This window comes from Plantactinospora sp. GCM10030261 (genome assembly GCF_042666615.1).
In the GTDB taxonomy this organism is placed as follows: Bacteria; Actinomycetota; Actinomycetes; order Mycobacteriales; family Micromonosporaceae; genus KBS50.
Window position 1 is genome coordinate 222487 of the sequence record NZ_JBHTDD010000003.1, and the last position, 57196, is coordinate 279682.

Here is a 57196-nt window from a genome sequence, read left to right on the forward strand (position 1 = left end):
TCGAACGGCTCGGCGGTGCTCGGGCGGTCGGCTTCATCGCCGCCGCCGAAGGGTTCGGGGGAGTGCTGGGAGCCCTGGCCGCGATGCGCTGGCGACCGGTCCGGCTGCTGCGCGCGGGATGGTGGGCGCTGCTGCTGATGCCGGTGTGGGTGATCGCGTACGTGTGGCCCGGCGTGCTCACGGCGGTGCTGTTCGGCGCCGTGGTCGCGTACGCTGGGCTGTCGTTCTTCTCGGTCGCCTGGGACACCGCGCTGCAGGACCACATCCCGCACCGGGTGTTGGCCCGCGTTTCCTCGTGGGACCAACTCACGTCGTTCGCCGCGATGCCGGTCGGCAACGCGCTCGCCGGTCCGCTCGCCGCCGCCTTCGGCATCGACCCGGTGCTTGTCGCCTGCGCCGCGGTGTTCCTGGTGGCCGTCACCGTGCCACTGTTCGTGCCCGGCTCCCGCCGGCTCACCCGGGCCAGCGACGACGGGCTGCACGCGGGCCGAACAGAACCGGTGGCGGCATAGCGGCGCTGTCTACGGCGGCGTGGTGTACGGCGGCGTGGTGTGTAAGGCCGTTGGATGGCCTTGTGGCATGGCGCCGCGGCCGATTCAGCATCGTCGGTGGTAGGTGTTGTGTCGGGGTTGTTGTTGGGGGTCGATCCAGGGTGGTGGGATGAAGGTTGGTCGTCCGGCTGGGGTGGCCCGGACCTGCCAGCCGTCGTGGTGAATCATCCGGTGGTGGTGTCCGCAGAGCAGGACTCCGTTGGCCACGGAGGTGTCGCCGCCGTCGGCCCAGTGGGTGATGTGGTGGGCGGTGCACCAGCGGGGTCGTCGGTCGCAGCCAGGGAAGGCGCAGCCGCCGTCGCGCAGCATCAGGGCGCGGCGGACGGGGCCGGTGAACAGGCGGCGTTGTCGGCCGAGGTCGAGGACCTGACCGTCGCCGTCGAGCACTGCCGGGAGGATGGTGGCGTCGCAGGCGAGTCGGCGTACCGCTTCGGCGGTCAGGGTGTCGCCGGTGTCGAGCAGGCCGGGACTGAGTTGCCGGGTGAGGGTGTCGTAGTCGGTGGTGACCACCACCTGGGCGGGTACGCCACCCGAGTCGGGCAGACCACCGGCGCGCAGGGCGAGGCGACACACCTCGGCGAGGGCGTCGTGGCGGCGTTGTCCGGGGTTGCGGGTGTCGTCGCGGCCGTGTGGCTTGGTCAGCGGCTCCAGTGTCGTGCGTAGCATCGCCGACGTTTCGACGTCGAGGAGTCCGGTCAGTCGGATGCGGCCGTCACCGACCGGGGACAGGTTGAGGTAGCGGTCGCGGTGGTGCCGTTTCGCCTCCGCTTCCAGGGCGCGTCGCTGGGCGTCCTCGGCGATGTGCGGGGCGACGTGCTCCAGGATGCGGTGGGCGAGCTTGCGGATCTGGTCGGGGTCGAACTGGTCGGCCCAGTCCAGCAGGATCCCGACGGCCTTGTCGGCGGCCACCGCTCCGGCCTGCTTGTGCACGGTGGCGACGGTGTCGACGATGACCCGGGCCTGCTCGCCGCTGATCGTCCCGGCGGCCGTCGCGTCGCGGACCGCATCGGGTGTGGTGGCCAGTCGGTCGGCGTCGGCGACCGCGAGTCGGGCCGCCCGGCCGGTGAGCCGGTGCCGATGCCGCAACCACGCCGTCGTCGACGTCGCACCCTCACGACGCGGCAGATCCCGGCCGTGCACCTCGTGCAGCAGGCCCGACACGACCCCCGCGATGCGGCGTTGGGCCACCACCGCGGCGTCCAACACGGCCAGCAGTTCAGCGTCGGACAACGCCCACACAGCCGCGTCGAGGCAGTCTCCGACCGCCTCGTCCAACCGCGCCAACGCCTCCCGCACGACCGCAGATTCGCACACAGGTACGACATGATCACGAGTAGTAAGGATCCGGCTAACGGCATTCGTCACTTGCCGCAAAACGCCTCAACCGGCCCGGCCGTGACATTCGCCCACGGGCCTGATGCCGAGCACCTCAGGAGTCATCAGGGCTGGACCAGGTGCGGCGGCGGCTGGCCGGCACCGACGGGCTGCCCGGCCGCGGCTTCACCACCGGCAACCTGTGGCGGGTCATGTTCGGCAACCGGGTGTACGGCGGTGAGCTGGTCCGCGACGACCTGGTCGAGCTGTGTACGGCCCGACCGGCCGGCGTCGCCTCGGACGGCACCCCGGTCGACCTGACGCCCGCCTGCCACGCCCTGCGCGGTTGGGACCTGCGGGTAGACCTGGACAGCCGGGGCGCCCACGTGTTCCGCGAGTTCGCGCTGGCCGGGGGCTGCGGTTCGCCGACGGCTTCGATCCGGCCGACCCGGTGAGCACGCCGCGCCGGCTCGCGGTCGCCGATCCCCAGGTGCACACCGCGCTGGCCGACGCCGTACGCAAGCTGGCCGGTGTCCCGCTCGACGCGCGGCTCGGCGACATCCAGACCGAATCACGCGGGGCGGCGCGCATTCCGATACATGGTGGACGCGGCGAGACCGGCACCTTCAACGTGATCACCGCCCCGCTGGTGCCCGGCGTCGGCTACCCGAAGATCGTGCACGGCGCGTCGTACGTGCTCGCCGTCGAGCTGGGCCGCAACGGTCCGTCCGGTCGGCAGATCCTCACCTACGCGCAGTCGAGCAACCCGAACTCGCCCTGGTACGCCGACCAGACCCGGCTGTATTCGGGCAAGGGCTGGGATTCGGTGAAGTTCACCGAGCGGCAGATCAGGTCCGACCCGAACCTGCGCACCTACTGGGTGGGTGCGCGGCGCTGAGTCGGCCGGGCCCGGGTGCGGCACGACCCGCACCCGGGCCCGGCGCAGAGCTGTCCCCGGCGGCGGACAATCTCAGATCTGCTCGGTGCGCTCGCGTAGCGAGTTGAAGACCTTCTGCGGAACGCGTAACCGTTCGTCGGCAAACAGCCCGCGCAGTTCCTCGAAGGAACCATCCGGGTCGCGGGTCACCGCGGCGATCCGGTCGAAGAACGCGAGCTGCTCGTCGTCGAGCTTCTCGTCCGGGCGCGGCTGGGCGCCCCAAACGTCCCACGGCAGCATCTCCACCTTGTTCAAGGCGGCCAGGTCGCGCATCAGGTCACCCGCGACGAACCACAGCCCGCGCATGCCACCGAAGTCGATGCCGAAGAGTTCCGGATCGGCGGCACCGCGCCGGCAACGGTCCCAGGCGTCCGCGGCGACCAGGAACGCGTCGCGCGGGACGTCCAGGTTGTCGTGCGGGAAGGAAAGCTTCTCCCGCCACACCTCGTCGAGTTGGGCGTCGACGAGCACCCACCGTTCCTGGTCGGCGTTCCAGTATTCACAGACCCAGTGGTCCTCGTACTTGCCCGGAATGAAGTAGGTGCCGAACCCGCAGCGGGCCCGGGCCGGCACGCCGTTGGCCCGCAACAGCGACACGAGCAGCACCGTGTAGTGGTGACACCGGCCGGCCAACCGCCGCTGCGGCGGACGCTCGGCGGTCAGTGGCCGGCTGTCCAGGGCCAGGATCTGGTCCAGCTTGCGCTGCACCGGGCGGATGTGGATCTCCTCGCCCCGATCCTTCGGGAGTTTCACCCCGTAGAAGTCCTCCGCCACCATGTCGTACACCACGAGGTGCTGGATGGTGCGAACGAGCGCCTCGATGTCCGTGGGCAGCCCGTCGAACGTCGCCAGGTGGCGCCCGACCGAACTCATCTCCGTTGGTCGCGAGTAGAACTCGAGAATGTGCCGTTCCATGAACCCGACTCCTTGCCTTCTCGAGGGCGCGCCGCGGGTCCCCGGGCCGGATGCGCTGAGCCGGATCGAACCAGAACCGAACCGGACTGGACCGGAGCGCGGGCACGAGCTGAATCGTACCAAAATCTGATTTTACGCCCGGTCGGCGCGTCCCGCGCGGATTCGGTGCCGCACCGCGCGTCCGCCGCGCCCGCGCGACAGCATCACGGTCCCCAGCACGGCGATCAGGGTCAGGTCCACCGCGAGGATCACCAGCGTCAGCGGGTCCTTGCCATGGTGTTGATGCCCGGACGCGCCGCCCCCCGCCGACGGAGGTTGGGCCGGTGGGCCGCCCGCGGCGACGGAGAAGCGACTGGTCCCGGAGAGTTGCCGACCGTCGTCCAGCACCACATGGTAGGCGGCGACGTAGCTACCGACGGTGCTTATCGACACCGGCACGGTGAGGGACGACCCCGTCCGGCGAACCGGTCCACTGGGGACGGAACCGCCGTCGGTGCGGGCCACCGTCAGGTGCGCCACGGCCGGCCGCAGGCTCCCGCTGAACGACACCGACACCTCCGCCGGTGGCGCCGGCAGCACGGCGCCGTCAGCCGGCGAGGTGGACTGGAAGCGGGCCGGCCGGGCGGCGGTGCTGAGAGCCAGCCCGAGGACGCCGACGATCACCGCCGCGACCAGCCACCCGGCGCGCCGCCGCCACGGCGGCCCGCTCCGGTTCAGGGACCCGCTCCGGTCCGGCGACCCGCTCCGGTCCGGGGACCCGCTCCGGTCCGGCGACCCGCTCCGGTCCGGTAGTCCAGCGTGGTCCGGTAGGCCGGGGCGGTCCGGCATCGTCGGCGCGGTCACGTGCCGACCTCGGCCGGCCGGCCGGCGCAGGCGCACCGCATGGCCCGGGCCTCCGCCGGGTTGGGCCGCACATGGTGGAGCACCGCGACCACCATCGGGACGAACACCACCGTGTTGTAGAACAGATGCAGCTCGACCCGCGGCACGACCAGTTGCAGCAGGCTGGTCGGCGCGGAGCGACCGAAGAAGGCCGTGCCGGCCTGGGCCTGGACGAGTAGCAACAGGTGCTCGATGTGGTGCCAGAACTGGATGCCGAAGGCGATCAGCCACCAGGTGCGGGCCCGCCCCACGAAGCCGCCGCGGAGGAACCACAACCCGATCAGCATGACCACCGCGTAGCCGTAGTGCAGCCACTCGGAACTGACCAGCCAGGGGAACGGCATGCCGAGCACGCCGCGAGCCTGCGGGACCGGCCAGCCCAGGGCCCAGATCTGGTACGCCTGGGCGATGTGCTCCGCCCAGTGAGCGATCACCACAAGCATGAACGCGTTGAGCGCCATGCGGTGATGCTCCCCGTTGAGTCTCGCCTGCCACCCGGTCCGGCGCGTCGAAACCGTCTGAGTCACCTCGTCCACCTCCCTGGTTCCCGCCAGTATTCGCCGACGTACCGGCGGGTCGGCAAGGCCGGGACGGCAGCACCGCACGTTGCGAGACGTCGCCTGCCGAGGCGCGCAGCGACGATGGGCGCAGAAGATCCGATCCGGGAGGTGGCGATGGGTACCACGGTCAACCGGGCGACCCGGACGCACTACCGGCACGTCCGGCCGGCGTCAGCGGACGCCGCGACCGGCCTGGTGGCGCGGGTGTACGAGCAACTGGACCGGGACTTCGGCATGCTCGCGCCGCCGGTCGCGTTGCACGCGGCAGCGCCGCCGACACTCGCCTCGGCCTGGCTGATGCTGCGGGAGACGCTGCTCGTCAACGGCCGGGTCGACCGCGCGGCCAAGGAGGCGGTAGCGGTGGCCGTGTCGCTGGCCAACGCCTGCCCGTACTGCGTCGACGTGCACGGGACCACGCTGCACGGTCTGATCCGGGGCCGGGACGCGGCGGCCGTGGCGGACGACCGGTTCGACGCGGTCGGCGATCCCCGGTTGCGCGCACTCGCCCGGTGGGCGCGTGACGGCGGCGTCCGCCCCCGCGCAACGGGCGGGCCATCACCAACGGACGGACCTCCAGCAACGGGCGGGCCATCACCAACGGACGGACATCCGTTGGCAGGCGGGCCGCCGCCGACCGCGCCGTTCCCGGCGGCACAGGCGCCGGAACTGATCGGGGTGGCCGTCACGTTCCACTACCTGAACCGGATGGTGCACGTGTTCCTGCGGGAATCACCACTGCCAGCGGGACTGCCGGCGGTGGTTCGCCGTGGACTCGGGCGGCTCGTCGGGCGGCTCGTCCGGCCGGCCGTCCAACGCGGCCGGGAACCCGGGACGGCGCACGCCCTGCTGCCCGCCGCGGCACCGCCGGTCGACATCACCTGGGGGACCGGATACCGGCGGATCGAGGACGCGTTCGGCAGGGCGATCGGAGCGGTAGCCGCGGCCGGTGAACGTTCCGTGCCGGAACCGGTCCGCGATCTCGTCACGGCGGAGCTGGCTGACTGGGACGGCCGATCGATGCCGCCCAGCCGGGCCTGGGTGACCGACGCGGTGGCGACGCTGCCCACCCGGCTGCGCCCGTCCGGCCGGCTGGCGCTGCTCACGGCGCTCGCGCCGTACCAGGTAGGGGACGCCGTCGTGGCGGACTTCCGGCACGCCGGTGCCGCCCGACCGGCGGGCACCGAACCGTCGGCGGGCACCGAACCGTCGGCGGGCACCGAGGAGTTGGTGGGCGGCGAGCAGTTGGTGGGTGGCGATCGGGACGCCCGGGCCCTGGTGGAGACCACGGCGTGGGCCAGCCTCGCCGCCGCCCGCCGGATCGGCGGCTGGCTCGCCGACACCGTGCCGGCGCAACGGCGCAATTCGCAAGATGCCTCGCCCGCTGTCCCAATGGGACGGTGAGCACAGCTCCACCACGACGGGAGGCCACCGGCAATGCACGCGATCGTCCTGGTTGGCGGGAAGGCAACCCGCCTCTGGCCACGTACCCGGTGGCAGCCGAAGGCACTGGTCAAGATCGGTCACTACTCGATCCTGGAAATCATCATCCGGCGGCTGCGGGACTGCGGGTTCGACCGGATCACCCTGTGCATCGCCCATCTCGGCGACATGATCAAGGATGAGTTCGGCGACGGGCGGCACCTCGGTGTCGCCGTGGACTACTGCGCCGAGGAGCGCCCGCTGGGCACCGCCGCGCCGCTGCACCTCGTACCGGACTGGACGTCACCCGCGGTGGTGATGAACGGCGACATCCTCACCACCATCGACTTCGCCGACCTGCACCGGCAGCACACGACGAGCGGGAACCTGCTCACCGTCGCGTTCCACAAGAGCCTGCTGCACGCCGGCGTCGGCGTGCTGCGCGTGCGCGACGGGCGGGTCCAGCAGATCTGGGAGAAACCGAACGTCGAATGGAACATCAACGCCGGGATCTACGTGGCCGACCCCCGGGTCCGCGACCACATCCCGCGCAGCGACGCCGCCGACATGCCGGGCCTCATCAACGCGCTGCTCGCCGACGGCCAGCAGGTCACCGGGTACGGATTCAGCGGCCAGTGGTACGACATCGGCACCCCGTTCCGCTACCAGAAGGCGATGAAGGAGTTCCTCACCCATCCGGACCGGTACCTGCGGCCGGACGCGCCGTCGAATGGCAACGGCCGCCGCAACGAGGTAGCCCTGGAACCCGACGGGGACCGGCTCTCCGTCGCCGACCTGTCGCCCTGGAGCTGACCGGCGATGGCACTGGACCCGTACACCGAGGGCGTCCGGCGGTTGATGTCGGCCGCGTACCCGGACGTGGGAGGGGCCGTGACGGACGCGGCCGAGGCCCGCCGCCGGCACCGCCGCGCCCGGTTTCCCAGCGGCCCGGATCTCGGTGACGTCCGGGACATCGTCATCCCCGGTGCGCCCGACATCCCGGCCCGCGTCTACCGGCCCCGGACGGCCGGCCCCAACCTGCCGGTCGTGGTCTACCTGCACGGTGGCGGCTTCGTGCTCTGCGACCTCGACTCGCACGACGGCATCTGCCGCATCCTGTCCGACGGGACACCGGCGATCGTCGTCTCGGTTGACTACCGGCGGGCCCCCGAACACCCGTACCCGGCGGCCGTCGACGACGCCTACGCCGCGCTCCGCTGGGTGTACGCGGACGGCGCGGCGGCCCTCGGCGGTGACCCGGACCGGATCGCCGTCGCCGGGGACAGCGCGGGCGGGAACCTCGCCACGGTCTGCTGCCTGCGCTCGCGCGACGAGGACGGCCCACCGGTCCGGTTCCAACTCCTCGTCTACCCGGTGACCGACTGCCTCGCGGACTGGCCCGACGACCCGCGGGGGCAGTTGATGACCAGCCGGCACATGCGCTGGTACGTCGACCAGTACCTGACCGACCGGACGCACGGCGAGCAGGCGTACGCGTCGCCGCTGCGCGCCGAGAGCCTGGCCGGTCTGCCGCCGGCGTTCGTGCTGACCGTCGAGCACGACCCGCTCCGGCCCGAGGGCGAGGCGTACGCCGCCCGGCTCGCCGCCGCCGGTGTCGCGGTGCGGACGCACCGGGTGGCCGGGCTGTTCCACGGCGCGTTCGGCCTTGGCGCGGTGCTGCCGGCGGCGCGGCGGAGCGAGGAACTCGCGTGCGAGGCCCTGCGGACGGCGCTGACCGGTCCGGGGTCGGCGGGACCGGGGTCGGCGGGACCGGCACCGGCGTCGACCAGGTCCGCCGCGGTAACCACGTCGGACATGTCGATCGACCCCCGGGTGGGGCGAAGGAGCGAGGTGGCGAGATGAACACGCACAACGATCCGGGACCCGTCGCCGTCGTCGGGCTCGGCTATGTCGGGCTGACGCTGGCGGTGTCGCTCGCCCGGGAGGGCACCTCGGTCATCGGCGTCGAGGCGGATCCGGCGGTCCGCGCCGCCCTCGCTGACCGTCGCCCCACCCTGTTCGAGCCCGGCGTCGGGGCGCTGCTCGCCGCGCTGCCGGCGGACCGGTTCACGGTCACCGACCGGCTGCCGGACACACCCGTCCGGGCGATCGTCATCTGTGTCGGCACGGCCGTCGACCCGCGGACCCACCTGCCCGACCTGGGACACCTGACGGCCGCCGTCGACCACGTGGCCACGCACCTGACGGAGGACACGCTTGTGGTGCTGCGCAGCACCGTGCCGGTCGGCACCACCCGCGGTTTCATCCTCGCCCGGCTACGCGAACGGGGCGTCGCCCGGCCGCTGCTCGCCGTCTGCCCCGAGCGCACCATCCAGGGTCGCGCCCTCGCCGAGCTGGCCGCGCTGCCCCAGGTGATCGGGGGAGTCGACGAGCGCTCCGCGCGGCGGGCCGCCGACCTGCTCGCGCCGGTCGCTCCCGACCAGGTCCTGGTGTCCAGTGTGGAGGCGGCCGAGATGGTGAAGCTGGTGTGCAACGCGCACACCGACCTGATCTACGGCTTCGGCAACGAGGTGGCCCTGATGGCCCGCTCGTTGGGGGTCGACGCGAGCGAGGTCATCGACGCGGCGAACCTGCGTTATCCCCGGCCCGACCTGTCCCGCCCCGGCTTCGTCGGCGGCAGCTGCCTCACCAAGGACCCGTACCTGCTGATGCACGCGGCCCGCCAGGCCGGCTACCACCCGCCGATGGTGGCGGCGGCGCGGACGGTCAACGAGCGGGTGCCCCGGCTCGCCGTGGAACAGGTCCTCGACGGGCTGGCCGCGGCCGGCCGTCCCGTCGCCGAGGCCCGGGTCCTGGTCTGCGGCATCGCGTACAAGGGCCGCCCGGCCACCGACGACATCCGCGGCTCGGCGTCCGTCGAGGTGGCCCGGGCGCTGCGCGGCCGGGTGGCGGAGTTGCGCGGGCACGACTTCGTGGTGGCCCCCGAGCGGATCTGCCGGGCCGGCTTCAGCCCGGTCGGTGTCGAGGAGGGACTCGACGGCGCGGACGCCGTGGTGCTGCTCGTTGACCACCCCGGCTACCGCACGGTGCTGGGCCACCCGGTGCTGCGGGAGCGGATGCGCCTGCCTTCGGTCGTCTTCGACATGTGGGGCGTGCTCGCCGAGGACCTGGCCGGCGCCGACGACATCGACTACCGGCGCCTGGGCGTAGCGGAACGGCCGGCCGGCGTGCCGGTCCCGGCCTGAGGCGACGAGCACGGCCCGGGGCCGCCGAGAACGGCCCCAGGCACGCCGAGCACGGCCCGACGGAGGAGGAGGGCGGAACATGACGGCACTGGAAGCGGTCTCCAGCTACCTGCCGCCGGAGGCGACGCCGGTCGCGCGGATCCTGGCCGACCTCGACTTCAGCGCCGCGCAGATCGGCCTCTACCAGCGCTACTACGGATTCGCCGAGGTCCGGCGGGAGCCCGGTGCCGGCGTGGCCGAGTTGTTGCTGGCCGCCGCGAGCAAGCTCGACCAGTTGCGGGGCCGGGAGGACCAGGTGCGCTACCTGGTGTACGCCCCGACGATCCAACTCGCCACGCCGTACCCGGCCGACGTCCTGGACCGGGTGCGGGACGCGCTGGGGCTGACCCGGGCCGCCGCGTTCTCGCTCACCCAGCACGCCTGTGCGTCGGCCCTGCTGGCCGTCGACGTCTGCGGGAAGCTGCTGGCGGCCGACGACGATCCGGACGGGCTGGCCCTGGTGCTGGCCGGGGAGAAGACGTTCACCCGGGTCACCAAGGTGATGCCCAACTCGGCGGTGATGGGCGAGGCGACCGCGGCGGTCCTGGTCCGCCCCGGCGGGGGGCGCGACCGCGTGGTGGGGTACGCGACCCGCACCCACAGTGACTTCCACGTCGCACCGTTCGAGCCGCCCGAGTTGGCGGCCCGGTTCGACGAGCTCTACCCGGCCGCGCTCGCCGAGGTGATCGAGGCGGCGCTGGCGGCGTCCGGGCTGACCGCCCCGGATCTCGCGCTCGTGCTGCCGCACAACGTGAACAAGATGTCCTGGTACCGGGTGGCCCGGAGCATCGGGCTGCCGGTGGGCCGGATCCTGCTCGACAACGTGCCGGTGCTGGGGCACTGCTTCGGCGCCGACCCGTTCATCAACTACCAGACCGCCCAGCACCTGGGCCGGTTGCGACCCGGAGACCACTACCTGATGACGTCGGTCGGCCTCGGCGCGACCTTCTCGGCGATGGTGTTCCGGCGATGACGATGGCCGGGGACTTCCGCGCGAAGCTGCGTACCGCGTTGACCGGCGCGGCCGACACTCCGTTGGTGCTGCTCGGCAACTTCGAGGTCGAGGACGAGTGGGCGGGTGCCGAGCGCGGCCTGCCCCGGCTCACCGTCGGCGGCTCGGGCCGGGCTCTGGTGAACCGGATGGACGAGTTCGCCCTGCTGCTCGCGGCGGAGGGCGACCGGGTGGTGCTCAAGGCTTCTCCCGACCCGGACCACCTGACCCACCTCGCGGAGCTGGGACTGACCGTGCCTCGGCTGCTGCTGCCGCGCGAGCAGCAGCCAGACCGGACGGTAAGCGCCGACGCGCTCGCCGACGACACGTTGACGGCGGAGCTGGCCGCGCTCGGCGGCGCCGGGTTCCGGCTGGCGCCGCACGGCGTGTCCACCGTCGAGGAGGAGCTGGCCGCCCGCTCGGGACTGCCGCTGGCGGCACCGTCCGCGGCGGTCTGCAAGGCGGTGAACAGCAAGATCTACAGCCGCCTGCTGGCCACCGACCTCGGGCTGCGGCAACCGCCGGGTCGCACCTGCGCCACCCTCGACGAGTTGGCGGACGCGGTCGCCTGGGCCGGCCGGGTGGTCGACGGCGGCGGCCGGGTGGTGGTCAAGGACGCGTTCGGGGTCTCCGGCAAGGGCATCACGGTCGTCGAGAGCCGGCACCGGCTGGACCGACTGCACCGCATGATCGAGTCCCGCGCCGCCCGGGCGGGGCGATCCGACGTGGCCCTCGTCGTCGAGGAATGGGTGGCCAAGCGCACCGACCTGAACTACCACTTCGTCGTGGGCCGGGACGGTTCGATGAGCTTCGACTTCGTCAAGGAGGCGCTCACCGAAGACGGCGTCCACAAGGGACACCGGTTCCCGCCGCGCCTCACCGGTGCGCAGCTCGACGAGCTTGTCACCGTCGCCGAGGCCCTCGCCGCACCGCTGGCGCGGGACGGGTACGCCGGAGTCGTCGGCGTGGACGCCATGGTCGACCCGGACGGCGGCATCTACCCGATCGTCGAGATCAACGCCAGGAACAACATGTCGACGTACCAGACGGTGGTGCAGGAACGGCTCGTCCCGCCGGGCGCCGAGGTGCTGGCCCGGCACTACCCGGTACGGCTGCCCGAGCCGCTGCCGTTCGCGACGCTGCGGCGGTTGCTGGACGACGCGCTGCTCCGCCCCGGCGGCCGGACCGGCCTGGTGGTGACCGCGTTCGCCACGGTAAACGCGGCTCCGCCGGACGGCCGGCTGTACACCCTGCTAATGGCCGAGACGGCGGCCCGCCTGGCGGCGTTGGACGACGAGGTCACCCGCCGCCTGAGCACCCTCACCGAGGAGGCGAGATGATCGACTACGCCGCGCTGGCCGACGAGTTCGGCACCCCGCTGTTCGTCTACGAGGCCGACACGCTCGCCGCCCAGTACGCGGGCCTGCGGGACCGGCTGCACCCGGCGGTGGACATCTTCTATTCGCTGAAGGCCAACCCGAACGTCGCGATCTGTGGCTTGCTGCACTCGCTCGGCGCCGGAGCCGAGGTCTCCTCGCTGCTGGAGCTGCGCACCGCCCGACAGGCCGGGGTGCCGGCCCGGGACATCGTCTTTCCCGGCCCGGGCAAGAGCCGGGAGGAACTCGCCGCCTGCCTGGACGAGGAGATCTACGCGATCATCTGCGAGTCGTTCGAGGAGCTGGAGATCGTCGACGAGCTGGCGCGGGAACGGGGCGTCCGGGCTCGGGTGGCGGTGCGGGTCAACCCGGCATTCGCCGTCAAGGGATCCGGCCTCACCATGGGCGGCAAGCCCCGGCAGTTCGGCATCGACGAGGAACAGCTGTTCGGCCTGCCCGGGCTGCGCTTCGAGCACCTGCGAGTGGTCGGCACGCACGTCTATCTCGGCACCCGGATCCTCGACGAGACCGTGATCGCCGAGAACACCCGCCGCATCCTGGACCTGGCCGAGCGACTCGCCGCCCGGCTGGACTTCCCCCTGGAGTTCGTGGACGTCGGCGGCGGGCTCGGGGTGTCCTACTTCGACGGCGAGCGGGACCTGTCGGTGGACCGCCTCACCGACCTGGTCAACCCGGTGTTCGCGGCGTTCCACGACCGGCACCCCGGCACCCGCCTGGTCACCGAACTCGGCAGGTATCTCGTCGCCCCGGCCGGCACCTACCTGGTCCGGGTGCGGTACGTGAAGACCTCGGTGGGGGAGCGCTTCGCCATCACCGACGGCGGCACCCACCACCACATGGCGGCGGTGGGCATCGGGTCATTCGTCAAACGCGACTTCCCGCTGCGGGTGTTCGGCCGGCCCACCAGCGGTCCCACGACCCGGTGGACGGTCACCGGACCGCTGTGCACGCCCAACGACACCCTGGCCCGGGGGGTGGAACTGCCCGTCCTGCGCCGGGGCGACCTGCTCGGCGTGCTCCGCTCCGGCGCATACGGGCCGACGGCCTCACCGACGCTGTTCCTCGGCCACGGCTATCCCGCCGAGGTGCTGGTGTCGGGAGGGGTCGGGCACCTCGTCCGGCGCCGGGACCGGGTGGCGGACCTGCTCCGCCAACAGACAAACGCCATGACGACGGGAGGAGACCAACGATGACCACCACCGATCTGGACCGGAAGCAGTTGACCGAGCGGACCATCGGGGTGCTGGCCGACGTGGTGCGGCGCGAACCGGAGTCGCTGCGCCAGGACACCCGGCTCTTCGCCGACCTCGGAATGGACTCGACGAACGCGCTCGAACTGCTGATGACGCTGGAGGACGAGTTCGGTTTCGAGTTCGACGCCGAGACCCTCGAAGCTCGGCATCTGGAGACGGTCGGTTCGCTCACCGACTACATCGCCGAGCAGGCGGGCGGTTGAGCGGATGTTCGTCACCGGAGTCCACGCCGGCCCGACGGCACCGATCCAACACACCGACCGCCCGACCGCGCCGACCGGGCAAACCGGCGGTGCGACCGCGTCCGGCCGGGTGGACGGGCCGGCGCGGGCCGGGCCGCTACGGTTGGCGCGCGTCGTCGTCGACCCGGGCGTACCCCCGACCTCCGGCCACGGGTACGCGCCGGCCGTCGCCGGCTACCTCGCCGATCTGGCCGGGCTGCACGGCCTGCCGGACCGGCCGGCCGATTTCGCGGGTGCCGCGCGGACCACCTTCACTGACCTGGTCCGCCCCCTGGTGGCAGAGGTGGCCGGGAAACCCACCGAGCTGGTGGTGCTCGCGCACGTCACCCCCGACGCCGAACCCGGCTGGCCGGCGAGCTTCCTGACCGGCGCGTTGCCGGGCGCCCCGCTGGCGTTCGCCGTCGCCGACCAGGGCGTGGCCGCGCCGTTCACGGCACTGCGGATCGCCCAGGCGTACGCCGGCGCCGAGGACTTCGACCGGGCCCTGGTGGTGCTGCTGGACCAGGGCACCTTCCTCACCGCGGGCGCCCCGCCGCCGGTCCGGACCGGGCTGGTCGCGGTGTTGCTGGAGCGCGCCGGCGAACTCGGCGCGGTGTCCACCCGGGTGCTGTCCGGGGTGGCACCGCACGAGGTGCGACCGGCCCTCGCGACCGCGCTGGCGGAGTTCCCCGGCGCCGTCGTGACCGGCCCCGCCGCCGCGCCGCCGGCCGGCCGGCCGGCGACCGGTGGCTGGCGGCGACTCGCGCGACGGCTGCCGACCGGACCATCGAGCGGGGCGGCCGGCGCGAAGCACCCGGTGGCGCTCGCCGAATACGACGTGACCGCCCGGTGCCTCGGCGTCTGCGTGGTGACGCCGGCCGCCGCCGGCGGAACGGCTGGACACGAGGCAGCCGAACGTCCGGAGGCACCGTCGTGACCGCCCGCTGGGCCCGGTGCCGGCGGGTGGCGCGCACCGAGGGCGCCGGCGCGGCCCTGCGCGAGCTGGGCATCACCGGACCCGGCCGGTACGCGATCGTCCCGGCCGGTCCGGACGCGCCGGCCGCCGCGACCGACCCGCTGCTCACCGCCGAGGGACTAGCCCTGGTACGCCGACCGGACGGCACCCCGGAGCCGGACCGGGCCAGCGATCCGGAGGCCGGCGATCCAGAAGCCGGCGATCCGGAAACTGGCGCGCGGGCCACCGCGCTCGCGCTGGCCTGGCTGCGGTTGGGGCTGTCCGAGCGGCTGCTCGACGACTGTCTCGGCTACCTCGACGGGCGGACCACCGGCGGCGAACCGCTGCTGGGGCAGCAACTGGTAAAGGGTGAACTCGCCGAGATCCGGATGGACCACCTGGAAGTGGCCGCCGTGCTCGACGGCGCGGCACCGGGCGACGCCCACGTCCAGGACGCGCACCGCCGGATCACCACCACCGACCGGACGCTGTTGCGGCTGCTCGGCGCCAGCGGCTTCGTCCACGATGGACCCGGCCGCACCGCGTACGCCTCGGAACTGCTGGCCGACACGTTGGCCGCCGCATCCGGACCGGCGGGGGGCGGTGGTCGCGATGTTTGAGCTGGACGGACGGCTGACCGCGCTGCGCGCCCGCGCCGCGGAGTGGGGCGGCGACCTCGCCGCCCTCGCGATGGACCTCGACCGCGACCCGGACGCCGTGCACGGCGCGCTGGACACCCCCGTCATGCGCCATCTCGCCACCGCGCGGTACGCGCCGAACGGCGAGCCGCTGACCGCCGGCGGCCACACGTTCCATCTCGACACCGCGCTGGAGCAGGTGGTGTTCTTCGAGGAACTGGCCGCGGCCGATGTCGGCGCCATCCTGGCCGCGCCGGGGGCGCCGATGGCCGGCCCGCTGGTGGACCTGCTCGGCGACGACGCGCAGCGGGAGTGGTTCTTCGGCGCGCTGGCCGAGCGACCCACCTGGGTCTTCTTCGCGCTCACCGAGCCGGGACACGGTTCCGACGCCGGCGGCCTGGAGACGAGACTGGACCCGGACGGCGACGACTTCCGGCTGACCGGCGCCAAGCGCTACGTCGGCAACGCGCCGCGGGCCCGGCTCGGTGTGGTCTTCGCGCGGGTCCGCTCCGGGCCGCTGGGTGTGCGGGCGGTGCTCGTGGAGGCCCCGACGCCCGGGTTGACGGTCGAGCCCCTGACCACCATCGGCCTGCGCGGCGCGGCACTCGGCTCGATCTCCATGTCGGCGGTCGCCGTGGGCGCGGACCGGATGCTCGGCCGGCACCTGCCGGCCACCCGGCGCGGCGTGCTGAGCTGGGTCCGCGTATTCAACCGGATCCGGCCCCGGGTGGCCGCCATGGGGATCGGGATGGCCCGCGCCGCCTGCGACTACGTGCGCGCTCACCGGCGTGACCTGCGGCCGGCCGAACGTGACCGGCTGGACGCGCTGGACCGGCGCGTCGAGGGAGTCCGGCAACTCAACCTGGCCGCCGCCCGGGCCGTGGACGCCGACCCGGCGGACGGCGCGCTGGCGTCGGCGGCGAAGGCGCGGGCGGCCCGGCTCGCGGAGGAGGCCACGCTGGCCGCCCCGGAGTTCTTCGGTCCCGGCGCCCGGCTCGACCATCCGTACCTCGGCAAGCTGGCCCGCGACGCCAGGGGCGTGGAGTTCATGGAGGGGGCATCCAACGTGCAGAAGCTGATCGTCTCCCAACACCTGACCCGAGGGGGTAACCGACATGACAACTGAGACATGGGACGTACCCGGTCCGGGCGGCGGTCCGGTCCGGCGGGCGATCGTCCGGCTCGCCGTTCCGATGGCGTTCGCCGAGGTGGTCGGCCTGCTGGTGCTGGTCGGCGTGGTGGCGCTGATGGGCCGGATGGGCGACGAGGCGCTCTACGTGCGGGCGCTCTACCTGCCCATCGGCCATCTGTTCATCGCGGTCTACGTCGCGTTCGGATTCAGCAACCAGGTCGCCGCGGCGATCAGCCGCGGCCGGGGGCGACCCGAGGACGTCGCGCCGATCGCGATGAGCTTCGTCCGCATGTGGGGGGTGGCGGCGGTGGTGCTCGTGGTCGCCACCCTGCTTGCCGCCCCGCTGCTGGCGGACGCGTTCAGCGTGCCCGACGCCTCCCGCGCCGACTTCATGACGTTCCTCCGCTGGATGGCGGTCGCCGAACTGCTCCAGGTCGCGTCGATCCTCTGCTCGTCCAGCCTGCGTGGCTTCGGCCACGCCGGCGCCGGAGCGGCCGTGGTGCTGGCGGGCGCCGCCGTGCAGTTCGGCGGGGTGGCCCTGCTCGGCCTGGCCGGCGGCATGGGGGCGCTGAGCGTACCGCTGTCCATCGCGGTCGGCGCGGCCGTCGGGGCGCTGCTCGGGGTGTGGCTGATGCGCCGGCACGGACTGATCCGGCCGGGTACCGACCTCACCCGGTGGCGCCCGGAGTCGCTGGGGCACATCCGCGCCGTCGGCCTCCCGGTGGCGACCACCCAGCTCATCCTGTTCGGAGCCAACTTCGGGCTGTTGTGGGTGCTCGGCGACTTCGGCCCGCGGGTGATCGCCGGCTTCTCCAGCGCGGTGACCCTGCAGTTCCTGGTCCTGATGCCGGCCATCGTGCTGGGATCGGCGACGGCGATCGTGCTCAACCAGCAACGCGGCGCCGGGCACCTCGACTGGATGCCGGCCACCATGCGCAACGGGCTCGCCATCACGGTCGGCGTCTACCTGCTCGTCTCGGTCGTCATGTGGGCCGGCAGCGACCTGTTCGGCCGGATGATGACCCCGTCGCCAAGCATCGCCGACCAGACGGCGCTGTACCTGAGCACGGTCGGCCTCACCTATGTCCTGATGGGACCGGTGCTCACCTCGCTGACCGTGATGGAGCAGATCGGCTCTGGCCTGCTCGCCGTGGTGCTGAACCTGGTGTACTTCGCCGCCATCGTGCTGATCGGCGCGATCGTGGTGGCGGCCGTGGCGGAACCGGTGGCGCTGTACCGCACGATCGCCTGGTGCAACCTGGCCGGGGTGGTCGTGGTGCTCGCCGGCCTGCACGCGGTGCGCCGGGCCAGCCGGCAACCGGCGCCGGCACCGGCGCCCGCACCGGCAGCCTCGGGCGGGTAGTCCGGCGTGCTAACCGGGACCGGGATGTCCGACGGGCCGCCGCCGTGGCTTGCCGGGCATCCCGGGCTGTCCGTGCCGCCCGACGGCGTGGTCCACCTCTGGCCGATCGGGCTCGACCAACCGGGGCCGGTGGTGGCGGCGCTGTACCCGGTCCTGGACCGGGCCGAGCGGCACCGGGCCGCTGACCACGGCCCCGTGCCGGCCCGGCGGTTCGTCGTCGCACGCGGCGCGGTGCGGGTCCTGCTGGGCCGCTACCTCGGCCGACCGCCGGCGGCGTTGCGCTGGCGGACCGGCCGCTGGGGAAAGCCGGCGCTTGTCGATCCGGAGGCGCCGCGCTTCAACCTCACGCACACCGCGGGCGTCGCGCTGCTCGCCGTGAGCCGGACCCGGGCGGTGGGCGTGGACCTCGACCGCCGGCGGGCCGGTCTGCCCGCCGCGGCCCTCGCCGGCCGGTACTTCCCGGCCGGCGAGCGGGGCCTCGTGCGCTCCGGCGGGCCAGACGCCTTCCTGCGCCTGTGGGTACGCAAGGAGGCCTGGGTCAAGGCGGCCGGCGACCGGATGACGCGCGGGCTCGTACTGCCCGTCGCCGGGCCCGGACCGGTGCTGGCGGTCCGTGACCCGGCCGGCCGGATTCCCGGGGACTGGACGCTGCGCGACCTGCCCGCCCCGCCGGGTTACGCGGCCTGCGTGGCACTCGCCGGATCCCGGCCATTCGATCCACTGTGGCCGGCCGGCGAGGAGTTGTCCGCATCCGCACGACAATTCTGTGGATCAGCGTTTCTTCGACGTTGCTGAACCCCTCCGCCGGGCGTGACGACGCCTTGCCGGCCCGGCAGAATCGGCCTCATGGCGCTTCGTTATCTCGGCAACGGCCCCTATTGCACGGCGAACTCGCTGTCCATCATCTTCGGCGATGACGGACCCGGGCCCGCGACAATTGAGGTCCTCACCGGATCGCCGTACGGCATCTCCATTCACGGCGACGACGAGTACACGTACTTCACGCCGGACCGATGGAACCCGGAATTCGGCATCACGTCGGCCCTCGATCTGCTCGGGTGGGAGTGCGACCGGACCGCCGGCTCGGCCGACGCCGCGGTCGCCGTGCTCCGCGGGGCCAGCCGGGAGGCGCCGGTGCTGGTGGGACCGGTCGAGATGGGCCTGCTGCCGTACATTCCCGGGCTCGGCCGGGCCATCGGCGCGGACCACAACGTGGTGGTCGTCGGCATGGAGGGCGACCTGGTCCGGGCGCACGACGTGCAGGGCTGGCCGTTCGTCACGATGCCCCTGGAGAGCCTGCTGAAGGCGTGGCAGGCGGACACCTTCGCATACCGGGTGGACGCCTACGCGGTGCGCTCGAACTTCCGGCGGACCCGGATGGTCGACCCGCACACCGCCGTACGCCGGTCGCTGCCGACCGCGATCGAACTGCTGGACGGGCCGGAATCGGCCGCCGCCGCGGAACGGTCGGCGCGGATCGTCGAGGCCGGCCTGACCAACATGCAGTACAAGTACCTGGTCGAATACCAGGTGCAGGCCGGCGCCCGCCGGTTCGCCGACGCCACCGCGCAACTCGACGCGATCGGGTGCCGGCGGGCCGCCGCCGTCGCCGACCGGCAGGCCCTGCTGATCGGCTCGCTGCAACTGCTCCTGGTGACGCACGAGGCAGCCCGTGCCGCGGCCACCTTCCGCGAACTGGCGCCGACCTACGGGCAGCTCCGGCAGGCGCTTGTCGACGACCTCGGCCAGCGGATCCCGGACTCCGGTGTCGCTGCCGCACGAATTCGGTGAGAAACACTCCACGGTGAAGGGTTGGTCTCATGTCCACGTCCACGGCGCAACAGTCCGCCGATCTGTCAGCGTCCATCGGAAAGGTGATGGGTGACGTTCTCCAGCGCGCCGCGCTCACCGCCGACGAAGACTTCTTCGACAGCGGTGGCGACTCCCTGCGCGCCATTGAGGTACTGCAACAACTGCCCACCGCGGAAGGCGTTTCGTCGGCCGTCGGTTCGACCGACATGCAGGCGATCCTGCTGGAGGAAATATTCGAGAAGCCGACGCCTTCCGCATTGGCCACGGTGATTTCCGAACACCTGCGCTGAACAACTTCACCGGGAAACGCACCGCCGGCCGGGCCGCTCCGGCCGGCCCGGACCGAGGGAGGCTGGATGCTCACCGTACTGCGCCACGCGCGGCCCGCCGGCACGCCGGCCATCCGGGCGTACGCGGCCGGCGGCTGGGTCGACACGAGCTGGGCCGCCCTCACCGACGCCGCCGCGTCGGTGGCGGACCGGGCCCGGACCCTGCGCCGGGACGTTCCGGTCATCGTGGTGCTCGACGGCACGGCGGCGAGCGTCGCCACCGTGCTCGGGCTGGTCGACGCCGGCGTGGATGTCCTCCTGCTGGAGGAGCGGACGTCGCAACTGGCCGACCCGCGATCTCCGGTGTACGCGCTCGGGGCCCCCGTTATCGTCGGACCGGCCAGGACCCTGGACGAGTCAGTCCCGGACGGCGCGGTGCACGGCGGTCCGGCGCGGCTGACGTACGAGGCATTCCGGGACTCGCCGTCCGCCGCGGCCATCGGCGCGGCGGCGGGTGTCCCGGTTCCGGCCCGGCCCGGCGAGATCCTGCAACTGACCTCGGGTTCCACCGGCCGGCCCCGGATCGCCCGCCAGACGCTCGACAACGTGCTGGCCGGCGCCCGCGCGTACCGCGACCTCTTCGAGATCACCGCGGCGGACGTCGTGCTGGTCGCAGTGCCGGTGGCGCACTCGTACGGGCTCGCCGGGACGTTCGCCGCGCTCATCTCGGGAGCCACCCTGGTGACGCTGCCGAGGTTCGGCATCCGCGCCCTGGTGGCTGGGCTGGAGCAGGGCGCCACCGTGCTACTCGGCACCCCGCTGCTCTACCGGCTGCTGGCACCGGTGCTGGCCGCCCGACTGCGACCGACCCGGGTGCGGACGGCGCTGTCCGCCGGCGGACCACTCGGCGCCGAAGCCGGCGCCCGGATCGGCGCCGCGCTCGGCGCCCCGGTCCGGCAGATCTACGGCATCACCGAGGCGGGGCTGGTCGCCTGCGTGCCGCAGGCGCTCACCGACTGGCCGGCCGGCTCGGTCGGGTTCGCCGCACCGGGCGTCACCCTGCGGATCGACGGCCCGGACGCGTCCGGGGCGGCCGACGCGGACCGGACCGGCCGGCTGCTCGTGCGGACGCCGGCCCTGTTCCTCGGCTACCGGGGCGAGGAGCGCCGGGGACTGACGGCCGATGGCTACTACGACACCGGGGACCTGGTCCGGCTCGACCGCACCGGGCACCTGTTCGTGCTCGGCCGTAACGACAGCTTCGTCAACGTCGGCGGGCGGAAGGTGAACCCGCGCCGGACCGAGCAGGTGCTCGCCGACCATCCGGGCGTCCGCGAGGTCGTCGTCTACGGAGCCGAACGATCCGACGGCGAGCAGGAGATCCACGCCGCGGTGGTGCTCGACCCGGCCACCACGCCCGGGGAGGTGCTGGCGCACTGCCGCGCCGCCGCCCTGCTGCCGTACGAGACACCGCACCACCTGCATGTACTCAACCGGCTGCCGCGCAGCGGGCTGGGAAAGGTCGACCGCCAGCGGCTGCTCGCCCTGGTGGGGCAGCCCGCACCCGGGCGGCCCGACACGTCCACAACCGACACACACACACCTACCTGGGGGTGACCCGATGACCACCACCGTTTCCCGCGAGCCGCGCGGCATCGACGGAGTCGGCGAGACCGCGCTCTGGATGGCCGCGGCACGGGCCCGCGAGAGCCGCCGCCCGGACCGGCTCTTCGAGGATCCGTACGCCGAACGGCTCGCCGGCCCACGCGGCCCCGATCTGTTGACCTACTACCACACCTCGCGCGGCGCCGACGACGGCAACCCGTACCTGGCCATCCGGCACCGGTGGTTCGACCAGTTCCTGATGGAGTCGGCGACGCCCGGCTGTCAGGTGGTCGGCCTCGGCGCCGGACTGGACACCCGGGCGTACCGCCTGGACTGGCCCGCCGACACCGTGGTGTACGAGGTGGACCAGGCCGCCGTGCTGGCGTACAAGGCGGACAACCTCGCGGCGAGCGAGGAGTCGGCGAAGTGTGAACGCCGGGTGGTCCCGGCCAACCTGGGCGACGACTGGCCGGCCGCGCTGCTGGCGGCCGGCTTCGACCCGGAGCGTCCGTCGGTGTGGTTCGCCGAAGGGGTGTTCTTCTACCTGCCCGAGGAACTGGCCGGCCAGGTCCTGGCCGACGTGGCGCGGCTGTCGGCGCCGGGCAGCCGGATCGCCATCGACGTGATCGGGACCGGGATCTTCCGGTTCCCGTACATGCGGGACTTCCTCCAGAAGCTCGCCGATGCCGACGCTCCGTGGCGGTGGGGGACCGACGACCCCGCCTCCTGGATGCGGGAGCGCGGCTGGACCGCGGACTCCGTCCTCGAACCGGGCAACCGGGGAGCCAGCTACGGCCGGTGGAGCGAGGACGCCTCGCCGCCCGACGTGCCGAACCTGCCGCGGATCTACCTGATCAGCGCCCGGCCGGGCACCGACTGACCGGGACCGTGGTGGCCAACCAGGGCCGGTCGACGCTCCCCGCCCTCGCCTGCGTGGACGACCTCGGCCGGCTCGCCCGCCCGAACCTTCCCGGTCCCGTCTGGGACTACGTGACCGGCGGCGCCGGGGAGGAACGGACGGTACGGGCCAACCGGGCGGCGTTCCGGCGGCTGTCGCTGACCCCCCGGGTGCTCGTCGACGTGGCCACCCGGGATCCGCGTACCACGGTGCTCGGCACCGAGGTCGCCGCCCCGCTGGGCATCGCACCCACGTCGTACCAGACGCTGGCGCATCCGGACGGGGAACTGGCGACCGCCCGGGCCGCCGGCTCGCGTGGCCTGCTCGACGTGGTAAGCGTCTTCTCCAGCGTGTCGCTGGAGGACGTGGCGAAGGCCGCCACCGGTCCACTGTGGTTCCAGCTCTACTGCCTGCGGGACCGGGCGGTGACCCGGGACCTGATCGACCGGGCCGCCGCGGCCGGCTACCGGGCCCTGGTGCTCGGCGTCGACCTGCCGGTGATCGGATACCGCGATCGGGACATCCGCAACCGGTTCCGGCTGCCGCCGTCGACGGCCCCGGTCAACCTGCCACGCAGCGTCGCACCGGGCGGCAGCGTCCTCGTGGAGCTGAACCGGGCGCTCGTCGACCCGGCGCTGACCTGGCGGGACGTCGAGTGGATCCGGGAGGTCAGCCCACTGCCGGTGGTGGTGAAGGGCGTCGTGGCGGCGGGCGACGCCGACCGGGCCGCCCGGATCGGCGCCGACGCGGTGCTGGTCTCCAACCACGGCGGGCGCCAACTCGACGGCGCCCCGCCGACCATCTCGGCACTGCCCGCCGTCGTCGACGCGGTGGCCGACCGGTGCGAGGTGTATCTGGACAGCGGCGTTCGACGGGGCACCGACGTGCTCGCCGCGCTGGCCCGCGGTGCCCGGATGGCGTTCGTCGGCCGCCCGGTGATGTGGGGACTGGCCGTCGCTGGCGAGGACGGGGTACGCGCCGCACTCGACCTGTATCTGACCGAACTCGACCTGGCCATGGCGGTGTGCGGATGTCCCGACGTACCGAGCGTCGGACCGCACCTGCTCGGCACCGATTGCGAGGGGTGACCGGTGGACCCGTTCGTCCGTACGGCGGCCAAGGTGCCGTACCACCATCTGTGGACCGAGCAGAACCAGGACCAGCCGCCGGAGACGGCCATCGACAGTCCGCTGCTCACCCTGGAACACACCTCCGATGTCAACCCGCTGGAGCCCGAGCAGGTCGTCGACGCCCGGCGGGTGCTGCGGCAGCGCCGCGCGCTCGTCGACGAGTGCCGCACCGAGCTGCGCGACCCGGTGATCCAGGGCCAACGGCGGATCGTCGAACGGTTCCTCGCCGGCCGGCGGGCCCGCTTCGGCACCGAGCAGAGCCGCCCGCTGGACGACATCCCGGCGCTGGTACGGGAGGGCCGGGACACGTTCATCGTCGTCAAGTTCATGGACGAACGGCCCCACCTGGCGGCCACCCTGGCGTCGCTGGCGCGTCAGCGGGACATCGACCTCGGCCGGGTGGTGATCCTGGCGGTCGACGGCAACTCGACCGACGGGTCCGACGCCGTCGTCGCCGACGCCATCGCGAACAATCCCAGCGCCGCGCGCATCGAGTACCGCAACCAGAGCATGCCGGGCGCCGGGAACGCCGCCCGGCTCGGCGTCGACACCTGCGTCGCCACCGCGTACGAGATGTGCCGGGCCGACGGCCGGTGGGAGCGGCTGCAGACCGCGACGATCGCCGTGTCGGACGGCGACACCGTCTACCACCCGACGACGGTGGGCACCATCCGGCGGCTCCTCGACGAGGATCCGACGGTCGACGGGGTGATGCCCTTCCTGACGTACAAGTTCACGGCCGCCCTCCGGCTGTTCCAGGACTACCGGCCGGCGTACCCGGAGGAACTGCGTCGGTTGGCCGGCACCGTCGAGCCGACGCCGGTGACGGTGGACCTGTCCGGGATGGACGCGCACCGGTCGCTGCCGCGCGGCGGGCGGCGCCGCGGCCCGGACGGGATGCGGCTCACCCACGCCGACGGCACCACGGTCACCGTCCCGTTGTCCGCGGTGGACGCGCACGGTCGGGCGTACGGCGTGCTGACCGACCCCGCCGGCCGGCCCGGGTACGTCTTCGAGGACCGCACCCTGGTGCTCGCCGAGGCTCCGGTGTCCGGCTTCGACGCGGCCCTGGTGTTCCTGGAGAACGGTGGGGTGCGGCCCGACGAGAAGTGGCGCTGGCACGCCGTGATCGGCCACGACCTGTTCCTGTACTGGTCGTTCGCCGGCATGGGGCTGCCCGAAACGATGATCTTCCCGGACACCAGCGACGCGCTCAAGACCGCCCGGGTGTGGAGCCTGGCGATCGGCGGGCAGCATCAGCTCCGCCGGCCCGGACTGCGGATCGCCACCGGCAGCGACTACCAGTCGGGGCGGGTGCTCCAGGCGATCGGCTGCACCGTGCGGCTCGGACCGGCCGAGGTGTTCACCGAGACGGAGACCGACCGGCTGATCAAGATGATCCGCAACTTCGTCCGCCGCCAGTCGGTGTTCTACGGCGAGACGCGCAGCGCCGCCCTGGAGCGCGCCACCGGGCTGTACGTGCACATGACCCGCATCCAGAACGAGATCGAGCGGGAGTTGCGGGACGACTACGACGACGAGGTCTTCGCTCAGACGGCGTTCCCGGAACGGGTGATCTTCCCGCTGCGGTGGATGTTGCAGAACGCGATCCGGTACGCCGCGCACGGGGAGGCGGAACACGAGTTCGTCCGGGCCCGGGCGCTGCGGGTGATGTTCTCCGCCGAGACGGCCGCCCGGATCGACCGCGAGCTGCTCACCCCGGACGCCCTGGCGACGATCGTCGACGCGCCGTTCCACCGGAAGCAGGAACTGGCCGAACGGGTCGCCGAGACCGTCATCGCCGACCACTACGGCGAGATCATGGGTTTCTACGCGGCCACCCTGCGCGGCTTCTTCGCCGCCCACGAGGTGCCGGCTGACCGCTGGTCGTGGCTGCTCGACGGGATCACCGAATCCCGCAACGCGCTGCGCGAACAACCGCCCACGGTGGATCCGGCGGCGGTCTGGGACGGTGCCGAGTTCGACATCGACATCGAGCGCGGCCAGGTCGTCGGGCTGCGCGGATCGCGCTGACGTGACGACACGACAGGAGGAGCCATGAAGGCGGTAGTCATCACCGGTCTCGACGGCACCTGGGAGGTCCGCGACGTGCCGACCCCCAGCCCGGCGCCGGGTCAAGTGCTGGTCAGGGTACGGGCCTGCGGAATATGTCACAACGACGTGCTCGCCACCCGCGGAGTCATCCCGTTCCCCTCGGTCGATCCGCCCGTACCGGGGCACGAGGCGGTCGGCGAGATCGTCGAGGTCGGCGCGGGCGTACGGACCCGGGCGGTCGGCGACCGGGTGGGCGTTCCCTGGATCCAGGGCGGCTGCGGGTCGTGCGACCACTGCCGGCGCGGCCTGCCGCTCACCGGGCAGACGGCGTTCCTCTGTGCCGCGCCGGCGACCACCGGCTTTACCGTCCCTGGTGGACAGTCCGAGTACCTGGTCGCCGACGCGGCCGGAACCGTGCCGCTGCCGGCCGGCGTGCCGGACGAACTCGCCGCGCCGGTGCTCTGCGCCGGCTACACGGCGTGGAGCGCGTTGCGGACCGCCGAACCCCGACCGCACGACCGGATCGCCGTGGTCGGGATCGGTGGGGTCGGCCACCTGGCCGTACAGTTCGCCCACGCCACCGGGGCGGAAACCGTCGCCGTCACCCACTCACCGGACAAACACGCGGCGGCCCGGGAGCTGGGTGCGGACCTCGTCGTGGGTACGGGCGCCGAACTGGCCGCCGCCGGCGGCGCCGACGTCATCCTGATGACCGGCAACTCGCACCGGGCCGCGGCCGACACCCTGCCGGCGCTGCGGCCGGGTGGCCGGCTGGTGCTGGCCGGGATCGACCTCGCCGAGCCGTTCGCCATCCCGCCTGGTCCGCTCCCGTTCTTCGCGCTCGGGCAGCGGGTGCTGGGCGCCACCCACGCCGGGCCGTCCTACCTGGCCGAGGCACTCGACCTCGTCGCCCGCGGGCTGGTCACCCCCCGGGTCGAGGTGTTCGACGCCGACCGGGTCGCCGACGCGGTGCGGCGGGTGGCGAAGGGTGAGGTCCGGTTCCGGGCGGTCGTCAGCTACCCCGGACGGGGGTGATCGGCATGTCCGTCCGCTACGTCGGCGACGGCCCGTACTGCTACGCCGACGCGCTCACCATGGCCCTCGGGCCGACAAGTCCCGGCCCGGCCGCCATCGAGGTGCTCACCGGATCCCCGTACGGGTTGGCGCTGCACGGCCCGGACCTGCCGTTCTTCTCACCCGCGGGATGGAACCCGGAACTCGGCATCCCAGCCGCCCTGGACCTGCTCGGCTGGACGTGCGAGCGGACCAGCGGATCGGCCGACGAGGCGGTGACCCGCATCGCGCGGGCCACGCCGGCCGATCCGGTGGTCACCGGCCCGATCGAGATGGGCCTGCTGCCGCATCACCCCGGGCTCGGGCAGGCCATCGGCGCCGAGCATTACATCCTGGTCATCGGGCTGGAGGGGGAGACGGTCCGGATGCACGACCCGCGCGGCTTCCCGTACGCGACGCTGCCGCTGGACTCGTTCCTGGCCGCCTGGCAGACCGACGCGTTCGTCTATCCGGTGGAACCGTTCATCACGCGCAGCGCGTTCCGCCGGGTTCACGAGGTCGAGCTGGCGACCGCGGTACGCGCCTCGCTGCCGGCCGCCGTACGCTGGCTCGACGGCGCGGACGCGGCGGCCGCCGCCGAACGGATCGCCCGGATCGTCGAGGATGGGCTCACCAACTCGCAGTACAAGTACCTCGTGGAGTACACGGTCAGCGGTGGCGCCCGCCGGCTGAGTGACGCGGCCCTGCTGCTCGGCGGGATCGGCTGCGCCGGCCCGGCGCAGATCCTGGAGCACCAGGCCCGGCTGGTCGGGGCCTTGCAGCATCCGCTGGTCGCCGGGGACCGGGCCGCCGCGGCGACGCTGTGCCGCACGCTGGCGCCCACGTACGCGTGCCTGCGTGACGAACTGCGGCGGGTGCTGGCGGACGACGCGCCGACGATCGCGCCGGACGACGCGCCGACGATCGCGCCGGACGACGCGCCGACGACCGCGCCGACGACCGCGCCGACGACCGCGCCGACGACCGCGCCGACGACCGCGACGTCGCCGGCGATGTCGGCCTGAGAACCGTCGGCCTGGGGCCGGTTCGGGTGAACCCGCTCGCCGCCCGTTGATCGACTCGATGTCGGCGTACTAGGGGTGTCTTCGGGCTCCGGACACCCCTACTACGCCTACATCGAGTCGATCATGCCCATCGTGCCCTTTGTCCGATGTGGTCGGCGTTGTCGTCGACCCGCACCCCTTGATCGACTCGATGTGCGGCATGTCGCGGGGTTGGCTGCCGTCCAACCCCCGACATACCGCACATCGAGTTGATCGTGGCCAGATCTCGCCGCGCCCGTCCGGCCGGACTGAGTTCGGGGGTCGGCGGTGCCGGGTGCGCCGATGGCGGAACCGGACCACATGCGGCGGTGTCGGGTGCGCCGATGGCGGAACCGGACCACATGCGGCGGTGCCGGGTGCGCCGATGGAGGGCCGCGACCCGGGTAGGGGCCGCGATCCGGGTAGGGGCCGCGACCCGGGTAGAGGGCCGCGACCCCTGGTGCGGTTAGCGACTCAGGTCGAGACGCTCGCGGGCCGGGCCACGGCGCTCCTCCCGGTCCGCCGCGACAGCCGCAGCACGCGCCAGACGAACCCCGGTCGCAGGATCGACTGCGGTGGCGAGACCAGGCCGGCCGTGCTGAGGAAGGCGGCGGTTATCCGGGAGTCGCGGGTGGCGGCGGCCTGGATCCGGGCCAGGTACGCATGATTGATCTTGGTTTTCAGGGAACGCCGTCCAGGCACGTCCGGGAAGGTCAGGCTCATGCTTGTGGTCATCTCCCAGGCGGGGTCGATGACCCGGCCGACATCGCGGGCGAAGGCACGCGGATCGGGGGTGCTGCCCCGGTTGAGGTGCTTACGCAGGGCGAGCGCCTCCAGCGCGGCGAGTGTCTGGCCCTGGGCGAAGACCGGGTTCGGCGAACACACCGCGTCCCCCAGGACGAGCAGCCGGTCCGGGAACCGGTTGAGCCACTCGTACCGCCGCCGCAGCGTCGTCGGGAAGCGGAACTGCACGGGATCGTCAAGCGGCTCGGCGTCCCGGATCAGCTCGTAGATGTCCTGGGTGGCCAACGACCGGACGAACTCGGTGTAGCCCTCCGGGTCGGTCGGCGGATGGTCACCGAGGATGCCGTACGTGGTCAGCTCTATCCGGCCGCCGTCGGTCTTGGTGCAGATGGCACCGCGGGGCAACTCCGGTGAGGCGACCGAGACGATCGACACGTCGTCGCCCAGCGGATCGTTCCGCAGCCGGTAGTGCCGGGTGCCGTAGCCGAGCCCGATCTTGGTGCCCTCCTCCTTGACCTCCGGATAACCCCATTCGGCCAACCAGAGGTGGGTACGCGAACCACGGCCACAGGCGTCGACGACCAGATCGGCGTTGAGGACCTCGTCGCCCCGCCCGATCGCCTTGTGGTGCACCCGGACCCCGGTCACCCGCTTGCGGTCCGGCGTGGTCGCCAGGCCCGTGATGTCGCATCCGCCGACGAACTCCACGTTCGGCAGCGCCGCCACCCGGCGGTAGATGTGCGCCTCCATCACCGGCCGGGTGGCCGCCACGCTTGTCAGCCCGGCCCGCTTCTGGCGCAGTTGCCGGCCGTTGAAGTACCAGCGCACCGTCCCGGACAGGTCGGACAGCGGCACGCCATCGGCGACCAGCTCGTCCGTGATGCCCGGGAACAGTTCCTCCAGGGCCTGATGGCCACGGGCCAGCAGGCCGTTGATGTGCCGGCCCTGCGGCGCGCCGCGTCGCCACGCGCTCTCGCCGGTGAGGTGGTCACGGTCGACCACCAGCACCTCCGTGTACGCCTCCGCGAGCACGTTGGCGGCGGTCAACCCGGCGATCCCGCCGCCGAGCACGATCGCCCGGTCACCGATGTGCGTACCCATGCTGCTCGTCCCTTCCCTCCTGTCGGATGCCGGCTCAGCGGGGCGTCAGCCGGCCGGTGGTGTCCATCCGCGACAACACCTCGGTCAGTCCGGCCGCCGCGCGACCGACCTGCCGCTCGTCGATGACGAGCGGCGGAGACAGGGTGATGACGTTTCCGTAGTCGCGGGCGATCACGCCGTGGTTGCGGTGCAGGTCGAGGACGGCGTTGCGGGCCACCGGTGGCATCAGCGGTTCATGTGTCTCCCGGTTGGCCACCAGCTCGATGCCGGCGGTCGCGCCGACCACCCGCACGTCGCCCACGGCGGGCAGGTCGCGCAGCGGGGCGAGGCCGGACCGCAGCCAGTCGGCGATGTGGTGCGCCCGGCCCGGCAGCGCCTCCTTCTCCAGCACGTCGAGGTTGGCCAGGCCGACCGCGCAGGCGACCGGGTGACCGAAGTACGTGTGACCGTGGTAGAAGCCCTCCGCGCTGACCAGCGTCTCGCCGACCTCGTCCCGGGTGAGCACGGCGCCCAGTGGCGCGTACCCGCTGGTGAGGCCCTTGGCGGTGACGATGATGTCCGGGGAGAGGCCGCGCTGCGGCGAGTCGAACCAGGCGCCGGTGCGGCCGAACGCGGTGACCACCTCGTCGGCGATGAGCAGGATGCCGTGCCGGTGGAGCACCTCGCTGACCCGTGGCCAGTAGTCGGCCATCGGCGCGTGCACCCCGCCGCCGGCCATCACCGGTTCACCGATCATCGCGGCGATCTTGTCAGCGCCGATCCGTTCGATCGTCTGCTCCAGCTCGGCGACCAGAAAGTCGGTCGGGTCCTGCCCGCCGTACAACTCGGTGTGGTAGGGCCAGGCGGGGGTGAGCCGCTCGATGTGCGGCAGCAGCGGTCCGATGGCGACGTGCAGGTGCTCGAAGCCGGTGGCCGTGCCGCTGCCGTAGGTGGCGCCGTGGTACGCGAACTGGCGGGAGATGACCCAGGTCCGGTCGGACTCGCCCCGGCGGTGGTGGTAGAGCCGGGCCGCCTTGATGGCGCTGTCCACGCCCTCCGAACCGCCGTTTGTGAAGAACACCCGGTCGAAGCCGGCCGGGGACAGATCCACCAGGCGAGTCGCGAGTTCGATCGAGCGGTCGTTTGTGAACTCGTAGAAGCTGGTGAAGTAGCCGAGCCGGGCCGCCTGTTCGGCGGCGACCTCGGCGATCTCCGGTCGGCCGTGCCCGATCTGGCACAGCCAGTTGCCGCCGCCCGTCACGTCCAGAAACTCGGTGCCGTGCGCGTCCCACACCGCGCAGCCCTTGCCGCGCACGATGACGGAACGGTCGGCGCGGTCGGCGCTCAGGTGCGGGTGGATCAGGTGCCGTCGGTCCAGCGCCTCCAGCTCGGTCGAGGCCGCCGATCCGGTGGCCGTCGTGGGCGAGATCGTCACAGTCGGCTCCTATCGTGAGTACGTGTTGACGGGGGGTCGCGGCTGTCCGGCCGCCGGCGCCGCAGCGCGCCCGCCGTTGCGCAGCACGCGCCAGGCCATCGCGGGCCGCATCAGCGCCGGCGGCGGGTCGACCAGGCCGGTCACCCGCATGAAGGCCGCGGTGATGCCGGCGTCGCGGGTCGCGGCCAACTGCAACCGGCCCATGTACGCGTTGGCCAGCCGAACCTTCGGGGTCCGGCGACCCTCGACGGCCGGGAAGCTCAGGTCACCGCCGGCGGCGATGTCCCAGGGCGTGTCGATGACCCGAGCGATGTCGCGCAGGAAGTCACGCGGGTTCGGCTCGGCGCCGCCGGACAGGTGGTCGCGCAGGATCCGCGCCTCCATCGCCGAGACGATCATTCCTTGGCCGTACACCGGGTTGAAGCTGCACACCGCGTCGCCGAGCACGAGCAGACCGCTCGGCATGGCCGGCAGGTGCTCGTACCGCCGGCGCACGCTGGCCGGGAAGCGGAAACACACCGGTTCGTCGAGGGGCTCGGCGTCGCGGATGGCGTCGGCGATGTCCGGGATGGGCAGCGAGCGGGCGTACGCCTCGAAGCCCGCCGGATCGGTCGGCGGCTGGTCGCCGAGGACGCCGGTGAGCGACAGGATGCACCGGTCGGGACCGACCCGGCCGAAGAACGCGCCGCGTGGGTGGGCGGGGGTGGCGACCGGGTTGATCGACTGGTCGCCGTGGAAGTGGTCGACGAGCGGGCGGTAATGCCGGGTCGTGTAGGCCAGGCCGATCTTGACCCGTTCCTCCGTCGGCCGGCGGTAGCCCAGTTCTTCAAGCCAGACCGGGGTACGCGAGCCGCGGCCGGTGGCGTCGACCACCAGGTCGGCGTCGATCACCTCCGGGGTGCCGTCCGCCCGGTCCTGGACCCGCACGCCGGTCACCCGGTCGGTGCCGGTCGTGACGAGGCCGAGGATGTCGCGGCCCCCGACGAAGCGGACGTTGCCGAGTGCGGACACCCGATCCCGGACGTGGCTCTCCAGCACCGGCCGGTCGGCGGTGATGGACGTCAGTCCGGAGTCGGCGGGCAGCATCCGGCGCCCGTCGACGTACCAGCGCATCCGGGCCAGGTCGCCGGTCGGCACGCCGGCGGCCCGGACCTCCTCGGTGAAGCCCGGAAACAGCTCCTCGACGATCTGCTGGCCCCGACCGTGCAGCGAGTGCGCGTGGTTGCCCTGCGGGACACCACGCCGCGGCAGGCCGTGCCGGGTCAGCTCGTCGCGGTCCACCACGCACACCCGCGGGTACGCTTCGGCGAGCACCCGGGCGGCGAGCAGCCCGGCCATGCTCCCGCCGAGCACCACCGCGCTGTTTCCGAGGTGTGTGCTCACGCGATCCTCCTTCGGGCCGGCAACTCTCCTGGTTGGGAATAGCGGTCGACACGTCAATCGGCCGCTTGATGAAAACTATCCGGCCGCGCGGCACCGAGAGAAGGTGAAAGCGTGCGGTGATATGTGCTCCGCAATTTCGGAGAATGCTGTCGAGAAAGCGGAAGCTCCCCGGTGGACGGTCGTCCACCGGGGAGCGTCGCGGAACGTGTCGAACTAGCCCTCGATCACGGACAGGATGTTGCCGGCCGGGTCCTTGAACCACGCCTGTTTCGGCCCGGGCTGGGCGATGCCCTTCGCGTCGGTCTTCAGCGGACCGGAGTCGTACTGCTCGAAGGTGACCCCGGCGGCGGTCATCCGGTCGACGGTGGTCTCGATGTCGTCCACCGGGAAGTTGAGCACCGTGTGCTCGGCGGGGCGGTGCCCCGGCTTCTCGTAGACCAGCACCGAATATCCGTTGGCGGCCCGCAGGATCATCAGGCCCTCGTCTATCTCGATGACCTCGACGCCGAGTGTCGAACCGTAGAAATCCTTTGCCCTGCTGAGGTCCTCGAACGCGACGCCCGCGTAGAACGGCGAATTCTTCAACATCGCGGCTCCTTGTGTCGACGGTTCATTCCGGGCCCGATTCTACGGCCCGGAAATTCACCCGGCCGGGCTGTTCTGGTACGCGGCGAGTCGCCACTGGCCGTCCTGCCGCACCACCACCCAGGTGGCCCGGATGGCGCGCTCGTCGGCGACCTCGGCCTCACCGGGTGCCAGCACACCGCCCTGGGTGACCACCACGCCAGCGTCCGATCCGAGGAACCGCAGGTCGAGTGGCTGCCCGGTGACCCGGGTGCCCTGGTAGCGGTCGGCGAAGGCCTGCGCCATGAACGAGCGGATCTCGTCGCGCCCCTTGCGGTAGAGCCCAGGCAGGATCATGGTGCCGTCCGGGGTGAACACGTCGGCGAAGGCGTCGGCGTCGTGCGCGGCCCACGCCTCCACGATGCGCTGGGGTACGGCGGCGACGGCCGCCTGGTCGGCGTCGACGCCGCTGACGGGCAGATTCGTGGCGGTCATGTCTGTCGTCCCTCTCTGTCGAATGCGACGAATGGATTCGCGATGACGAAACGGATCCGGCGATCAGAGATAAAGCGTGTTCGGCTCCAGCCCGCAGAGCACCCGGCCGTACAGCTCGATGTTGGTGCTGGGGTGCATCAGGGCGTGCAGGTTGACCGCCTGGATGTCCCGGGCGACGCGCTGGATCGGCTTGTCCCGGTAGATCGACGAACCGCCACTGGCCAGCGCGAGGATGTCCACCGACTCCTTGGCCAGCCGGCACGCCGCCCCCAGGTCGGCCCGCGCCCGGACGCGTTCCTCGACGCTCCACGGCTCGCCGGTGCGGCACTTGCCGTCCACCTGGTCCGCCAGCCGGTACGCGTGGAACTCGGCCTCGTCGAGCTTGAGCGCCGCCTCGGCGGTTTCCAGGTGCGTGATCGGGGCCTCGCGCTGGCTCTCGTAGTTCGTGTAGGTGATCTTCCGATCGGGCAGCCGCTCGGCGAAGGCGTCCCGGGCCGCCCGGGCCAGGCCGAGCACGGTGCCGATGGACGAGGCGGAGGCGACGGGCAGCAGCGGCGCCCGGTAGATGGCGGCGTCGGCGTTAGCCTTCGACGCGCCCTGGCCCTGCAGCACGGCACCCAGTGGAAGGACCCGCTCGGCCGGCACGAAGACGTCCTGCGCGGCGGTGCTGACGCTGCCGGTGCCGCTCAACCCGGACGTGTGCCAGTCGTCGATGATCTGCAGATCGGACATCGGCACGAGGGCCATGACCGGCATCGGCTCGCCCTCGGGGCCGGGCTGGATGGCGATGATCTCCTGCCAGTGGCTGTGCAGCGCGCCGGTGATGAAGCCCCACCTGCCGTTGACGACAACGCCGCCGTCGGCCGGCGCGGCCATCCCGCCGGGACTCAACGTCCCGCAGATCCGGACGTCCGGCGTGGCGAACACCTCGTCCTGGACGTGGTCGGGGAACAGGCAGGTCATCCAGGTCGGGATCCAGTACACCGACGCGGTCCACGCAGTGGAGCCGTCGGCCCGGCCGAGTTCCGCGCCGATGTCGACGAGGGTACGTGTGTCGCACTCGTACCCGCCGTACCGAGTGGGTGCCCGCAGCCGGAAGACGCCCGCCTCGGCCAGCGCGTTTACCGACTCGTCGGACAACCGTCGGTTCTCCTCCGACCAGGCGGCCTGTTCCCGCAGGGCGGGCGCGGCTTCGGATACGCGGCGGACGAGCTGGTCCCGGGTGGGAACCTGGCCGGGAGCTTCGGTGGTCAGCACCATTTCCTCCTTGTACGACGACGTGTCCGGCGAACGACAGGTGACGGAAAAACGTCCGAAGTGGACCGCTGCCGTGCCTCCGCCGGACGGTCGGGGGTCCGTGGGCCGCGCCCGAGCGCGGTCGGGCACCGCTACCGTGGCTCGATTCCGACTCTACGAGTGGTCGCCCGCGACGGTCTTCTTCAAGGATGCGCATCGCCAGCGCCACCCCGGAAGCCGGTCCCGTCGCGGTGCGGCGCAGAGTCGCGGTGCGGCGCAGAGTCGCGGTGCGGCGCAGAGTCGCGGTGCGGCGCAGGCGGACCCGCGCCGGGAACGGTCACGCCTTGGGGATGTCGAACAGGCTGGGGAACTTGGCGGTGAGGCCGAGATCTCCGGACGTCTTCAGCTTGCCCTTCATGCTCAGCATGACCGGATGGGCGTTGCCGGTGACCATGCGCAGGAAGTCCACCGCGTCCAGGGTGAGGGTGAGCGCCGGTTCCCGGTCGGCGCTCGCCGACGGTTCACACCGGCCGTCGGCGATGACCACCTGGTAGACGTCCGTCCCGTGGTCGGCGCGGCCCTGGATGCGCCAGTGGATGACGGCGCCCAGGGAACCGGCGCGGTCGGATCGGAAGACCTCCGGCATCCGGGCGACCATCTCGTCCAGGATCCCGCGACCCTGGTCGCCGCGCAGCACCTCCCGGAGGTCGTCGGGGGGCGTCTCCTTCACCAGTTGGGCGAAGCTGCGGCTGTCCATCGTGGTCGGGTCGAGCTGTCGTGCGGCCATCGTGCTGCCTCCTTCCACCGTCGGTCTCCTCGCAGTCTTGGCGGCCGGCGGGCGGCCGGCCCACTTCCACCGTGCGCATGAGACCGAACGGTCGGATCGAACGCGGCAATGACGAAGATGACTGCCTGCGGGAGAACCACCGATTCTGGACCTGATCGGATGAGCCGACTCCCGGGAGGACAGACGCGTGACACAGCAGCCGAACGTGATCGCCGACCTGGTCGCCGATGGCGACGAGCTCGACGGCCTGATCAGTGGCCTGGCCGCCGCGGACTGGGCGACACCCACCCCCGCGCCCGGGTGGAGCATCCACCATCAGGTCGCGCATCTGGCCGCGACGTTCCGCCTGGCCGCCCTGGCGGCCGCGAAACCCGACGCGTTCCGCGCCGTCGCCAGCAAACTGGGTCCCGACTTCGACGCCAACGTGCGGGCGGCCATGGCCGAGTTCGTCGCCGAGCCGCCGGAGTCGCTGCTGGAGCGCTGGCGGACCGAGCGGAGGACCGCAGAGCGGGCCCTCGGATCGGTGCCGTTGGACCAGGAGGTGCCCTGGCTGGTCCGTCCGCTGCCGGCGGGAGTGCTGGCCGCGGCGGGCATGATGGAACTGTTCGGCCACGGGCAGGACATCGCGGACGCGCTTGGCGTCCAGCGGGAATACACCGACCGGATCGGCCACCTCGTCGGGTTCGCCGTCCGCACCTGGGACTTCGGGTACCTCGCCCGCGGTCGCACGCCGCCGGACACGCCGTTCCGGTTCGAACTGGTCGCCCCCTCGGGGGCGTTGTGGACGTTCGGGGCGAGTGACGCGGTCCAGCGGATCACCGGGCCGGCGGCCGACTTCTGCCTGCTCGTCACGCGCCGGCGGCACCGCGACGACCTGTCGCTGGAGGCTGCCGGGGCGGAGGCGGACGCCTGGTTGGACATCGCCCAGGCGTACCGCGGACCGGCCGGTCCCGGCCGGCGGCCGGGTCAGTTCGCGCCGGCCCGGCGCTGACCGGTCGGGCGGAAGGGGCCCTTGGCGACAAGGGCCCCTTCCGCGCGCGGTGTTACCGCGAGATCGCCCGCAACGACCACCGGCGGATCGTCCGGCCGGCGCGGTTCGGACGGTCCGGCTGGTTCGGGCGGACCGGGACGTTGCGCGACGGCGGCCTGGACCGCAGCGGCGTGCCGGGCTCAGGGCGGCCGTCCTCGGCCTCGACGCGGGCCAGGGCCATGCGCCGGGCGTCGACGAGGGCGAGCAGGACCGGTGGGTCGAGGTCCCGGACCGGCTGGAGCATCACGTCGGCGCGGACCACCGAGTCGTGCCGGATGGTGTGCGGCCCGTGGGTGGCGACGGACAGGCTCGCGTGGGCGCCGTCCGGTTGGGTGGTGGCCACCGCGGCGTCCCCCACGACACACTGGGCCAGCAGGTAGTAGGTGCCGGTGGGGACCCGCTCGAAGCGGAACGTGCCGGCCTCCGGCAGCACCGCGCACCGGACCGGGCGTCCCTCCGGTATGCAGTGCGGAAAGAGGCCGAGGAACACCTGGCCGCAGGGTTGGCCCGGGTCCTGCCAGATCCGGCCGCAGACCCGCGCGTTCGACGGGTTGGGCTGGTGCCGCTCCGAATCGGTGGCGATGCGCGTGGCGAGGCCGGCGCGGCGCCGGAACGTCGTGGGTGACATCCCGACGCTGCGGCTGAACCGCGAGCTGAAGGTGCCGACGCTGTTGTAGCCGACCTGAAGGCTGATGTCGGCGACGTTCATCGATGTCGACACGAGGAGATGCTTCGCCCGCTGCAATCGCAGCGCCGACAGGAAACGCCCCGGGGAGACCCCGGTCGCCTGTTGGAAGATGCGGGTGAAGTGAAACTTGCTGAACATCGCCGCGCGCGCCATGTCGTCGACGGTGATCGGCTCGCCGAGATGGTCCCGCATGGTGACGATCGCCCGTTGCACGGCTGTTTCGATGGCCTGTTCCACGATACCTCCGAGTGTCCCGACGGCCATCAATACCCAATGCGGGCAGCGAGCGAAGCGCGGCCCGGCTCCGCGCATTACGTATTGGCTAACCACGATTTCTGTGACCATTGACAGCCAGACCCCGACATCCAACCCGGTGGAATCGGGATCCCCCCTTCGGCTGATTCTGACTGGTCCTACGGATGAGGCTAGCGGACTGGTTGTCCACCGGCAACCTGATGGATCGGCTCGCCTGGTCCACCGCAAACCAGAAGATGGAACGGCTCTGAGCTGGCCTTTCTCGCCGTAGTCGGGCTGGTCCGGCGAGTCCAGCACGTCGGACATGGGTGGTCATTGTCCGGTATGGACGGTGCAATATGCGGCTAAACAATTTGCGCGAACAACAGTTGTCAATGAGACGTATCCGATGTCGACGGCTATTCTTGAACCATTCAAGAGAATGTCGCCCGGGAATACCGGGGCGCCCCGGGAGGAAACATCCCGGGGCGCCCGTCGCGGTTCGAACCCGGTCAGGTCGACCGGGCCACCGCCCGCCGTGCCGCGGTCTCGCCGTCCGGCGACGGGGCCCCGTACCGCACCGGCACCCCGCGCTCGCGGGCGGCCCGGACGATCCCCGGCATCGCGCGCTCCGCGAGCGCCGCGATGGTCGACGCCGGGTTCACCGTCAGCGCACCGGGCACGGCCGAGCCGTCGGTGACGAAGATTCCCGGGTGACCACGCAGTTCGTGGCGGTCGTCCAGGGCCGACGTCGCCGGGTCGTCCCCGATCCGGCAGGACGCGAGCGGGTGCACCGTGTACGCGCCGACCAGATCGTTGGTCCACGGCGCCACCCGGGCCAGGCCGTCGCGTTCGAGGATGTCCTTGATGGCGGCGTCGGCGAGCGACCAGCCGTGCCGGGTGTTCCCCGTGGGCCGGTACCGCAGCGGACCATGCCCCAGCATCTGCTGGGAGAACCGGTGCGCGTTGCCGGTCTCCGGAGGCGGTCCGAACACGCCCTCGTTGTCGTCCTCGGACATGATGAAGATCGTCAGCCAGGACCGCCAGCGCCGGAGCATCTCCTTCTTCGCCACGCCGTACCAGCTCGGGCCGGTCGCGTCGGGCACCTGGGCGAGGATCGTGCCCAGCCCTGGCGGGAAGTACAGCTGCTCCAGGGAGAACCGCTCGAATTCGGGCAGCCGTCCGTCCAGCCGGTCCCAGCTCGCGACCGTCGGCCCGCGGCCGATCTGGTAACCCTCGTACGCCCGACCGTCGCCGCGGTCGAGCCCGAGCACCTCGCGCACCCGGTCCTCGTCGAACACGGCCGTGTTCAGGCGTTCCCCGTTACCCGAGAAGTACCGGCCGACCGCATGCGGCATCGGCCCCAACTCGTCCGCCGAGCGTTGCAGGATCACCGGGGTGGCCCCGGCCCCGGCCGCCAGAATGACGATCTTCGCGTCGATCACGGCGGAGTCGTGCAGCACCCGGTAGTCCTCCCCGTCGACGATCCGGTAGTGCACCCGGTAGCCGCCGTCGGCGGTGCGGGACAGTCGCTGCACCTCGTGCAGCGGGCGGATCTCCGCGCCGTGGGCGAGCGCCGCCGGCAGGTAGTTGAGCAGCAGCGACCGCTTCGCGTCGAAGCGGCAGCCCGCCATCATCCAGTTGCAGTTCGTGCACCTGTCGACATCGACGGCCGACGGCGCCGGGTTCGCGGTGTGGCCGGCGTGCGCGCACGCGGCGGCGAACAAACCGCCGGCGTACGGCACCCGGTCCCACGACTGTTGGGTGATCGGCAACGCCTCGGCCACCCGGTCGTACCACGGCTCCAGCGCGTCCCGGTCGATGGACGCCGGCCACATCCGACGGCCGATGCTCCCGTGGCGGTCGAAGACGAACCGTGGCGCGCGCGGCATGGTGGCGAAGTAGACGACGCTGCCGCCGCCGACGCAGTTGCCGCCCAGCACGCTCATCCCGTCGCCCACGGTGAAGTCGAAGATCCGGGTGTACGACGAGCCGAGCAGGAAGTCGTGGTCGAACTCGTCGCTGCTGAGCCACGGCCCGCGCTCCAGTACGGTCACCTGGGCGCCGCCGGCGGCCAGGTGGTACGCGGCGATGGCGCCGCCGAAACCGCTGCCGATCACCAGAACGTCTGTCGATTCGATGGAGTTCATGCCAGGCTGCCCGTCGGTGAGGTGTCGGGATGGACGTCGGCGAGTTGCCGGCCGTACGAGAACGACGGAAACCGGTACAGGCCGTCGTCGTCCGGGCGCGCGTACCCGATCGACAACAACCCCGGATGTCCGGCGGCCAGCGCCTCCGGCGTGCTGAGGTGCGCGGCGCTGTCGAAGGCCATGTTGCTGAACAGGGCGAGACCCACCCACATCTGCTTCTCCGGGTGGTCCGGGGCGGTCAGCTCGCCCACCAGGGCGGAGCGGTGCTCGAACGGCAACGCGACAAAGGGCGGCAGGTCGTCGTCCAGTGGCACCCCGCGGTCGGCGGCGTAGTCGGCCGCGTACGCGTTCAAGGACATGGCCAGGGCGTCCAGGCCCTCGGCCAGTCCGCCGGCCGGGTCCTCCAACAGGTCGATCGCACCCGAGGCGACCGCGCCGCCGCCCGAGGCCGCGCCCGCGACCGCCCGGTCGTCCGGGCCGCGTCGCTCGCCGGGAATGATCGTGTCGGCGAACGCCTCCAGGGTCGCCGTCCGCACCGGGTCCCGTCCGGAATCGTCGGATCGCATACGTCACCCCTTTCCCAGGAATTGCCGTCTGGTTCCGAGGTTCATCGTGACGGTATCCCCCGAAGTCACACATCTTCGTCATTGCGGTCGTGCGTCCCGCCCGGTCGTCTGGCCTTTCCGTTTCTCGCAGCTTGCGCTGTCGGCGTCCGGGGATTGCCACATCGAAAACAGATTCAATACTGAATGACATGAGCATTCCTCTTACCAACTCCCGGGGTCGGAGCCCAGTGCGGGAACGGCGATGATCGGCGGTCGGATGGCGTCGTCGGTGCTGCGCCGCCAGGTCAGGTATCTGCGGCCGGTGCCGGCCGTCGGCGCCACCGGCCTGGTGGCCCGGGTGTACCGGCAGATCGCCGACGAGATGCTCGTCGTGGTGCCACCGGCCCTGATGCACTCGCCGGCACCGACCGTTCTCGCGGCGTACTGGACGCTGGTCCGGGAACCGATGATCGGCGGCCGGCTGAACCGGACGACAAAGGAGGCCGCCGCGGCGGCCGTCTCGGTGGCCAACCGGTGCCCGTACTGCGCCGAGATGCACACCCTCGGCCTCTACGATCTGTCCACCGAGAACAATGCCGAGGCGGTGGCCGACGAGCGGGTCGCCGACATCACCGACGACCACCTGCGGGAGGTGGTGTCCTGGGCCCGGGACGCGCACCGTCCCGTCGCGGACCCGGCCGGATCGACCCGGGCCGACCCGGGCGGATCGACGCGGACCGAGCCCGCCGGGTTGACACCCGCCAGTCTGGCCGAACCCGCCGCCCGGGCCGAACTGATCGGCGTGGTGGTGGGATTCCACTACCTGACCCGCATGGTCAACGTGTTCCTGCCGGGATACCTGCTCCCGCCCGGGCTCGCCGCCCGGCCGAAGCGGCGGCTGAAGCAGGGGATCAGCCGAGCCCTGCGGCCGACCCTGCGGGACCACCGGGTGCCGGGCCGGTCCCTGAGCCTGCTGCCGCCCGCGGAGTTGCCGCTGGGGGCCGGCTGGGCCGCTGGCGACCCGGCCGTCGCCGGCGCGGTGGCACGGGCCACCCGGGCGTTCGAGGGCGCGGGGGAGCGGTCGCTGTCCACTGACGTCCGGGGCATCGTGCGGGACCGGCTCGCGGACTGGCATGGCGAGCCCCCCGGGCTCGGCGCAGCGTGGTCCGAGGAGCCGTTCACCAACCTGTCCCCGGCGGACCGGGCCGCCGGCCGGCTCGCCATGCTTACCGCGCTGGCCTCCTACCGCGTCGACGCCCGGGTGGTGGACGACTTCCGGCGCCACCACCCCGGCGACACCGCCCTGGTCGAGGCGACAGCGTGGGCCAGTTTCGCGGCGGCCACGGCCATCGGGGCCCGGCTGGCGGATGGTGACCGGACAGCCGCACACCCGTCCGCCGCCGGCTAGGAACCAGGCACCGACCGGTCACCTCGACCCCGGTGCCGCCGAATCGACGCGTCGGCCGACCGGCCGGCCTTACGGAGGAAGACCATGCCGACCGTCCTGGGCTCGCTGCGCCGGCTGGCGTTGACCCCGCCGCTGACCGAGACGACGTTCGCCCGGCGCGGCTTCCCCGGGCCGCCCGGCGGGGCCACCGCACGCCTGGAGGCCATTCCACAGGCGGTCGTCTGCGGCTTCGAATGGGCCATCGACCTGCGCGACCAGTGGGAGCTGGAGCGCCGGTTGGAACTGGTCGAGGCCGAGTTGCGCGGCTTCGCGTACGAGGGCGCCGCGATGGCGCTCACCATCCTGGACGCGATGGGTCCGGGCCGCCGGCACCGGGCCCGGAACCTGCTGCGCGGCCCGGGCGTGCCGCACACCTTCCTGACCTACATCGGCATCGGTTTCGCCATGGCGAAGCTCCCGCGTCGACTGTGGACGAAGATGTTGCCGGACCTCACCGGCGTCCCGTACTACCCGACGATGAGTTGGTTGGCGGTGGACGGGTACGGCTTCGACCTCGCCTACTTCCACACCGACGCGTGGGTCACCCGCCAGAACCGCCCCGAGCCGTACCCCTGGCTGGGCCGGCCCGACTACTTCCCGCGAGCGGTGGACCAGGGCATCGGCCGCGCGCTGTGGTTCATCCACCGGGCCCGGCCGGCGGACGTGACCGCCGCGGTCGACCGGTTCGCCGACCGGCGCCGGGCGGACCTGTGGAGCGGAGTGGGGCTCGCGGCCACCGTGGCCGGCGGGTGCGACGCCGACGGCCTCGCCGGCCTGCGCGAGGGCGCCGGGGAACACGCCCGGCACCTGGGGCAGGGAGCGGTGTTCGGCGCCAAGGCACGGGTCTTCTCCGGCGTCCGACCGGCGCACACCCCGACGGCGGTGGCGGCGCTGGCCGGCATGTCGGTCGACGCGGCGGTGGCGCTGGCCGACGCCGCCGCCGTACCCGAACCCGGGACGGCGGCCGAGCCGGCGTACGAGACGTGGCGCCGCAACATCCGGGAGGCGCTCCCGGCGCCGGTCGGCCGGTCGTAGCGCCCGGCCGGCGAGCCGGCAACTGCCTGACCGATCGGTCAGAGCGGGACGCCGCAACGACGAAGAAGCCCTGATCAGGCTTCAGGGGAGACAATTTAGTCGTACATATCGATCTTTAGGAGGCCGATCCGTGATGAGGGCATGGCGAGCACTGCGGCGGCGCATCCTGACCCCAGACGTGCGGCAGACCGAGCCGGAGGTTCGCGGGTTCCACGGCAAGACCCCGGCGTCCCGGGACCGGCTGGCCACCGTTGGCAGGTCGTTCCTCGCCGGGTACGCGGTGGCCGCCGAGGCACGTCAGGCCCCGGACGCCGAACCGCACCTGGAGCGGATCCCCACCGGGTTCCGCGGCTTCGCGTACGAGGGTGCCGCGATGGCGTTCGCCATGCGGGACGGCCTGTCGGTCCGCCGGGGCCGCCACGTCGCGGACTTCCTCGCCGGCCGCGGTGACCGGCACGTCTACATGGCGTACGTCGGGGTGGGCTGGGCGATGGCCCGGCTGCCCCGCCCGCGCTGGACCCGGCTGCACGCGCCGGACCCGCTGCTGCGCTGGCTCGTCCTCGACGGGTACGGCTTCCACCAGGCGTACTTCCACACCGACACGTACGTCCACCGCCGGCACCGCGACGAACGGTTCCGGTGGCCGCCGGACGCGTCGCCGGACTACGCCCCCCGGGTCATCGACCAGGGCATCGGCCGGGCGAGCTGGTTCGTCGCCGGCACCGACCCCCGGGAACTGGTGCGGATCTTCGACCGGTTCCCGGCGCACCGGCGGGCCGACCTGTACGCCGGTGCGGGGCTGGCCGCCACCTACGCGGGCGGCGCCGCGGAAGACGAACTCGAGTGGTTGCGGGCCGCGGCCGGAGCACACCGGGCCGAACTGGCGCAGGGGGCGGCCTTCGCGGCCGGCGCGCGGGTGCGCGCCGGGCTGGTGGTGCCGCACAACGAGACGGCGACCCGGGTGTTCTGCGGTACGTCGGTCGACGCCGCGGCGCGGGCGACCGACGAGGCACGGATCGGGCTACCCGACGACGGGGACCTCCCGGCCTTCGAGATCTGGCGACGGCGCATCTCGGACGCCTTCGTCGGGGCGGTGCGCAGCTAGCGACGCCCGGCCTGCGATCGCGCGGGCCGAGGACGATCCCGGCCGCGCCGGGACTGTGGAGAGCGAGGGACAATGAGCAGAATCGCTGTGGTTGGCATGGCGTGCCGGTACCCGGACGCCACCTCCCCGCGTGAGCTGTGGGAGAACGCGGTCGCCGGTCGGCGCGCGTTCCGGCGGCTGCCCGACGTCCGCATGCGCGCGGCGGACTACTGGGATCCGGATCCGGCCACGCCCGACCGGTTCTACGCCCGCAAGGCGGCGGTCATCGACGGGTACGAGTTCGACCGGGTGACCTACAAGATCGGTGGCCGGGCGTTCCGGTCCACCGACATGACGCACTGGCTCGCCCTGGACGTCGCCGCGAACGCGCTGGCTGACGCGGGTTTCCCGATGGGGGAGGGGCTGCCGCGGGAGCGGGTCGGCGTCGTGGTGGGCAACAGCCTGACCGGCGAGTTCTCCCGGGCCAACCAGTTGCGCCTGCGGTGGCCGTACGTCCGGCGGATGGTCGGCGCGGCGCTCAAGGACCGGGACTGGGGTGACGACGAACTGGCCGCCTTCCTCGACGAACTGGAGGCGACCTACAAGGCGCCGTTCCCGGCGATCGACGAGGACACCCTCGCCGGCGCGCTGTCGAACACCATCGCCGGCCGGATCTGCAACCACTTCGACCTCAAGGGCGGTGGCTACACGGTCGACGGCGCCTGCTCGTCGTCGTTGCTGTCGGTGGCCACGGCCTGCAAGGCGCTGCGGGACGGCGACGTGGACGTCGCCGTCGCGGGCGGCGTCGACCTCTCCATCGACCCGTTCGAGATCATCGGCTTCGCCAAGACCGGCGCGCTGGCGACCGGGGAGATGCGCGTCTACGACCGCGCCTCCAACGGCTTCTGGCCCGGCGAGGGCTGCGGCATGGTCGTGCTGATGCGCGAACCCGACGCGGTGGAGGCCGGTCACCGGGTGTACGCCTCCGTCGCCGGCTGGGGAATATCTTCCGACGGCCGGGGCGGTATCACCCGTCCCGAGATCACCGGATACCAGCTCGCCCTGCGCCGCGCGTACGACCGCACCGGCTTCGGCATCGACACGATCGGCCTGTTCGAGGGCCACGGAACGGGCACCAAGGTCGGCGACGCCACCGAACTCGGCGCGCTGTCGCAGGCCCGGACGACGGCGAACCCGGACGCGCCACCCGCCGCCATCGGCTCGATCAAGGGGATGATCGGCCACACCAAGGCGGCGGCCGGCGTGGCCGGACTGATCAAGGCGACCCTGGCCGTGCACCACGAGGTGCTGCCGCCCACCATCGGCTGCGTCGACCCGCACGAACTGCTGACCGAGGAGTCAGCCGCGCTGCGCACGCTGCCGGTGGCGGAGCGGTGGCCGGCCGACGTGCCGGTGCGAGCTGCGGTGACCGCCATGGGATTCGGCGGCATCAACACGCACGTCGTGCTGGACAGCCCGCGCCCGCACCGGCGCGGCCGGCTGGACGACCGGACCCGGCTGCTCGCCTCGTCCAAACAGGACGTCGAACTGCTCGCGGTCGACGCGGCGACGGCGTCGGACCTCGCCGAGCGGCTCACCGAACTGATCGAATTCGTTCCCGCCCTGTCGTACGCGCAGCTCGCCGACCTGGCCGCGACGCTGCACGGCGAGCTGCGGGACCGGCCGTGGCGGGCGGCGGTCGTGGCCGCCGCACCGGAGGACGCCGAGGAACGGCTGCGGCAGGTGCGCGACGCCGTCGCCGGGGGTGAGACGTCCCTGTTCACCGCCGACGGTCGCGCCATGCTCGGACACGTCACCGGGCCCGGCCGGATCGGGTTCCTCTTCCCCGGCCAGGGATCCGGGCGCGGCACCAGCGGCGGCGCCCTGCGACGCCGGTTCACCGAGGTCGACGAGGCGTACCTGCGGGCGAACCTGCCGACCGGCGGAGACGTGGTGGCCACCGAGGTCGCCCAGCCCCGCATCGTGACCGGCTCGATCGCCGGTCTGCGCGCGCTGACCGAGCTGGGCGTCGAGGCCGTCGTCGCGGCCGGGCACAGCCTCGGCGAGTTGACCGCCCTGCACTGGGCCGGCGCCGTCGACGACGCGGACCTCCTGGGCATCGCCGCCGTGCGCGGGCGCACCATGGCCGAGCACAGCGACTCCGGGACGATGGCGAGCATCGCCGCGCCCCCCGAGGACCTGGCCGGACTCACCACCGAGCTTCCGGTGGTCATCGCCGCGTACAACGGTCCGGGCAACACCGTCATCGCCGGTCCGGCGGACGCCGTCGAGGAGGCCTGCCGGCGGCAGGCGGCCGCCGGTGTCACCGCCACCCCGCTGAACGTCTCGCACGCCTTCCACTCCCCGCAGGTGGCCCCGGCGGCCGACGCGTTCGGCGCGGCGCTGACGGAGTACACCTTCGGTCCGCTGCGCAGGCGCGTCGTCTCGACGGTCACCGGGGAACCGCTCGCCCCCGACACCGACCTGCCCGCCCTGCTGCGCCGGCAGATCACCGATCCGGTGCTGTTCAGCCAGGCCGTCGCCGAGGCGGCGACCGGCGTGGACCTGTTCGTCGAGGTCGGTCCGGGCCGGGTGCTGACCGGGCTGGCCGGCCGGAGCGCCGACGTGCCGGCGGTTGCCCTGGACACCGACGACGAGTCGCTGACCGGCCTGCTGCGGGTGATCGGCGCCGCGTACGTGGTGGGAGCGGCCGGCGTCGACCCGGCGCTGTTCCACGGGCGACTGGTCCGCCCGCTGGCCGTCGGTGCGGAGTTCCGGTTCCTGACCAGCCCGTGCGAGGCGGCCCCCGCCCCGGCGCTGCCGGCGGCGGGCACCACCACCACCGACGCCACCGACGAGCGCGACTCGACCGGCGGGACCGAGGCCACGTCCGGTTCCGGTGGCGCCGCCGAGGCCGGTGGCGGCGCCGACGGGTCCGACGAGTCGAGCGAGGATCTGCTGCGGCGGCTGGCCGCCGAGCGGGCGGAACTGCCGCTGGAGTTGGTCCGGCCGGAGAGCCGGCTGCTCGACGACCTGCACATGAGCTCGATCACGGTCGGTCAGGTGGTCGCCGAACTGGCCCAACGCAAGAAGGTGCCCGCGGCGAAGCTGCCGACCAACTTCGCGATGGCCACCGTCAGCGAACTGGCCGAGGCGTTGGACACGCTTGCCGAGACGACCCGCTCGGACGATCACGACCAGGCGGCGGCACCGGTGATCACCGGGGCGGCGGCCTGGGCCAGGCCGTGGCGGGTGGACCTCGACGAGACACCGCTGCCCGCGCGCGGCGGGACCGGTGGCACCGGCGACTGGCAGGTCTTCGCCACCCCGGACCACCCGCTGGCCGAGGAACTGCCGGCGGCGTTGCGGGCGGCGGAGGTGGGCAGCGGGATCGTCGTCTGCCTGCCGCAGGACTGCCCGCGGGACGCGCTCGACCTCGTCCTGCGCGGTGCCCAGCGGGCCGCCCAGGGTGAGCCGGGGTCGCGGTTCGTCCTGGTCCAGCACGGCCGGGGCGGCGCCGGCGTCGCGAAGACGCTGCGGCTGGAGGCTCCCCACCTGCTGATCACCATCGTGCACCTGACGTACGACGACGCGGCGGTCCGCCGGGTGGTCGACGAGGTCGCCGCCACCAGCGCGTACGCCGAGGTCTGCTACGACCCCGACGGGACCCGCCGGGTGCCCACGCTGCGCGCCATGCCGGTGCGGGCCGCCCGCACCGAGGCACCGCTTGACGACACCGACGTGCTGCTGGTGACCGGTGGCGGTAAGGGCATCACCGCCGAATGCGCGCTCGCCCTGGCCGTCGACAGCGGCGCCAGCCTCGGCCTGCTCGGCCGCTCCGACCCCGCCGAGGACGAGGAACTGGCGGCGAACCTGGAGCGGATCGGCGGATCCGGCGTCACCGTCCGCTACGCCCGCGCCGACGTCACCGACCCCGACCAGGTGCGCCGGGCCGTCGACGAGCTGACCCGGGACCTCGGGCCGGTCACGGCCGTGCTGCACGGCTCCGGCCGTAACGAACCGGCCGCCCTCACCGGCCTGGACATGGACGCGGTCCGGGCCACCCTGGCACCGAAGATCGACGGGCTGCGCGCCGTGCTGGACGCGGTGGACCCGGACAATCTGCGGCTGCTGGTGACGCTGGGCAGCATCATCGGCCGCGCCGGGATGCGCGGCGAGGCGCACTACGCCGTCGCCAACGACTGGCTCGCCGACCTGACCACCGAGATCGGCCACAAGCACCCGCAGTGCCGCAGCCTCTGTCTGGAATGGTCGGTCTGGTCCGGCGTCGGCATGGGTGAGCGGCTGTCCGTGGTGGAGTCGCTGAGCCGGGAGGGCGTCACGCCGGTCACCCCGGACCAGGGGGTGGAGATCCTCCGCCGGCTCGTCGCCGATCCGGACGCCCCCGGCGTCGTGGTGATCAGTGGCCGTACCCAGGGCATCGACACCGTCCGGTACGACCTGCCGGAGCTGCCGCTGGCGCGGTTCGTGGAACGGCCCCTGGTCCGTTACCACGGTGTCGAGCTGGTCACCGAGGTGGAACTCAACCCCGGCACCGACCTGTACCTCGCCGACCACCACCTGGACGGCAACCTGCTCTTCCCCGCCGTGTTCGGCATGGAGGCGATGGCCCAGGTGGCCACCGCGGTGACCGGAGTGGACACGGTTCCGGTCATCGAGCGGGCCGAGTTCCTGCGGCCCATCGTGGTCCCGCCCGAGGGCCGCACCCGGATCCGGATCGCGGCCGTGGTGACCGACACCGACACGGTGGAGGTGGCGATCCGCAGCGAGGAGACCGACTTCGCCGCCGACCACTTCACCGCCCGGCTGCGGTTGGGCGCCACGACGGTGCCCGACGGGCCGCCCGACCAGATGGCCGACGGCGTACCGGCGGTGCCGCTGGACCCGGCCACGGACCTGTACGGCGGCACGATGTTCCAGGGAACGCGGTTCCAGCGGTTGCGCCGCTACCGCCGGGCCGCCGCGCGGCACGTCGACGCCGATGTCGAGGCGGTCCCCACCGACTGGTTCGCGGCGTTCGTACCCGACCCGCTGCTGCTCGGCGACCCGGGGGTGCGGGACACCCTGATGCACGGCAACCAGGTCTGCGTGCCGGACGCCACGCTGCTGCCGGCCGGCGTCGACCGGATCCATCCGGCCGGGGAGAAGCTGTCCGCGGCGACGGACCTGCGCTACTGCGCGACCGAGCGGAGCCGCGACGGGGACACCTACGTCTACGACATCGCCCTGCGCACCGGCACCGGCGAGGTCGTCGAGCGGTGGGAGGGGCTGCGGCTGCGGGCCGTCCGCAAGCAGGACGGGCGCGGGCCCTGGGTGGCGCCGCTGCTCGGCTCCTATCTGGAGCGGGCCCTGGAGGACGTGATCGGTGCCCGGGTCGCGGTCGCGGTCGAGCCCGACGCGGAGCCCGACCCGCCGGTCGCGGAGGACCGGGACGGCGAGCACGTCCGCCGGCGCCGGGCCCGCAGCCAACTGGCCGCCAGCCGGGCGTTCGGGCACCCCGTCGAGCTGACCCACCGTCCCGACGGGCGCCCCGAGGTGGCCGGTGACCGTGCCGTGTCGGTGGCGCACGCCAGCGGGCTGACCCTGGTCGTGGCCGCGTCCGGCCCGCTGGGCTGCGACCTCGAACCGGTGGTGCACCGTCCCGCCGAGGTCTGGCAGGACATGCTCGGCGCGCACGGGGATCTGGCCCGGCTGGTCGCCGGGAACACCGACGCCGGCTCCGCCGCGCCCGACCGGGACGTCGCTGACGTCACCGACGCCGGCGCGGACGCCGCCAGCGACTCCGCCGACGCCGGCGCGGACGCCGCCAGCGACTCCGCCGACGTCGCCGCCACCCGGGTGTGGACGGCCGTCGAGTGCCTCCAGAAGGCGGGCCTGCCGCCGGCCGGGCCGCTGACCCTGGTCCCCACCGAGCGGGACGGCTGGGTGGTGTTCAACGCCGGCGACGCCTGTGTGGCCACGTTCGCCACCCGGATCCGGGACGTCACCGAGCCGGTGGTGTTCGCCGTACTGACCACTGGGGAGTGCAGATGACCGAGTACTACGAACTCCGGCACACGGTGGGTTTCGAGGAGACCAACCTCGTCGGCAACGTCTACTACGTGAACTACCTGCGTTGGCAGGGCCGGTGCCGGGAGATGTTCCTCAAGGAGCGGGCGGCGCAGGTGCTCGCCGAACTGCGCGACGACCTCAAGCTGTTCACGCTGCGGGTCGACTGCGAGTTCTTCGCCGAGATCACCGCCTTCGACGAGCTGTCCATCAGGATGCGCCTGCTGGAACTGGCGCAGACCCAGCTCGAATTCGGCTTCGACTACGTGCGGCTGGACCGCGGCGGCGGGGAGACCCTCGTCGCCCGGGGCACACAGCGGGTCGCCTGCATGCGCGGGCCGAACAACCGGACCACGCCGGCCCGGGTCCCGGCGGCCCTGGAGGACGCGCTCGCCCCGTACTCGTCGGCCGTTCGTGCCTAGTCGCCATGCAGGAGGTCACCATGAACGTCCAGCCCGCGCCGGACCCGGAGGTCACCGACGAGAAGCGGCTCCGGCAGGCGTACGGCGCCTTCGCGACCGGGGTGACGGTGGTGACCGTGGGGGGCCAGGCCCCGCACGGCATGACCGCCAACTCGTTCACGACCGTCTCGCTCGATCCGCCGCTGGTGCTGGTCTGCGTCGGCCGCGATGCGATCATGCATCACGCGCTGCTCGACACCCGCCGGTTCGCGGTGTCGGTGCTCGCCGCCGACCAGGAGGACGTGGCCCGGCATTTCGCCGACCGCCGCCGACCGCTCGGCCTCGAACAGTTCCGGCCCGTCGAATGGTTGCCCGGCGAGCGCACCGGCGCGCCTCTGCTGGCCGGCGCGGTCACCCACTTCGAGTGCGCGCTGTGGCGGTCGTACGACGGGGGAGACCACACCATCTTCCTCGGCCGGCTGCTGACCCTCGACCGGCCCAGCACGGACGACGCGTTGCTCTTCATGTCCGGCAAGTTCCTGCACCTGGACACCGAACCGAACGAGGTGACGGTATGACGACCACGGAGCGGATCCGGCGGGTGCCGCCCGGCCCGCCCCGGACCGCCGCGCTGCGCACGCTGCTGGTGATGGGCCGGGACCGGCTGGGCATGATGACCTCGGCGGCCGAGCGTTACGGGGACGCCGCCCGGCTGCCGGCCGGGCCCAAGGAGCTGTACTACTTCAACCACCCGGACCACGCCAAGCATGTCCTCGCCGACAACGCCGGCAACTACCACAAGGGCATCGGCCTGGTGCACGCCCGGCGGGCCCTCGGCGACGGCCTGCTCACCAGCGAGGGCGAGCTGTGGCGCAAGCAGCGAAAGGTGATCCAGCCGGCGTTCCAGCACCGGCGGATCACCGGGCAGGCCGGCGTGGTCGCGGCGGAGGCGGCCCGGCTGGTCGACCGGCTGCGGGCCGCCGCCGGCCGGGGACCGGTCGACGTCGTCCGGCAGATGACCGGACTGACCCTCGGCGTGCTCGGACACACCCTGCTCGACGCCGACCTCGGCCGGTTCGACTCGATCGGCACCGACTTCGCGGCCGTGCAGGACCAGGCGATGTTCGAACTGGCCACGCTCAGCAGCGTGCCCGCCTGGATCCCGCTGCCCCGGCAACTGCACTTCCGGGCCGCCCGCCGGCGGTTGGAACGGATCGTGGACCAGCTTGTCACCGAACGGTCCGGGACCAGCGACCGGGACGACGTGCTGTCCCGGCTCATCCTCTCCGCCGGGCGGGAACCGGATCCCCGGGTGGGCCGGCGCCGGTTGCGCGACGAACTGGTCACCCTGCTGCTCGCCGGGCACGAGACCACGGCCAGCACGTTGAGCTGGACGCTGTATCTCATCGACCGGCACCCCGAGGTCCGCGAGCGGTTGCGCGAGGAGGCGGTCACGGTGCTCGGCGACCGGCTGCCCACAGTGGACGACCTCGGCCGGCTCCGCTACACCGCCATGGTCGTCGAGGAGGTGATGCGGCTGTATCCGCCGGTGTGGATCCTGCCCCGCAAGGCGCTCGCCGAGGACGAGGTGGGCGGATACCACGTGCCCGCCGGAGCGGACGTTCTCGTCTGCCCGTACACGCTGCACCGGCACCCCGAGTTCTGGCCCGAGCCCGAGCGGTTCGACCCGGACCGCTTCGACCCGGACCGGTCCACCGACCGCGCCCGGTACGCGTACATCCCGTTCGGCGCCGGACCACGGTTCTGCGTCGGCAACCACCTGGGGATGATGGAGGCCGCGTTCGTCGTCGCCATGCTGGCGCGCGAACTGCGGCTCACGAGGGTCCCCGGGTACGCGGTCGTACCCGAACCGATGATGTCGCTGCGGGTCCGGGGTGGACTTCCGATGACGGTCCACCCGGCGTCCTGAACCGGGTGTGGTTTCTCCGATCCTGCTGAGGTCCACACCGGACCGTTTCTCCAGCACATCGCGAGATGACACCGGGAACGGCCCGTCGAGACGATTACCGAAGTACCGCCAAGCGCCCTGCTGAGCGCGCCGTCCACCGTCCGCCGCCTACTTCGAGGGGGACCATTGACACCGCAACCCGTGGGTCTCGCGCGTCGACTCATTCCCGCCTTCTTCGTACTCGCGCTCGTCGGGACGTTCTTCGCGGTCGCCCGGCTACCATCCGCCTCCGCCGAGGACCGGGCCGCCATCGCCGGGCGGTTCGCGTTCACCGAACTGCCCATCGCCCTGCCGCCCGGCCTGCCCGAGCGCTCCGTGCGCGAGGTCAACCCGGCGTACGAGCACATCCAGTCCTGGATCTCGTCGGTGGGGGCCGCGATGTCCGTCAACGACCTCGACGGTCGCGGCGGCTCGAACGACCTGTGCCTGGTCGACACCCGTAGCGACGCGGCGATCGTCACGCCGGCGCCGGACAGCGGTGCCGACTACGCCCCGTTCGTGCTGGATCCGGCGCCGCTGCCGATGGGCGACGCGATCGCCCCGATGGGCTGCACGCCCGGCGACTTCAACCTGGACGGGCGGATGGACCTGCTCGTCTACTACTGGGGCCGGACACCGGTGCTGTTCATGCAGCGCCCTGGCGTCACCTCGCTGAGCCTGGCCGCGTACCGGCCGGTCGAGCTGATCCCGCAGGCGCAGGCGACGGCGGAGTACCGGGGACCGCTGTGGAACACCAACGCGGTCGCGGTCGCCGACTTCGACGGCGACGGCCGCCCCGACATCGGCGTCTTCAACTACTTCCCGGACACCCAGGTGCTGGATCCGCGGGGCCACGTCAACGTGCAGATGAACCACTCGATGTCGCACGCCACAAACGCGGGTGGGGCGCACATCCTGCGCTGGACGTCCGCGACCAGCGGCGACGCCCCGTCGGCGACGTACGAGGAGCAGGTGGGCATCGACCCGCGGTACTCGACCGGCTGGACCTTGGGCGCCGGCTCCGCGGACCTCGACGGTGACCTGCTGCCCGAACTGTACGTCGCGAACGACTTCGGGCGGGACCGGTTCTTCCACAACCGGTCGACGCCCGGCGAGATCCGGTTCGAACTGGCCGAGGGCCACCGCGGGCCGCTGACGCCGAAGTCCCTGGTCGTCGGGCACGACTCGTTCAAGGGCATGTCGATCGACTTCGCCGATCTGGAGGGCGAGGGCCGGTTCGACATGTTCGTCAGCAACATCACCGTGTCCTGGGGGCTGGAGGAGAGCAACTTCGTCTGGCGCAACACGGCGGCGACGCCGGCCGAGGCCCGGAGCAAGCTCACCGCGGGCGTCGCGCCGTTCGACAACGTGGCGGCCGAGAAGAACCTCGCCTGGGTCGGCTGGGGCTGGGACGCCAAGATGGCTGACTTCGACAACAGCGGTGGGCTCGAGGTCGTCCAGGCCGTCGGCTTCGTCAAGGGCGACATCAACCGGTTCAACTGGCTCCAGGAGCTGGCCATGGCCAACGACCTCATCCTGCGCGAGCCGCAGATGTGGCCCAAGGCCGAGCCGGGTGACGACATCGCCGGGTCGAACCCGCTGGCCTTCTGGGTGCGCGAGGACAACGGCCGGTACGTCAATCTGAGCCCCGAACTCGGGTTGGCCGACGAGACGCCGACCCGCGGCGTGGCGGTGGCCGACACCAATGGCGACGGCGCACAGGACTTCGCCGTGGCCCGGCAGTGGGGGCCGCCGGCGTACTTCCGCAACGGCAACGGTGGCGACGGCGATTTCCTCGGGCTGCGCCTGCACCGGCCGCTGCTCGCCGATGGCACCGCCGCGACCGCCCCGACGTCCGCCGATCCCGCCGCGCTGTCCCCGGCGTACGGCGCCCAGGTCCGGGTGACCACGGCGGACGGCCGTACCCAGCTCGCCCAGCTCGACGGTGGCAGCGGGCATTCCGGCAAGCGCAGCTTCGATGTGTTCTTCGGGTTGGGTGCCGCGGGTGACCGACCGGTCGCGGCGGAGCTGAGCTGGCGGGACCTGGACGGTGAGCCGCACCGGCAGACGCTCGACCTGACCGCAGGTTGGCATGACCTCGTGCTGACCGACCAAGCTCGGGAGCTGACGACGCGATGACGGATCTCAAGGACCTGAAGCACCTCCACGGCCGCGCCGGCACGCTGGCGCCCGGGACGGCCCCGCCCCGAACCGACGGGCCCGGTGTCGACGGCAAGCCCGGTGTCGACGGCAAGCCCGGTGGCGACGGGCGGCCCGGTGGCGGGCCGACCGGGGACGCGAAACCGGGTGACGGCCGGGCCGACGCGACCGCCGCCGCGCGACCCGGAACCCCGCCCCGGGTCGACAGGCGCGACCCGCGCTATCTCGCGCTACGCAACTTCGCGATCTCGATGACGGTGTTCAACATCCTCGGCTACACGGTGCTCGGCTTCGAACAGCCGTGGACCTGGCCGATCTTCGCGGTGCTGCTCGGCTACGCCGTCGAGATCAGCACCGAGATCATCTCGGCTCGGGCGTTGCGCCGGCCGGTGGCCTTCCGGGGCAACGGCGCCTGGGGCCTCTACACCTTCCTGCTGCCCACGCACATCACCGCCCTCGCGGTGAACATGCTGCTCTACGCCAACGACAACTTCTGGCCGATCGCCTTCGCGGTGGTCGTCGCCGTCGGGCAGAAAGCGGTACTCCAGGCACCGATCAAGGGTCGGATGCGGCACTTCATGAACCCGTCCAACTTCGGCATCACCGCCGCGCTGCTCGCGTTCGCCTGGGTGAACATCGCACCGCCGTACCACTTCACCGAGCACGTCCCGGACCTCATCAGCATCGTCATCCCAGTGATCATCGTGACCGCCGGTACGGTGCTGAACGCCATGCTCACCAAGAAGGTGCCGCTCATCCTGGGCTGGCTCGGCGCCTTCGTGATCCAGGCGTTGGTGCGTACCTGGATCTGGGACGTCTCGTTGTGGGCGGCGCTCGCCCCGATGACGGGTGTGGCGTTCGTCCTGTTCACCAACTACATGATCACCGACCCCGGGACGACCCCGGCGCTCGGTCGCTGGCAGTTCATGTTCGGCGCGAGCGTCGGCATGGTGTACGGCGTCCTGATGGTGTTCAACGTCGTCTACACGCTGTTCTTCGCGGTCACCATCGTCTGCCTGCTGCGCGGGCTGTTCTGGTGGGGTCGCTGGCTGGTGGACCGGCGGCGCAAGGCGGCGGAGTCGCTGAAGCCGGCCCCACCGCCGGCCGCCGTGGCCCTGCCGGCCGCGCGCTGACCACGAGTCTCCCGCCGGTCCGGTCCGACCCCCGCCCTCGTCCTCCCGGCGGCGAGGGTGGGCCGGACCGGCGGGCCTTTCGAAAGAGGTGATTCTGATGGCAGTCATCAACCGGGACGGCCCCGTCGCCCCGTCCCGCCCCCACCCGGTACGCCGGGCCCGGTTGATCGTCGGCAGCGTCGCGGCCGGGGTGACGCTCGCCGTACTCTGGTCGTTCGAGCTGGTCGACCATGTCATCGGCGACTCGGTGGCCAACTCGCTGCTGGGCCACGACGCCAAGGCGACGGCCATCGGCGGCACCGTCGCCGGCCTGACCTTCGCGCTCGTCTCCGGCCTGGCCGGCACGTTCACCGCCTGCAACATCGCGATGGCCGCCTCGATCGGTCCGCTGAGTTCCGCGAGTGCCCGCACCGCCGGTACCGGCGCGGACGCCACCGCGGCTCGGAGGGCCTCCGCCTCCGTGGCCGGACGGAATGGTCTGCGGACCCTGCTGCGGCCGCTGGGTTGGCTGCTGCTTGGTGCGGTGACCGTCTCGGCCTGCTACGGCTTCGTCGGCGTGCTCCTCGGCGATCGGTTGCCGCAACTGTCCACCGCCACGGTCGGTGACATGCCGGTCCGGCTCGTCCAGTCCGCCGTCGTCTTCGGCGTGGTCGGGCTGGCCTTCTGCTATCTGGGGCTGGCCGTGCTCGGCGTGCTGCCCGACCCGTTCGCCCGCCGGCCGGTCGCCCGCGTGGTGACACTCGGCGCGCTGATCGGCGGCTTTCTCATCGGCCGCCCGTTCCCACTGTTCACGAAGCTGTTCCGGTGGGCGGTCGAGGAGGGCAACCCGCTCTATGGCGCGGCGGCCTTCGTGTTGCAGTCGGTGGGCAACATCCTGGTGGTCGCGGCGCTGTTCGCGGTGCTCATCGCCGGCAGCCGGGGCCGCTTCCTGCGCTGGCTCACCGGGTCCCCGGTACGGGCCGCGGCGATCAGTGGCGCGCTGCTCCTCGCGCTGGGCGTGTTCACGGTCGTCTACTGGGACATCCGCCTACCGGCCCGGTTCGGCTACGGCTGGTTCCCCACCCTCCCGTACAACAGCTGACCCGGCGCCCGCGCCCCCCGCCCCCCGCGGCCCCCGCCACGTTGATCAAGAGGTTCGCGTCACCGAGTCGGCCTATCGGTGACGCGAACCTCTTGATCAACACGAGTCAGGGGGCCAAGCCGAACTCCCCGGTCAAGGTGCTGGCCGACGGTTCGGTCGCGGCCCTGCGCGCCGATGGCGCCGAGTTGGCCACCGCCCAGGGCGGCACCGTCGAGGTCGACGTCAAGCGGTGGTGGCACGCCCGGTGGATCCGGTTGATCGACGCCGACCGGGACGACCGGGACCCACGCGTGGTGCGGTTCGACATCAACAAGGGGAACAGGCAGATCGCCCACGGCGTCGACCGGGTGCTGCGCCCGATCGACCTGCCCTGACGAGGGGTGCCGGGCGCGGGCCGCGCCCGGCACCCCTCGGCGATCCTGCCGTGCAGGCGGGGTCATCTCTCGGCACCCTCGGTCGGCCGGCGTGCCATCCTCCGTCGGATCGGCAGTTCGTGTGACAGCGGGCGCCGTCGGGTGGCAGCGGGCGCCGTCGGGTGGTCAGCGTGTGCCGTCGGGTGGCAGGTGCTCGGCGAGGATGCTCAGGTAGGTCCGGCGGGCCTCGGCGTGTCGCCGTACCCCGTCCTCGGTGGGGGCGACGAACACGCCGCGCCGGTCGACGTCGCAGGCGACGCGGCACACCAGGCCGTGCCTCTCCAACCGGTCGACGGCGCGGGACAGGGCGCTCTGGCTCAGGTACATGTCGCCGGCCAGCGACTGCATGCGGCGCTTGTCACCGTCGCACAGGACGAGACGGTCGAGCGTCTCGAACTCGGTACGGGTGAGGCCGT

General features: G+C 72.5%; 48 protein-coding genes and 3 pseudogenes (2 of these 51 running past the window's edge). 35 read left to right on the forward strand and 16 right to left on the reverse strand.

The genetic code is table 11. The annotated features are described in order from the left end of the window. A protein-coding gene (locus tag ACFQUZ_RS06145; protein ID WP_377438662.1) for an MFS transporter crosses the window boundary here: on the forward strand, positions 1-512 show its 3' portion. Its footprint begins 751 nt before the window's first position; the window shows 512 of its 1263 coding nt (coding positions 752-1263); its start codon lies beyond the left edge, outside the window; its stop codon occupies positions 510-512. 84 nt (positions 513-596) lie between these two features. Here the strand turns inward: ACFQUZ_RS06145 and ACFQUZ_RS06150 are convergent, their stop codons facing one another. Then, positions 597-1847: a DUF222 domain-containing protein gene (locus tag ACFQUZ_RS06150; protein ID WP_377438664.1), complete on the reverse strand. Its 1251-nt coding sequence runs from the start codon at positions 1845-1847 to the stop codon at positions 597-599. Between the two features lie 146 nt (positions 1848-1993). Between ACFQUZ_RS06150 and ACFQUZ_RS06155 the strand changes: the two are divergent. Beyond that, positions 1994-2763: pseudogene (locus ACFQUZ_RS06155) on the forward strand (penicillin acylase family protein); the annotation flags it as partial. 72 nt (positions 2764-2835) lie between these two features. Here the strand turns inward: ACFQUZ_RS06155 and ACFQUZ_RS06160 are convergent. From ACFQUZ_RS06160 to ACFQUZ_RS06170, 3 genes are all read right to left on the reverse strand, one after another. Then, positions 2836-3717: a transglutaminase-like domain-containing protein gene (locus ACFQUZ_RS06160; RefSeq protein ID WP_377438666.1), complete on the reverse strand. Its 882-nt coding sequence runs from the start codon at positions 3715-3717 to the stop codon at positions 2836-2838. Between the two features lie 132 nt (positions 3718-3849). Continuing rightward, positions 3850-4560 (reverse strand): copper resistance protein CopC, encoded by a 711-nt coding sequence (locus ACFQUZ_RS06165; protein WP_377438668.1) that lies wholly within the window; start codon positions 4558-4560, stop codon positions 3850-3852. After that, positions 4557-5060, reverse strand: coding sequence for a hypothetical protein (locus tag ACFQUZ_RS06170; protein WP_377438670.1), 504 nt, complete (start codon positions 5058-5060; stop codon positions 4557-4559). Before ACFQUZ_RS06170 ends, ACFQUZ_RS06165 begins: the two co-directional genes overlap by 4 nt. A 213-nt stretch (positions 5061-5273) precedes the next feature. Between ACFQUZ_RS06170 and ACFQUZ_RS06175 the strand changes: the two genes are divergently transcribed. The 21 genes and pseudogenes from ACFQUZ_RS06175 to ACFQUZ_RS06275 form a co-directional block, all read left to right on the forward strand. After that, positions 5274-6560, forward strand: a complete 1287-nt coding sequence (locus ACFQUZ_RS06175; protein WP_377438672.1) for a carboxymuconolactone decarboxylase family protein — start codon at positions 5274-5276, stop codon at positions 6558-6560. Positions 6561-6593: 33 nt separating this feature from the next. Then, positions 6594-7391: a sugar phosphate nucleotidyltransferase gene (locus ACFQUZ_RS06180; RefSeq protein WP_377438675.1), complete on the forward strand. Its 798-nt coding sequence runs from the start codon at positions 6594-6596 to the stop codon at positions 7389-7391. A gap of 6 nt (positions 7392-7397) precedes the next feature. After that, positions 7398-8441, forward strand: a complete 1044-nt coding sequence (locus ACFQUZ_RS06185; protein WP_377438677.1) for an alpha/beta hydrolase — start codon at positions 7398-7400, stop codon at positions 8439-8441. Beyond that, complete coding sequence (locus tag ACFQUZ_RS06190; protein ID WP_377438679.1) at positions 8438-9784, forward strand: nucleotide sugar dehydrogenase; 1347 nt, start codon at positions 8438-8440, stop codon at positions 9782-9784. The genes ACFQUZ_RS06185 and ACFQUZ_RS06190 overlap by 4 nt, the downstream gene beginning before the upstream one ends. Positions 9785-9863: 79 nt before the next feature. Continuing rightward, a complete protein-coding gene (locus ACFQUZ_RS06195; protein ID WP_377438681.1) occupies positions 9864-10796 on the forward strand; it encodes a 3-oxoacyl-[acyl-carrier-protein] synthase III C-terminal domain-containing protein in 933 nt (310 codons plus the stop codon). Continuing rightward, complete coding sequence (locus tag ACFQUZ_RS06200; RefSeq protein ID WP_377438683.1) at positions 10793-12154, forward strand: ATP-grasp domain-containing protein; 1362 nt, start codon at positions 10793-10795, stop codon at positions 12152-12154. The genes ACFQUZ_RS06195 and ACFQUZ_RS06200 overlap by 4 nt, the downstream gene beginning before the upstream one ends. Further along, complete coding sequence (locus ACFQUZ_RS06205; RefSeq protein WP_377438685.1) at positions 12151-13404, forward strand: type III PLP-dependent enzyme; 1254 nt, start codon at positions 12151-12153, stop codon at positions 13402-13404. Before ACFQUZ_RS06200 ends, ACFQUZ_RS06205 begins: the two co-directional genes overlap by 4 nt. Next, positions 13401-13667 carry an acyl carrier protein gene (locus tag ACFQUZ_RS06210; protein ID WP_377438687.1) on the forward strand — a complete coding sequence of 89 codons (267 nt, stop codon included), beginning with the start codon at positions 13401-13403 and terminating at the stop codon, positions 13665-13667. The genes ACFQUZ_RS06205 and ACFQUZ_RS06210 overlap by 4 nt, the downstream gene beginning before the upstream one ends. A 4-nt stretch (positions 13668-13671) precedes the next feature. After that, the gene (locus ACFQUZ_RS06215) at positions 13672-14622 is read left to right on the forward strand and encodes a hypothetical protein (protein ID WP_377438690.1); all 951 of its coding nucleotides are present in this window, start codon (positions 13672-13674) and stop codon (positions 14620-14622) included. Next, on the forward strand, positions 14619-15260 hold the full coding sequence (locus ACFQUZ_RS06220) for a hypothetical protein (RefSeq protein ID WP_377438692.1): 642 nt from the start codon (positions 14619-14621) through the stop codon (positions 15258-15260). Before ACFQUZ_RS06215 ends, ACFQUZ_RS06220 begins: the two co-directional genes overlap by 4 nt. Then, complete coding sequence (locus ACFQUZ_RS06225; RefSeq protein ID WP_377438695.1) at positions 15253-16404, forward strand: acyl-CoA dehydrogenase family protein; 1152 nt, start codon at positions 15253-15255, stop codon at positions 16402-16404. Before ACFQUZ_RS06220 ends, ACFQUZ_RS06225 begins: the two co-directional genes overlap by 8 nt. Continuing rightward, complete coding sequence (locus tag ACFQUZ_RS06230) at positions 16394-17773, forward strand: MATE family efflux transporter (RefSeq protein ID WP_377438697.1); 1380 nt, start codon at positions 16394-16396, stop codon at positions 17771-17773. Before ACFQUZ_RS06225 ends, ACFQUZ_RS06230 begins: the two co-directional genes overlap by 11 nt. 24 nt (positions 17774-17797) lie before the next feature. Beyond that, positions 17798-18568 carry a 4'-phosphopantetheinyl transferase family protein gene (locus ACFQUZ_RS06235; RefSeq protein ID WP_377438699.1) on the forward strand — a complete coding sequence of 257 codons (771 nt, stop codon included), beginning with the start codon at positions 17798-17800 and terminating at the stop codon, positions 18566-18568. Between the two features lie 51 nt (positions 18569-18619). Next, entirely contained in the window at positions 18620-19564 is a 945-nt protein-coding gene (locus ACFQUZ_RS06240) for a hypothetical protein (protein WP_377438702.1), read from the forward strand. 29 nt (positions 19565-19593) lie between these two features. Next, complete coding sequence (locus ACFQUZ_RS06245; RefSeq protein WP_377438705.1) at positions 19594-19875, forward strand: phosphopantetheine-binding protein; 282 nt, start codon at positions 19594-19596, stop codon at positions 19873-19875. Positions 19876-19941: 66 nt separating this feature from the next. Continuing rightward, a complete protein-coding gene (locus ACFQUZ_RS06250) occupies positions 19942-21471 on the forward strand; it encodes a class I adenylate-forming enzyme family protein (protein WP_377438707.1) in 1530 nt (509 codons plus the stop codon). Between the two features lie 4 nt (positions 21472-21475). Then, positions 21476-22339: a class I SAM-dependent methyltransferase gene (locus ACFQUZ_RS06255; protein WP_377438710.1), complete on the forward strand. Its 864-nt coding sequence runs from the start codon at positions 21476-21478 to the stop codon at positions 22337-22339. An 11-nt stretch (positions 22340-22350) separates the two neighbouring features. Next, positions 22351-23445 (forward strand): alpha-hydroxy acid oxidase, encoded by a 1095-nt coding sequence (locus tag ACFQUZ_RS06260; RefSeq protein WP_377438852.1) that lies wholly within the window; start codon positions 22351-22353, stop codon positions 23443-23445. Positions 23446-23448: 3 nt separating this feature from the next. Continuing rightward, positions 23449-25521 carry a glycosyltransferase gene (locus tag ACFQUZ_RS06265; RefSeq protein ID WP_377438711.1) on the forward strand — a complete coding sequence of 691 codons (2073 nt, stop codon included), beginning with the start codon at positions 23449-23451 and terminating at the stop codon, positions 25519-25521. Positions 25522-25545: 24 nt separating this feature from the next. Beyond that, positions 25546-26577, forward strand: a complete 1032-nt coding sequence (locus ACFQUZ_RS06270) for an alcohol dehydrogenase catalytic domain-containing protein (protein ID WP_377438714.1) — start codon at positions 25546-25548, stop codon at positions 26575-26577. Positions 26578-26582: 5 nt separating this feature from the next. Next, positions 26583-27503, forward strand: a pseudogene (locus ACFQUZ_RS06275) (hypothetical protein); the annotation flags it as partial. 32 nt (positions 27504-27535) lie between these two features. On the opposite strand, the pseudogene ACFQUZ_RS06280 reads toward ACFQUZ_RS06275, so the two are convergent. The 8 genes and pseudogenes from ACFQUZ_RS06280 to ACFQUZ_RS06315 all read right to left on the reverse strand — a co-directional run. Continuing rightward, positions 27536-27610 (reverse strand): annotated as a pseudogene (locus tag ACFQUZ_RS06280) (hypothetical protein); the annotation flags it as partial. Between the two features lie 502 nt (positions 27611-28112). Then, positions 28113-29483, reverse strand: coding sequence for an FAD-dependent oxidoreductase (locus ACFQUZ_RS06285; RefSeq protein WP_377438716.1), 1371 nt, complete (start codon positions 29481-29483; stop codon positions 28113-28115). Between the two features lie 34 nt (positions 29484-29517). Further along, positions 29518-30897 carry an aspartate aminotransferase family protein gene (locus ACFQUZ_RS06290; RefSeq protein ID WP_377438718.1) on the reverse strand — a complete coding sequence of 460 codons (1380 nt, stop codon included), beginning with the start codon at positions 30895-30897 and terminating at the stop codon, positions 29518-29520. Positions 30898-30906: 9 nt separating this feature from the next. After that, the gene (locus ACFQUZ_RS06295) at positions 30907-32280 is read right to left on the reverse strand and encodes an FAD-dependent oxidoreductase (protein WP_377438720.1); all 1374 of its coding nucleotides are present in this window, start codon (positions 32278-32280) and stop codon (positions 30907-30909) included. Between the two features lie 213 nt (positions 32281-32493). Next, a complete protein-coding gene (locus ACFQUZ_RS06300; protein ID WP_377438723.1) occupies positions 32494-32868 on the reverse strand; it encodes a VOC family protein in 375 nt (124 codons plus the stop codon). Between the two features lie 54 nt (positions 32869-32922). Then, entirely contained in the window at positions 32923-33339 is a 417-nt protein-coding gene (locus ACFQUZ_RS06305) for an SgcJ/EcaC family oxidoreductase (RefSeq protein WP_377438726.1), read from the reverse strand. Positions 33340-33402: 63 nt separating this feature from the next. Continuing rightward, positions 33403-34599 (reverse strand): acyl-CoA dehydrogenase family protein, encoded by a 1197-nt coding sequence (locus ACFQUZ_RS06310; RefSeq protein ID WP_377438729.1) that lies wholly within the window; start codon positions 34597-34599, stop codon positions 33403-33405. 313 nt (positions 34600-34912) lie between these two features. Beyond that, positions 34913-35362 (reverse strand): SCP2 sterol-binding domain-containing protein, encoded by a 450-nt coding sequence (locus ACFQUZ_RS06315; protein WP_377438732.1) that lies wholly within the window; start codon positions 35360-35362, stop codon positions 34913-34915. A gap of 187 nt (positions 35363-35549) precedes the next feature. Between ACFQUZ_RS06315 and ACFQUZ_RS06320 the strand changes: the two genes are divergently transcribed. After that, a complete protein-coding gene (locus ACFQUZ_RS06320) occupies positions 35550-36353 on the forward strand; it encodes a TIGR03084 family metal-binding protein (protein WP_377438734.1) in 804 nt (267 codons plus the stop codon). A gap of 52 nt (positions 36354-36405) precedes the next feature. Here ACFQUZ_RS06320 and ACFQUZ_RS06325 read toward each other — a convergent pair whose 3' ends face one another. From ACFQUZ_RS06325 to ACFQUZ_RS06335, 3 genes are all read right to left on the reverse strand, one after another. Further along, entirely contained in the window at positions 36406-37317 is a 912-nt protein-coding gene (locus ACFQUZ_RS06325) for a helix-turn-helix domain-containing protein (RefSeq protein ID WP_377438736.1), read from the reverse strand. Between the two features lie 509 nt (positions 37318-37826). Further along, a complete protein-coding gene (locus ACFQUZ_RS06330; RefSeq protein ID WP_377438738.1) occupies positions 37827-39464 on the reverse strand; it encodes an FAD-dependent oxidoreductase in 1638 nt (545 codons plus the stop codon). Beyond that, positions 39461-40030 (reverse strand): DUF5987 family protein, encoded by a 570-nt coding sequence (locus ACFQUZ_RS06335; protein WP_377438741.1) that lies wholly within the window; start codon positions 40028-40030, stop codon positions 39461-39463. The genes ACFQUZ_RS06330 and ACFQUZ_RS06335 overlap by 4 nt, the downstream gene beginning before the upstream one ends. Positions 40031-40271: 241 nt before the next feature. Between ACFQUZ_RS06335 and ACFQUZ_RS06340 the strand changes: the two genes are divergently transcribed. The 11 genes from ACFQUZ_RS06340 to ACFQUZ_RS06390 all read left to right on the forward strand — a co-directional run bounded on the left by ACFQUZ_RS06340 (position 40272) and on the right by ACFQUZ_RS06390 (position 56741). Continuing rightward, entirely contained in the window at positions 40272-41417 is a 1146-nt protein-coding gene (locus tag ACFQUZ_RS06340; protein WP_377438743.1) for a carboxymuconolactone decarboxylase family protein, read from the forward strand. 84 nt (positions 41418-41501) lie between these two features. Then, positions 41502-42491: a DUF1702 family protein gene (locus ACFQUZ_RS06345; RefSeq protein ID WP_377438746.1), complete on the forward strand. Its 990-nt coding sequence runs from the start codon at positions 41502-41504 to the stop codon at positions 42489-42491. Positions 42492-42624: 133 nt separating this feature from the next. Continuing rightward, on the forward strand, positions 42625-43596 hold the full coding sequence (locus ACFQUZ_RS06350) for a DUF1702 family protein (protein WP_377438749.1): 972 nt from the start codon (positions 42625-42627) through the stop codon (positions 43594-43596). Between the two features lie 72 nt (positions 43597-43668). Next, positions 43669-49629 (forward strand): SDR family NAD(P)-dependent oxidoreductase, encoded by a 5961-nt coding sequence (locus tag ACFQUZ_RS06355; RefSeq protein ID WP_377438752.1) that lies wholly within the window; start codon positions 43669-43671, stop codon positions 49627-49629. Further along, positions 49626-50066: an acyl-CoA thioesterase gene (locus tag ACFQUZ_RS06360; RefSeq protein ID WP_377438754.1), complete on the forward strand. Its 441-nt coding sequence runs from the start codon at positions 49626-49628 to the stop codon at positions 50064-50066. Before ACFQUZ_RS06355 ends, ACFQUZ_RS06360 begins: the two co-directional genes overlap by 4 nt. A gap of 20 nt (positions 50067-50086) precedes the next feature. Further along, entirely contained in the window at positions 50087-50623 is a 537-nt protein-coding gene (locus tag ACFQUZ_RS06365) for a flavin reductase family protein (protein WP_377438757.1), read from the forward strand. Beyond that, complete coding sequence (locus ACFQUZ_RS06370; protein ID WP_377438759.1) at positions 50620-51975, forward strand: cytochrome P450; 1356 nt, start codon at positions 50620-50622, stop codon at positions 51973-51975. Before ACFQUZ_RS06365 ends, ACFQUZ_RS06370 begins: the two co-directional genes overlap by 4 nt. Before the next feature lie 165 nt (positions 51976-52140). Further along, on the forward strand, positions 52141-54132 hold the full coding sequence (locus ACFQUZ_RS06375; RefSeq protein ID WP_377438761.1) for a CRTAC1 family protein: 1992 nt from the start codon (positions 52141-52143) through the stop codon (positions 54130-54132). Continuing rightward, on the forward strand, positions 54129-55286 hold the full coding sequence (locus ACFQUZ_RS06380) for an enediyne biosynthesis protein (protein WP_377438764.1): 1158 nt from the start codon (positions 54129-54131) through the stop codon (positions 55284-55286). Before ACFQUZ_RS06375 ends, ACFQUZ_RS06380 begins: the two co-directional genes overlap by 4 nt. Before the next feature lie 97 nt (positions 55287-55383). Then, positions 55384-56367: a hypothetical protein gene (locus tag ACFQUZ_RS06385; protein WP_377438766.1), complete on the forward strand. Its 984-nt coding sequence runs from the start codon at positions 55384-55386 to the stop codon at positions 56365-56367. Between the two features lie 92 nt (positions 56368-56459). After that, positions 56460-56741 (forward strand): hypothetical protein, encoded by a 282-nt coding sequence (locus ACFQUZ_RS06390; protein ID WP_377438769.1) that lies wholly within the window; start codon positions 56460-56462, stop codon positions 56739-56741. 165 nt (positions 56742-56906) lie between these two features. On the opposite strand, the gene ACFQUZ_RS06395 is transcribed toward ACFQUZ_RS06390, so the two are convergent. Next, positions 56907-57196: the 3' portion of a MarR family winged helix-turn-helix transcriptional regulator gene (locus tag ACFQUZ_RS06395; RefSeq protein WP_377438771.1), read on the reverse strand. The gene runs 97 nt beyond the window's last position; only the last 290 of its 387 coding nucleotides appear in the window; its start codon lies off the right edge, out of view; its stop codon occupies positions 56907-56909.

Bases quoted from the DNA above. Each gene is read 5' to 3' on its own strand.
- ACFQUZ_RS06160 (WP_377438666.1), bottom strand. From the start codon at position 3,717: ATGGAACGGCACATTCTCGAGTTCTACTCGCGACCAACGGAGATGAGT.
- ACFQUZ_RS06170 (WP_377438670.1), bottom strand. From the start codon at position 5,060: ATGGCGCTCAACGCGTTCATGCTTGTGGTGATCGCTCACTGGGCGGAG.
- ACFQUZ_RS06175 (WP_377438672.1), top strand. From the start codon at position 5,274: ATGGGTACCACGGTCAACCGGGCGACCCGGACGCACTACCGGCACGTC.
- ACFQUZ_RS06180 (WP_377438675.1), top strand. From the start codon at position 6,594: ATGCACGCGATCGTCCTGGTTGGCGGGAAGGCAACCCGCCTCTGGCCA.
- ACFQUZ_RS06185 (WP_377438677.1), top strand. From the start codon at position 7,398: ATGGCACTGGACCCGTACACCGAGGGCGTCCGGCGGTTGATGTCGGCC.
- ACFQUZ_RS06190 (WP_377438679.1), top strand. From the start codon at position 8,438: ATGAACACGCACAACGATCCGGGACCCGTCGCCGTCGTCGGGCTCGGC.
- ACFQUZ_RS06195 (WP_377438681.1), top strand. From the start codon at position 9,864: ATGACGGCACTGGAAGCGGTCTCCAGCTACCTGCCGCCGGAGGCGACG.
- ACFQUZ_RS06200 (WP_377438683.1), top strand. From the start codon at position 10,793: ATGACGATGGCCGGGGACTTCCGCGCGAAGCTGCGTACCGCGTTGACC.
- ACFQUZ_RS06205 (WP_377438685.1), top strand. From the start codon at position 12,151: ATGATCGACTACGCCGCGCTGGCCGACGAGTTCGGCACCCCGCTGTTC.
- ACFQUZ_RS06210 (WP_377438687.1), top strand. From the start codon at position 13,401: ATGACCACCACCGATCTGGACCGGAAGCAGTTGACCGAGCGGACCATC.
- ACFQUZ_RS06215 (WP_377438690.1), top strand. From the start codon at position 13,672: ATGTTCGTCACCGGAGTCCACGCCGGCCCGACGGCACCGATCCAACAC.
- ACFQUZ_RS06225 (WP_377438695.1), top strand. From the start codon at position 15,253: ATGTTTGAGCTGGACGGACGGCTGACCGCGCTGCGCGCCCGCGCCGCG.
- ACFQUZ_RS06230 (WP_377438697.1), top strand. From the start codon at position 16,394: ATGACAACTGAGACATGGGACGTACCCGGTCCGGGCGGCGGTCCGGTC.
- ACFQUZ_RS06235 (WP_377438699.1), top strand. From the start codon at position 17,798: ATGTCCGACGGGCCGCCGCCGTGGCTTGCCGGGCATCCCGGGCTGTCC.
- ACFQUZ_RS06240 (WP_377438702.1), top strand. From the start codon at position 18,620: ATGGCGCTTCGTTATCTCGGCAACGGCCCCTATTGCACGGCGAACTCG.
- ACFQUZ_RS06245 (WP_377438705.1), top strand. From the start codon at position 19,594: ATGTCCACGTCCACGGCGCAACAGTCCGCCGATCTGTCAGCGTCCATC.
- ACFQUZ_RS06250 (WP_377438707.1), top strand. From the start codon at position 19,942: ATGCTCACCGTACTGCGCCACGCGCGGCCCGCCGGCACGCCGGCCATC.
- ACFQUZ_RS06255 (WP_377438710.1), top strand. From the start codon at position 21,476: ATGACCACCACCGTTTCCCGCGAGCCGCGCGGCATCGACGGAGTCGGC.
- ACFQUZ_RS06270 (WP_377438714.1), top strand. From the start codon at position 25,546: ATGAAGGCGGTAGTCATCACCGGTCTCGACGGCACCTGGGAGGTCCGC.
- ACFQUZ_RS06285 (WP_377438716.1), bottom strand. From the start codon at position 29,483: ATGGGTACGCACATCGGTGACCGGGCGATCGTGCTCGGCGGCGGGATC.
- ACFQUZ_RS06300 (WP_377438723.1), bottom strand. From the start codon at position 32,868: ATGTTGAAGAATTCGCCGTTCTACGCGGGCGTCGCGTTCGAGGACCTC.
- ACFQUZ_RS06305 (WP_377438726.1), bottom strand. From the start codon at position 33,339: ATGACCGCCACGAATCTGCCCGTCAGCGGCGTCGACGCCGACCAGGCG.
- ACFQUZ_RS06310 (WP_377438729.1), bottom strand. From the start codon at position 34,599: ATGGTGCTGACCACCGAAGCTCCCGGCCAGGTTCCCACCCGGGACCAG.
- ACFQUZ_RS06315 (WP_377438732.1), bottom strand. From the start codon at position 35,362: ATGGCCGCACGACAGCTCGACCCGACCACGATGGACAGCCGCAGCTTC.
- ACFQUZ_RS06330 (WP_377438738.1), bottom strand. From the start codon at position 39,464: ATGAACTCCATCGAATCGACAGACGTTCTGGTGATCGGCAGCGGTTTC.
- ACFQUZ_RS06335 (WP_377438741.1), bottom strand. From the start codon at position 40,030: ATGCGATCCGACGATTCCGGACGGGACCCGGTGCGGACGGCGACCCTG.
- ACFQUZ_RS06340 (WP_377438743.1), top strand. From the start codon at position 40,272: ATGATCGGCGGTCGGATGGCGTCGTCGGTGCTGCGCCGCCAGGTCAGG.
- ACFQUZ_RS06345 (WP_377438746.1), top strand. From the start codon at position 41,502: ATGCCGACCGTCCTGGGCTCGCTGCGCCGGCTGGCGTTGACCCCGCCG.
- ACFQUZ_RS06350 (WP_377438749.1), top strand. From the start codon at position 42,625: ATGAGGGCATGGCGAGCACTGCGGCGGCGCATCCTGACCCCAGACGTG.
- ACFQUZ_RS06355 (WP_377438752.1), top strand. From the start codon at position 43,669: ATGAGCAGAATCGCTGTGGTTGGCATGGCGTGCCGGTACCCGGACGCC.
- ACFQUZ_RS06360 (WP_377438754.1), top strand. From the start codon at position 49,626: ATGACCGAGTACTACGAACTCCGGCACACGGTGGGTTTCGAGGAGACC.
- ACFQUZ_RS06365 (WP_377438757.1), top strand. From the start codon at position 50,087: ATGAACGTCCAGCCCGCGCCGGACCCGGAGGTCACCGACGAGAAGCGG.
- ACFQUZ_RS06370 (WP_377438759.1), top strand. From the start codon at position 50,620: ATGACGACCACGGAGCGGATCCGGCGGGTGCCGCCCGGCCCGCCCCGG.
- ACFQUZ_RS06380 (WP_377438764.1), top strand. From the start codon at position 54,129: ATGACGGATCTCAAGGACCTGAAGCACCTCCACGGCCGCGCCGGCACG.
- ACFQUZ_RS06385 (WP_377438766.1), top strand. From the start codon at position 55,384: ATGGCAGTCATCAACCGGGACGGCCCCGTCGCCCCGTCCCGCCCCCAC.